Genomic DNA, 53886 nt, shown 5'->3' on the forward strand with positions numbered 1-53886 from the left:
GGCCTCAACGAGATCACCGGTCCGGAGGTCGTCGACTGCCGGCTGTCGCTCGCCGTAGCCGGACTGGTACACGGTGTAAAGCCGCGTTGCATCAGTGTCGAACAGATTGATATGCGGGACCGCGTCGACGACGCGGTAGACTCTGAACACGCCCGTGCGCTCGTCCATATTTCCCCGACGCGCTCCATCGTCAAGACTCCGCGGACTCACCGGTGCTCAGGCAGCCGTCATGAGCGTGAGCCACTCGGTCAGGCAGTCGTCGCTACAGTGGTGGTGACGCTGTCGGTCGCCGCTCGTGTCTAGGACACCGACGACGAGATGCCAGTCGTCGGCGTACACGTGGCCGCCACAGACCACGCAATCGCGCACCGTCTCGTCGTCCGTCCGCTTCCCGACAGACACCGTCTCGACGTAGTATGTCCCTCCGAGGGCGTACGGCGTTTCCAGTTCCATCAGCGCAGTCTGGGGACTACACACGCCTAAATGACGGGGCCAACCGACCGGTCCGACGCAACACGGACGTAGCTTCAGCTCTAAGTCATAGATATGAGTCAATCCACGGAACTTCCAGACCCGGACCCGGAACAGCTCCGCCTAGCCGTCGAACGGCTGCTCGACGAGACGGTTGATCGCGATGAGCCACTCCACCTCTCTGCTGATGAGCTGTCTGTCTCTATTCCGATGCGGTTCGGTTCGGACTCCCCGCAGGCAACGTGGCAATTCGACGGCGACGTGACGATCTCAGTGGACGGCGTTCGGGGCCCGCTCAGAGAGTGGGTCGACCTCCTCGAGGAATAGCCGGTGTCGGAGCCGAAGCGCTCAGAACGCCTCGACGTGGGGGCGGAGATCGAGTTCCAGCGTCCACGCCGAGCGGTCCTGTTCGACGAGGTGCCAGTACGACTGGGAAATATCGTCGGGATCGAGATACGACTGGGCGTCGCGGTCGGCTGTGTCCGCGGCGTCTGGTGAGAGAATCTGGCCGTCGATGATGACGTGAGCGACGTGGATGCCGTCGGGACCGAGTTCCCGCGCCATCGATTCAGCTAGCCCGCGGACGGCGAACTTGGCGGCACTAAACCCGACCGCACCGTCGCGGCCCCGGACAGCAGATGTCGCACCGGTGAAGATGATCGTCCCGCCGTCGCCGGCCAGCATGTCGTCGACGGCCTCCTGCGAACAGGCCAACCCGCCAGCCGGGCCGACGGCGAGGGCGTGCTGGAACTCGTCGTGTGTGATCTCCTGTGTGCTTTTCCACGCGCCGCCGCTGGCGTGGTTCACGAGCACGTCGACGGGGCCGAACTCGTCCCGGACTTGCTCAAAGCCCGCCGCGACTTGGTCCGGACTGGTAATATCAGTCTGTACTGCGAGCGCATCATCGCCGAGATCTGCCGACAGTGACTCCAAATAGGATGCCGACCGGGCGAACAGGCCGACCTGACAGCCTTCGCGAATGAACGTTCTGGCCAGTGACTCTCCCAAGCCCGGACCGACGCCTGCGATGACTACTGTCCGTGACATATGAACACGAACGACTACCGGGTGGATGAAAGTATGGTCACAGTGGCGGTTCGGAGTGGAGGGCCGCAATATCCACGGTGATGCCTGGAATCACAGGGTTCCGTGTCAGTCGTCTCCTCCATGTGCGTGGCCGATACGCAGCGCCACGGCGTTGCAGACGACGAGCGCGACGAACGCGATCCGCGTCGCCCCGGAGTCCAGGCCGGTAACCAGTAGCGGAAGATACAGAAATGGGAGCGCAATTGCTGTCCAGAACGCGATGCCTCGAACGGCGGAGACGAGCGACTCGTCGAACTCCGGTATGGACTCATCAAACTGGGCGAGTAATTCGTATGCGGACGAACTTGACATATGGAGGGGCCTGCCCACAGCTTCTATTGGAGATAGCTTATAACCGCTAGAGGTTTCCGTCCGTTTCGCTTCGTTTCACGCATAGCGGCCCCTAGTCGTTCATTTTATTATCGGCTGAGCGATGCTTAGACATTTTATCAGCGGTGTAGCTGTGGTATGATACGTATAACACCTCCAGTTACGAGGACATCTCCACTGGACGTGTACGACCGATTATGGTCCGAGTAGTGACACAGTTACGTCGTGCTCTGTGTCGTTTAGTGTCGTACTATCGACGACGTGGTCCGGAAGCGACTCCCGCCACTCGGCGAGCCGCTGCTCGTGGTAGGTCCGGTGGCGCTCCAGCGAGTACGTCTCGTCGTCGTTAGCCCGAAGCTCGTCAGCGGTGTCATCAGGCGTCGGATACGGCGGTGCGTCCGTAGTCAGCAGTGAGTCGGGCTCGATGTGGATCGTGTCATCATCGTCGTCGCGCTGGACGACGTGGAGGCGCGCCCGCATCCGGCCGCTGAACGGTGGTGTGACGCGTAACACGGTCTTTGATCCGTCTGCAGTCGATTCAATGGCCGCGACGAGGTCAGTGGCGCTTATCGCGATTGATTTGATGTCTGTCGGGTCGGTGTCCATGGCTGAGTCTGTGTGTTCCATTGGTTCAGGCAGTTACATCCGGTTGCTGTAGTCCCAGGTGTGGAGTCGGTCGGGCGTAATCGTGATCTGTATCTCACGGCGGTCGGGGGCAAGCAGTCGTTCGGCCAGCGGTGAGTCGGTGCCGCCGAGATACCGGTGCAATAAGTCGGTGAGAACCGTCTTATCCTCGTCCGCTGTCATCGTCGCTGTGCCATTGCCCCTGACGCCGCAGTACGGCGGTTCGTTCGTCGAGACTTCGAACGAGACGTGGTCGTCATAGTCGAGGTAATCGACAACGGCGGCGTCTGCCCCGGTCGCACACTCGAAGACACCGTCAACGAACCGATACCAGAGCGAGAGCATCCAGGGTTTGTCTGCTGGAGTTCGGCATCCGAGACGGAGTGGCACCGTTTCGGTGCTGAGAAACTGTTCCATCTCCTCGTTCGTCCACGGTCCGGAGACGGTCACCATACACGCAGCGTACGGTCGCCGCTATGTTAACATCTCTGGCATGAGTCACTGCTTTGTGACAATACCCACCAAGAAAGTGCCAATAAACCAACTGCATTGTTCTCAGAATCGATAATATGCTGGGTACCTTTATTTTGGTGTTCGGGAAAGTCACCGTGAGAGCAGTACGTGAGTCGACAGGAGGGACAACAAGTGCAAAAGCGTGTTGAGACGGAGGAAGCAACGGTTCTCGTCGTCGACGATGAGCAAGATATCGCGGATCTGTATTCGACGTGGTTGCTGACCGCACACGACGTTCGGACCGCACACAGCGGTACGGAAGCGCTCCAGTTAGTCGATGCGTCCGTCGACGTCGTCTTTCTGGATCGGCAGATGCCCGATATGAGCGGTGACGAGGTCCTCGATACCATCGCGGAACGGGGTATCGACCCGGCAGTGGTAATGGTGACGGCCGTCGACCCGGACTTCGACATCATCGAGATGCCCTTCGACGAGTACCTGACGAAGCCGGTCAGCCGCGAGGACCTCCTCGACACTGTCTCGGAGATGCTCGTCCGGACCACGTACGACGATCAGGTGCAGGAGTACTTCGCCGTGGCCTCGAAGAAAGCGACGCTGGAAACGCAGAAGAACACCGCGCAACTGGAAGCCAACGACGAGTACCGGACTGTCAGCGAGCGACTCGAAGAACTCCGCGAGACGGCCGATTCCACGGCCGCAGAGATCGACGACTTCGAAGCCGTGTTTCACGAGTTCCCTGGTGGCGGCCTCTCGTCTGACTGACCGCTGGCGATTCTTCTCCTCTGAAACTACCGTCTAAGTCTCCAAACAGGCGTGACAAACACGACAGCGTTCGGGAGCGACTCGGCGGGGATGCCGTTTACTCGCTCGGTGCAGCACTGCTCGCCCCAGTCGCGTGCTGTCTGTTCGGCACGGGCCAGTGATACTGCTGGCTGTTGGTCGATGTGATCTGGAAAATGCCCGGGGAGAGCATTACACCCGAGCTTTACATGCCCGTCGCCCGTGGCACTGTCTACATGACCGACAACCCCGCCGATGCCGTCGAGACGATGGTCGACCGGCTCGACGACGGTCACTACGATATCAGTGAGGCCGACCGCAAACTCCTCCAAGACCTCGACCGACAGATCCGGCTGCTCGGACCCAGCGAGTTCTCCGACCACCGTCACGAGTTTCTCTTGCGACGCGGTCTCATCATCGCAAAGCGCGTCGGCGGGCTTGCTGAGGCCGTCGACGATCGCGACGCCGCGGAGGACATCGTCGCGTGGATCAACACCGAGCAGACCGGGAGCCCCGAGACGAACAAAGACTACCGCGTGGCCTTCCGGACCATCGGGAAGGTCGTCACCGACGGCGACGGGTATCCTGACGCTGTCGAGTGGGTCCCCGGAGGCTATCCCGAGAACTATGACCCGGCGCCGGACCCCAGCGAGATGTTGGACTGGGCAGAGGATATCCAACCGATGCTGGACGCCTGCCTCAACTCCCGCGACCGGGCCCTTGTCTCCCTCGCGTGGGACCTCGGCCCCCGCCCGGGAGAGCTGTACGAGCTCACACCCGGCGACATCGTCGACCACGACTACGGCCTGCAGGTGACGTTGAACGGTAAGACCGGTCGTCGGTCGCCCGTCCTCGTCCCGTCCGTTCCCTACGTCCGTCGATGGCTCGACGATCACCCCGGCGACGAAACCGATCCGCTGTGGTGCAAGCTCAACAGTCCGGAAGCCATCTCGAACAACCGCGTTCGCGACGCCCTGAAAGACGTCGCCGACCGCGCCGGCGTCAGTAAGACTGTTACACCCACCTACTTCCGGAAGTCCTCGGCGAGCTACCTTGCCTCGCAGGGTGTCTCGCAGGCTCACCTGGAAGAGCACCACGGCTGGACTCGAGGGTCGGACATCGCAAGTCGGTACATCGCTGTCTTCGATGATGCCAGCGAACGGGAAATCGCTCGAGCCCATGGTATCGACGTCGAGGCCGACGAGCCCGATGCGGTCGGCCCGCTGGTCTGCCCGCGCTGCGAACAAAAGACGCCACGAGAGAAGGACGCCTGCGTGTGGTGTGGACAGGTCCTGTCTCAGAGCGCGGCCGAAGAGGCTGAACGGCAGCGACAGGATGCGATGGATAGCATGGTTGAGGCCGATGGCGACCTCGCCGAAGCTATCGCCACTGTCGAGGCCGAGATCGGGGACGACGTCTCCATCCGGATCGAAGGACTCGACGAGGGGTAGCTCACACATCATACCCGGCCTCCCGAAGGGAGTCGAGCCAGTTTTCGGCATACTCAGCGTATGGGACGTCACTGGCGGCGATGGTCTGCAGCTCTTCGTGGACATTATACAGCGTTTCAAGCCGGTCGTCGTCAGGTTGGTCAGGTAGATCAGTATCAGCGGTTTTGCTCATGCTATCCGCCTCCTTGCGGTATCGACGTGCCACCACGCGGTCAGGACCGTCCAGTCGTCTCGCGCCTCGGCGCTGCTCGGGTAGCCGTGTGGCCAAACGTGGTTCTCCTCGCCGGTGTCGATGAGGTAGACCGCAGCCAGCCGCTCGCCGCGGCGATGCGCCGCAGCGTCGCCGATTGTGTCACCGTCCTCGCTCGGGACGCCCGGATCGTCGACATTGTAGGTGTCACCCTCAGACATCGGCGTCACCTCTGATGAGAAAGCACCCGTAGCAGGCGTCGAGCCAACTTCCCTCGGGGCCCGGACATCCCTCCACGCCATGGTCGCATTCGATATCTTGGTCGCCGACGCCGGCCAGCTGGGCAGCGCTGCCCTGTGCCTGTTGGCGGGCCATGCCGCCGTCGGTCGCGACGCGCTTGATGTCGACGTCGTGCAGCTCCTTGCGCTCGTGGCGCTCGGCTTCGTCGCTGGCCTCGAGGAGGTCCCCGGTCGTTGCAGACCACGAGCAGTCCTGACAGTCAGCGACCGCCATCAGTCCACACCTCCATCGAACAGCGTGGCTTCGTCGACGGTGACGCCCCGCGGAGACCCATGCAGCAGGTCCTTCGCGCCACTTCGCGTCGCGAACTCGGCGAAGTGTGGATCCTGGCCCTGCAGGCGTTCCAGTGCCGAATAGCCGGCGACGACGAACCTCCCCTCGGCAGGGACGTAGCCGATCTCGTTGAACCCCGACGTTGACCACGTCACCGCGACGAGCTCGCCGGCGGTATGCTGGATGGCCCGCAGCCAGTCGATAGGCCGGGGTTCGTCGGCGGGGATCTCCCCGACTAACGCCGTCCGGACACGCTTGACCGTCTTGCGTTGGCCGTTGTCGGCCTCCGCAAGGGCGGCCAGCGCTGCGTCGGTGGCGGACTGGTCGGCCGGCAGCGGGAGTCGGTCGAGGTCCCACGACAGGTCATCATTCGGCGGATGCGACCGGGTACGGTCGTTGGTCGCCATCTAGACCACCTCCTCACCGTGCTCGCGGTCCCACTCGAACTCGTAGTCCACCTCGTCTAGCGTGTTCCGCAGCGATGGGCGTTGGTTCGACTTGCCTCCGTGCGGTTCCTCAAGCACACACTTCGTACAGGGCGGGTAGAGTCGGCGGTGACACTCCCGCCGGGTCATATCCTCGGGATCGTCGACCTGCAGGTCGGCGCAGTCAGCGTCGTCGTGATAGCAAATATCGCCCCGGCCGCCGGTCCGAACTCGATAGACAGTGTCGTCGAGGGCGCCATCGTCTTTCCCGATACGGCGACGGCGCTCGTCACGGGTGATGGAATTGGGCATCAGCACCACGCCTCCCGGTCGACCACGACGGTACTCTTGATCCACTCCTCGGACGCAGGTGTCGCGACCGTCGCGTTCGCGAACTCGGTGAGCTGGATGTCGGCTGTTGGTGCGAGCAGCACGCCTGTCGGGTCTTCGATGCAGGCCATCTCCTCTGGCAGAGCGTGCTGGCGGTCGCGCTGGGTCGACTCGTCGAAGGTGGCCCCACAGTGCCGGCAGGCGTAGTGGGTGTCCGAGGGCTGGCCCCGGAGTTTGTCTCCCAAGCGGGCCTCGACGCTCGTCGTGTCGCACTCAGGACACGCGCGGACAGTGTTATCAAACTCGGTTGCGTCGGTCCGCGTGGAGGACCCCGTCCCTATCTGAGTCCTCTGCGTGTGACTCGCGTCTCCGCGCGAGTCCGTTTTCGCTGAACTGTATGACTGCTGAGAATCACGACCGTCTGCACGGTCGGCTGTGCTGTCGTTAGTGACCTCATCTTTATGAGGCCGATGTTCGTCTTTATTCATGGTTTCCGGAATCGCCCCTTACAGGGTTCGGAAGCCACGGCCCGAGGTGTTAGGGCACCATTCGAGGGCCGCTTTTGGCGAGCAGGGTTCGGCTTCCAGTTCTATCTATGAGTCAGGAGCTACTTAATATTAGCGTCGCTTAGTCACTTTAGCATTGTTGGCGTCGGTTATTTAACTAATCCTTACCAACGGTATGATAGTGATGGCTGTGAAAGCACCTGATGAATTGAAACTCACCGAGACTGATTTCCTCATCCTGTCCGTGCTGCGGGATGGACGAAATATCCCGGCTAACATCGCGCTCGATATCGACCGAGCGCGAAACTACATCAACCAGCGGATGCCGTACTTGTTGGATTATGACCTCGTCGAAAAAATTGGCCCCTACGAAGACTCGGGTCTTTATGAACTGACGGAGCGCGGTCGTTTGGCGTACGAACATCGCGCTGAGTACCACGATGACGACGTCGATTTTGACGAGTTCCTCGACGAACTCGTCGATGAGGACTGACATTCTCACGCGGGCCTCGCGAGCAGCGCCAGTTCGTCGACCAGCCATCCGGGCGTCTCGACGTCCGCGAGCTGTCCGTCGCGATAGGTACTCTCGATCTCGACCTCACCGTCGGGATCTACCTCGCAGATCCAGCGCCGGCCGTCGGGGTGAGTGATCTTGAGGCGGTGGCCACCCTCAGACTGTCCTTGCTGTCGGACTTCGACCTCGTTGCCATCGTAGTCGCGGATCGAGTGTGGCATACACTCGACTGGAGGGCCGGGTGTTGCTTAAAAAGGTGCTAGATGTCCGAATAATCGGGCCGGGGTATCCCGTCGATATTAGCCGCTGTGCACTTGGTGAGTCTGGTCGTGGCGTGAGCAGTACAGATGAAGTATGGCCCCTTGGGGTCAGGGGTGCCTCTGACAATTGAGCGGACACACTGGGTCGGGAAGTGATTGAATGGGGTGTGGGTGTGTCTACTGAATCACCAAGTTAGGGCGGCTTTGCAACGACAAAGCCAATTTCGTCCGTGGAGACACTGACTGATAATGCGTTCTCTGGATCAGTTTCTTCCCATCGATACGTATTCTCCAGTCCGGTTTCCGTGCGAATCGTCACGTCCATCGGTTCATTGGACGCGAGATTCGTGTATCCGTCATCATGCTTTGCCGGAATGGATGCCGTGTCGTCGACGAGAACCTCGTTATCGTCAGCGGTGCGTATGACCGTCGTGATGTCCAGTTCGCGCTTCGTTTGATTCTTCACGATCAGATTCGGTGCGTTCTTTTGTGTCGTATATGCAACGGCACCGCCGATTGCGGTGAGGGTAACACATCCTGTGAGTAGGCCAATCGTCTTTCGTCGTGTGATGGAGGGCACATGTGGCAGATTTGACAGTAGCACATATAAAAACTTGGAAGGGTCAAAATCAGCTTGAATGGGAACGAGCAGGGTAGTGTCGCAGTGGTCATTGGTCTTTAGTTAGGCCTCACACCTCGGTTGCGTAGCGGTAGCGAGCGTCTCTTGTAATATCGGTCGTTGCTGGTGGATCTTCTGTGCATCTTCGATCAGCAACTCCAACAACGGCGGTGGTGAATAGCCGAGATACTCACCGAGTTCGTGGAGGATTAGCTTGGCGTGCGACCGGAAGGTCGCCGCCCAGCGCTCCGGCAGAAACACGATCTCATCGTCGGCCTGTTCGGTGACCAGATCCAGCAACTCACGGCTCACCAGCAGTGACAGCAACGCCGCGTACAGCAGAATTTCCACGACAGCCGGGTTACTTGTGTCGAATTCGTCCAGTTCATACTGCGTCTTCAGCTCACGGAACAGTGTTTCTACCTCCCACCGACACCGATACAGCGTTGCTAGATCAGCACGCCTACCGAGTAGCCATTTCACGCTCTCAAATGGGTGAAGAAAACACACTCGCAACGGCTGATTCCGACGACGGTGACCTATCCACCATCGAGCTTGTCTCCCCTCATTCGACAACAGTTTCCTGGGGTATTGACACATAGCAGTCGCAGCGCTCCTCTTCAATGTCCCGTGGGTCCATGATTCAGCTCCCATCCAGTAATCAATCTTGCACGCCAGATTGGAGCGTTCTACTCAGGTCGAGATCGTACCCCGACCGGACACTCTCATCGATAACCGCATACCGGCGGTCCCGGGTCGAACCCAACCGCTCAACAAGGTCATACTCGTCGAGCTTCCGGAGCTTTCGGCGCTGTGACCCCTTTGCCAGCGGTGTTCGCGAGCGGCCGTCGTACATACGGTCGGCGACGGCATCGTAGCGGTCATGCAGCGCCTCGCCGCCGATCTCTCTGGCATCTCGCACCAGTGCGTAGAGTAAGTGGTGATGGAACGACAGCGAGTCCAGCGCGGCTTGTCGCATCCACTCTTGGGCCAGCGGGTACGCGCCGGCGACGTCTTCGTCTCGGACGGTGTGGTGGTCGCGGTCCTGTGCGAGCTCCGCGGCCGCGAGTAGCGAGTAGATCCCGTACCGAGCCACGCCGGCGACTTCGTTGGCGATGGTCTTCAACTGCCGACGGGAAACGACACCGTGCTTAAGCCCCTTCTCGGCACGGGGTGTAAGGATGTCTGCGAGTTCGTCTACGCCGTAGCGGTCCAGTGTCAGCGTTTGACCATGCAAGCGGCGGGTGATCCGTCCTGACGCGTGGGACAGCCACTCGTCAGCGTCGTAGCAGATGATGACTAGCGAGATCCCATCGACATCGGCCAGTCGTTCGAGCGCTTTGGTGTCGTGGACGTCGGACGCCTCGTCGAGGACGACGACCAACGGCTCGTTTACACGCTCACGCAGGGAGAGACAGAGGTCTTCGAGGGGCGTATTGGTAGCGGGTGTAGGCCCGACCGTTGCAAGCACCTCTCGGATGATGCCTGCTGTTGACGCGCCCATACACTCAATGTGGGTGTAATCAAGCTCGTGGCGCTCGGACAGCTGGCCAAGCGTGTGCCGGGCAAGGACAGTCTTCCCGACCCCGGGCGACCCCTCGATGAGAAGGTCATCAGCCTGTCGGCCGTGCTTCGTGGGGCCGAGGGCGGCTGTGAGTCGGTCGACGGCGGCGTCGCGGTGGCGGAGGCGTTGTGGAGGGTACTCGTCGTCGAAAACTGTCCGATCCGCAATCATGTCAGCGACTGATGATAGCGCGGTATATAAATGGGTGCGTGATGTCCGGAAGTGTCGAAAAAACTCCGCGTCAGTCCTACAACTGCTCCGCGTACCAGCGGCTATGTACGAACCGCTGCGGACACCACTGCTCGTGTGGGAAGTCGTCGATGTTCGTCGCCACAGCCCCACACTCGGTACAGCGGATCTCACCCGTCGGCCGGCGTGCGGTCAGCCCGCCCTGGCCGACTGACACCTCCTCGAAAACGAGCTCGAACGTCGTCGACGGATCAGCGAACGACATCATTTGAAGTCCACCTCAAGCCCACTTGACCGACGGTACGCCAGCAACGCGAGTCGGTCGCTGCGAACGAGCTCGAACTTGGTGTCGGGTGCTGCGAAGCCCCGGATCGCCTCATTCGCCATCGTCGTCACCCCCGACGTGGCGCAGGTCGATATCGACGCCGCCGGCGCGGGACCACTGGACGAGACACAGCTTCTCGGTCCGTGGCACCGGGACGTAGATCCCGACCGCCGCTGTCGACAGTGGCGTCAGTTCGACGTGGGTGTGGTCGACGAGGCCGTCGCCGTACTGGACACTCATCAGGCGTCGGCCTCCTGGACGATCACGACGCTGTCGACGATCTGCCGGCCGACGGGCCGCCAGATACACCCGGTCCACTCCTCTTCAACGTGGTCGTAGCGACCGTCGCTGCGAGGCTCGTAGCGATCACGGCGTGGGTCGTCATCGACGGGCGTCCGGCGGACGGTGATCGCCTCCGACGGGTCCGTCATGGGGACACCCCGTTATCGATGTGTAGTCCCAGCTGCTCGTCGACGGCATCGTCGTCCGCCCGATCGGGGATCTCGCGCTTGCCGGTCGCGAAGGCGACCCGCCGACGGTGCTTGCACGGCCCGGCCGTCGTTCTATCGTTCCAGCACTGGCACGAGCCCAGCTGCGTGTCGACGAGGTACGACGACCCGCTCGCCGAGACGACTTCGAACAGACCTGGCGCATCCCGAGCGCGGTCAACGTCGTCCAGAACGCCCATGTACTCGGTCAATGCACGGGCATCACGTTCGTCCAGCGTGTCGAAGTCGCTGTCAGCAGTCGTGGCAGCCATCAGTCTTCGGCCTCCCCAACGGCGTGCTGGATTGCCCGCTGGTTCATCCCGTCCTGCAGCTCGTCAATCGCGTCCAGTAGTTCTGGCTCAACGTCGCCGAGGTCGTGATGGTACTTTCCCAACGTTTCGAGTTGGTCGCGGCAGTACGCCAGCACCGCATACACCTCGTCGGCCGCGAGGTCTTCGGCTTCCTCTTCGTCGTCCGTGTGAATGTTGGTGTACTGCTTTGCCGTCTGTCGTGCGTCGGTCATGTCCACCATTAGTCCTCGGCCTCCTCGCCGTAGAGGTCGCGAACGGCGGCACGATACTTGTCGCGCTGGTCGGCGTCGATGGTCTCACCGTGACCCTTCCGGCGGGCGATGACAGCCGACCAGTCTGACAGCGGCCGGACAGTCTCGCCGTTACCGGCGGCCTGGGACTCGACCACGACGGCGCGACCACCGTCGGCCGTGACGAACAGCGTCTGGATGGCCGGTCGCTCGCGAGCCGCGACGCCAGTTGCCTGGCCACGCTCGTTGGTCCGGTACTCCAGCTGGAGGCCGGTCCGCACCTCAACGGCGAAGTACTGCTCGTCGGTGTCGTCGTCGTCCTCGCGACCGCCGTTGTCGGCCCACGTCTCGGGGATAAGCTGCGGTTCGTCTGATTGGTCGATCCATTTCCACACTCGATCCGTGCCAGCAGATTGATTGCTGGGGCGAATTGATTGGCTCATGTCTCGTTCGTCCGAGACACCGGTCGACTCTGGTACAGTCGGCCACTTTCTGCGGTGGCACCCGGCGTCTCTGCTTCATAGTACAACAACCGTCTACTAATAACTTACGACGTAAGCCTACGAAGCAAGCATGCCAAAAAGACTTACGACACAAACCTTACGGCGTCGGGCAGCATCGTTACTCTTGTGAGTACAACAACCAACAATCCGGGTATGCTGACCGCTGACGATATGCGCGAGGTGGATAGCTACCTGCTAACGTATCTTGACGAGGGGCGCGTCACGCCTTCATACGCACGCCGCCGTCTCAAAGACGACATGGAAGAATACTCGCGCGGGTACGTCCAGCAGCGACTCAAGCGGTTGGAGGAGCATAGCCACGTTGACAACTTGTTTGACACCGGCCTGTACGAGCTGGTCAACGATCCGCGGGGGGACAGTGATGACCGGGACTGACCAGCGAGACCCGACCGACGACTCGGCGGCGTGTTCTCGCTGCGGCGCCCACATCGGCCTCGGCAGCGGCGCGTACTGTGGACCCTTGCACACACGATGTCGGTCCAGAGCCGTCGATGGAGCGCTGCATGGGCTGTGGGCAACCCGAACACGGGTAAGACCAGCACGGTCAGCCTTCTGATCACTCTGTGAACACTCGACTCCGGTAATCTTCCGGTACTCTTGAACGCTCGGACGTGAGAATAGACGGATACCGTCGCCACGCCGGTGCACGATATCCCCGTGCAGCTGCTCGAACACTGCGACTGAAGGTTATCCCGATTGACGGAGGCTCGATACGATTTAATGCTTGAGCGAACCAGTGACGGGCGGCCGGACAATGCACGCCGCTGGCGAGGTGCTGTGTGAAGCTTGCCGTCGAGATAGAGGCTATCGGTGTCTACACCAGAGGGGGCCTGCATCCCAAGCGGAAGCGTCTCTTGACGCTGGCAATGTACAAGGCTGCGAAGGAGTGTGCCAAGTTCTTCGAGACGTGGCCCGCTGATGCTGACGCACCGACTAATCGGTTGTTTGGTGGTAGTCTCGAAGAGATTGAGAAAGCTACTGGCTAGTAGCTGTCCCACAGGGTGTCATAGAACGATTCACACACTTCAGTAGCTCCCGGAAAACCGCTGTCTGAGAGAGGGTATTATCGCCGCTATTCAGAAGTAGCAACAGCGGTTCTTTCGACCGGTATCAGAAAACCATGCCAACCGTTCTATGACACCCCTGTCCCAGCCAGTTTAGTGCTCACGAGTATAATACAACGCCCAAATCCCAAGCCCAGCAAAAAAACCAAACCAACCGATTGGTGCGCGGGCCCAGTCAGGAATGGGTGTGCTTAGATACGGTGAGGCGAACGCCGTGATGCTTGAGAAATTGACCGGATCATACAGCAGGGCTCCTGAAATAGCTAATACCATCCCAAGCGCTACTGGCCGCGGCATCCGGTGTTCGAAGTGGCGGAAGTCAAACATTAGTCCAACTACAACTAAAAAGAAAAACCCAATCCAGAAACTTCGGATTGCGGCATCAGTACCTATGGACTCACTTGTAAGTGCGAGTATAATACTCATGCCAGTAGCGGTAATGATCACGCAGGATGCAGAGAAAAAAATGAGCCGGTCCCGGATTGTGGTATAAATATACTGATACAAACTAGCAGTTATTGGTTCTTGTCTACTTCCTTCCACCGCCTGTAATACTCTTTGGACGATTCGAGCTGCGAGTGCACCCTGAATGAGACGGCCGCTAAGATAGATCATCAAGGTGAATAATAAGGTGAGGTCATGGCGAACTACTGATACATATGTTGCGCCGGAAATTGCTAATGCAACCGTTGTTGCAATCACTATACTACGTTGGTGTGAATAATTCCCGTAATCCGCTGTATGAATTCGAAGATATCGAAGGCTGACCCCAATAAATATAAATGCGAGTCCAGTCCCAACAGCTACTGTCGCCAACCATGGTGGCATAAGTTCAAGCCATGCGTCAACTTGCAGAGGATCCACTCTTGATCACACCTCCTCAACAATATACTGTACTGAGATGTAGCTAACGGCGAGTGGTACTGCCAGCCCAAAAACAGTTAGTAGCCATCGAACAATTGTTCGAAGAATCGGCGTCTGATAAATTATTCCGGTTGCAACAGCAACAATAGCAATTAGAGATAATTGACTGGCCTTAGTTGAGGGCGGCCGAATTAATATGCACAGTTGCACGGTCGCTACCGCTGCTAGCCCCGGCCAAAGAAGCGATACTACTTCTACAGATGTCATAGCTTATCATCATTGTCTTTATCTCCCCATCCTTTAACAAGTAGTACAGTTACGACAACTACACAAACTGTTAAAAGGCCTTGCAGCACAAAATTTCTAGTCAAAAAGCCGAATATCCTATTAGTAGATGGTTCTGAGCCTGGTTGAGACTGGCTAACATTAATATTAGACGCGTTTTTGTTTGGCCCTGAGACGACCGGAGTAGTATCATTGTTATCACTTCTTGCTGTCAACTGCGGTAATAGGTCAACTAAATCTTCCTTAGTACTTGGATTGGGTGATGGTTCGGCTAACTGGCCGACTCCCTCTCTCGTTGTATATATTAACCCCTGATCAGTTATATACCCCTCTCTGATGTCTACTACCCCTCTATACAACCCGCCCTCATCTGTAATAATTGGCTCTCCGTCTTTTCCAATCGCAACTATATCTCCCCCACTGAAAACTAAATAATACTCAGGTGTTTCAGAGATACGGAGGGTTTGAGTATAAGCTTCGCGCCCATCAAGCGTTCCGTTTCGATGCTGTGGTATCGATGACATACTAACACTATCATTGTATTCGGCATCGAACGTCGCCTCATCGTCCTCGGAGACAAACCAGTCAACTTCGCCCGAAGAATCAATTTTCACTACCCCAAAATAGTGTTCTGAATATATTATACCACCATCACTTGTTCGCGTCATATGTCCACTGAATGACCCTATATCGGGATGCGTCAACTGGCGGTGAAATACTTTTTCGCCAGATTCTGAATCTAAGACGATTAGTCTCGTTGTATTTTCCGCTGTTGGAGTTGAAGACGTCGGTTCACCCATAATGTAAGTATACTCTTCTCCAGAACGAACATCTGTATATCGAGTCTGAGCGGGAGTCTCCCATATTATATCTCCTTGTGCATTTACTTTGGTAACTGAATCCCCCACCTGTAAGAAAACATATTCTGTCGTTCGTTTTTCCACTGTGACTCTCCGACTGAATTCCTGAAGAATGTCGCCTTCAGTGGACAGTATGACACCGCCAACGTTGTCGGTATAATCTGTTTCTACTATCAAAAGTCCATTCCATCGGTCTAGGTCGGGGTCGATAGGTTCTCCTAATTTAACAGTGCGACTCCAGACAACTGTACCATCGGTCCCGATACGAACTAGTTTGTGTTCCGAATCCAAACCTTCTACTACAGCAACTGTGCTCTCATCAGGCAGAACCTGAGCGTCGTGAACCTCGTTAAATTCTTGACTCCAAGCAACTCTACCATCGGTCCCGATGCGAACTACTCTGTGTTCCGAATCCAAACCTCCTACTACAGCAACTGCGGTATCATCAGATAGAACCTGAACGTCCTGGACGTCGTCAAATTTTAGACTCCAAGCAACTGTACCGTTAGCATTAATCTGGATGATTTTTTCTCGATCGGTATCATATTCAGATATACGCGTCAGTATGCTGCCGTCGTCGAGAGTCTCTGTATACCCAATCTCCTCGAATTTTTGTGACCAAACGACCTCGCCTCGCTTATTCCTCTTTTTAATGCTGTTGTTGCTAATGGAATCAATTTCGTATCCAGCTATGAGCGGTGCTTGACGATCAGGTGGTGTTACCCAGTCACCTGACGAAGATATTTGTACATTTTTATCATGATGGGAAAAATCAGCGAGGTGTATAGTTATATTCTGTCTCGTTATTTCTGAAATCCGCGCTTTTCTGTACCGGTCGCCTACTTCGATTTCTTTATTCCAAAGAACATCACCTGTTTCTGAGATTTTGTAAACTCGCACCGAGTCGGTCTCATACATCGAACGATCATCAGGGTTGTACATCTCAAAGAGTGCATATATACTGTCACTTACAGGAGAATCAGTGATGAGTGCAGGGTGTCCATCCTCCACAGTGACTATCCACTCCCAATTATCTGAATGGGGACCGCTAGCATGATGTGCGACCGCCGTTCCACCGAGAGTAGCTACAGCCAAGGAGGATAGTAGTAGTAATACAGTGAGCTTTCGCCTCATTAGTTGATACCTAACATACCTAAATTCTGACTCATCAAAATGCTTGGCATCGGGCAGGGTTGACGCGATGGACGTGTCAGAGCCGCTACTGGGGCAAATTCAGATTCTCTTCTTTTTCAAGCAAATCTACCGCAGTTTGAAGCGACGCCGAGGCGTCTTCGAGTTCGTCGGAAACCTTCGAGTTCGCGTTTTCTTCCCGGACAAGGCGGACTTGCTTGATCACCTCCCGCAGTCTGTCAACGTCGTTGATCATATGGTTTCAGCTGATGCTATTACGTCACACCGAATATAACGCCATATTCACCACTATCCTCACACTCCCTTCAGTTAGTTTACAATGTTCGCGGTCAGTTTCTACGCCTACCGAGCAGCCATTTCACCGGCTTCTAATGAATACCGAACTCATACTGACACCAACCGCTATGTACCAGAATGGTCACTACGGCGTAGCGCTGCTGGCCGTCGCCCCGGTCGGCGCGATCCTCATCGCCGCAGGCCTGTTCGAGCTCGCCGTCGCTGCGGGAGTCGCGGCGGTCGCCCTCGCGATGGTGCCCGACCTTGACCAGCGCGTGCCGGGGATCACCCACCGTGGCCCGACCCACACGGTCTGGTTCGCGCTGGTGGTCGGCGCGATCACGGCTCCGGGTGCGGTGGCACTCACCATCGCCGGCCCTGTCGTGTCGGCGGTGACAGGGTTCGTTGTTGGTGCGGGAACTATCCTGTCGCATATCGCTGCTGATGCTCTCACGCCGGCTGGCGTCCGGCCGTGGCGTCCCGCCGACGATACACATTACTCGCTTGATGTTGTCGCAGCGAAGAATCCACTCGCGAATTACGCGCTGTTGGGACTGGGGATCGCCAGCGCGGCACTCGGCGGCTGGGTCGGGACCACAGTCGCAAGCGTCTAGCCGACACAGCGACTGGCTGGCAGTGAGTATTGTTTCGCAGCGGGAGACACACCACTGTTTCCGGAGTAAACTAACACAGTGAGAAACACTTGCAGGGTGGTGCCAAGTTACAAATTTTGTCTATTGTCCGTGTGGGTGATACCCGGCACCAGGACGGAGTTGGTTGGAGTCGAGTCGTCGCTGGCAGACATCTCTGCCTTGATCCGGACTCTCTCTCGGGTGTTCTTGATCAGTTGCCGATTGAATACCAGTATCGTCACACATCTCATCATGAAGATGAGTACCAAGACTCCTGCAGTCAATGGCTCAGTCATATCAGTAGTTGATAGCGCTACTTTTCTGCTCAGGTGAGTCCTTGAAACTGAAGCGACTGACTCGGCATAGACTAGATGACTGATTTGTTATTGTAAGAGGGGCGACCTATTCCAGTTGGGAACAAGTCTTCATTCCGTGATAGTGGTGATCTCAAAACGAGCACCACCTTCTTTTCCAATCGTCGCTGTAATGCTCCAACCGTGAGCCGCAATAATTTCATCGACGATGGCTAACCCAAGACCTGTTCCGCTTGATGAACTCGTCATACCCCATTCAAAAATTTCGTCGCTAGGATCTTCTGAGAACCCGACTCCATCATCCTCGATATAGAACCCAGATTGTTCAATACGACCTACCCGAATAGTTGTTAGCTGATCACCACCGTGCACAATGGCATTCCGGAACAGGTTTTCAAACGCCTGTCTGAGGCGAGATTCGTCAGCTTCGAGCGTAGCCAAGTCCTCTATCTGGCAATCTATGTCTCCCGTTTCTACAGTCTCCCATGCCGAGCGTGCAACCGAATCAAGCGCAACTGACTCTCTTTCATCTTTAGGCTGTGTCTGTTGCGTAAGGGCAAGTGTGTCTGTGATTATCATCTCGATTCGATCAAGGGACCGGTCAATTGCGTCGATATGTTCAGAATCTACTGACTCTTGCATCAGCGTTAGATGACCTTGTGCGACGTTCAGCGGGTTGCGAAGATCGTGTGACAGAACACTGGTTAAACGACCTAATCGTTCGTTTTTCTCCTCTAACTCGATACTATGTGCCTGGAGTTGTTTCTTTTGAAGTCGAAACTGGAGAGACAGCGCGACGAGCACGCCGTTTCCAACGATTCCGATCGCAATGCCATTGAGGAAAACAGGAAATAGGCTGTCTATCTGCCCGCCCTCCAAGTTTACTACAAAAACGATCCATGCAGTAATTCCAGTGAACAAGATACCCCCTGTAACGAAACCCAAGGCTACGAGAAATCGCTGGCGACTGTCAAATCTGAATGAATCATTGCGGGAGAGCCACTGCCCGAATCCAATTATGCCGCTGGCAGATGCGAGTGGAACAGCGAGTTCTGCTCCATCAGCCGCGAGTGATTGATGATCGATTACAGAGAACCCCATAGTGACAAATAATAGTAACACTCCCACGCCTTCTATGGACCATCGGGGAAGTGCTTGCCACATGTTCTAAACTCTATTAGGAGCGTGTTGAAAAAGATGCAGCGGTTTCCACTACACCCTCTCGACCTAAACCAATCAATATTTTTGAATAAAGTATTCATACATCACCGACGGTGTCCTGAGGATTATAGAATTACTGCTGGATCTGCACTCTCTACTGAATAGGAATTTCATTTCTATGGCTGCATAGAGAAGCCGGATTCGCAACTACTGCTTAGGTTCCGGCGAGTTGGTTGTAGGCGATACCCCATGCAGACAAAAGATCACGACCGCTCGGCGTTCTGCGAGACCCGAGACCGGATGTCGTCGATGATCTCCTCGGTTGGCTGGCGCGACCCGATGCGGAGGTCCGTCCCACTCGCCGACGGTTGGGCGTCGTGGATGTCGACCAACTCCGGCGTCGGCAACTGTTCGAACTTGCGCGACTCGACGAGCGACCAGTCCGTCCGGTCGGCCGACAGCGTGACCGTGCCCTCGACTACAGGCGTGTCCAGTTCGCCGGCGAGTTGCTCGGCCACGAGCGTACACTCTCGGTCCGTCGTTAGCCCGGTGATCGGGCGGACGATCGTGTGTGGATCCGAGACGCTGGTTGCCGACTCGCCGACAGGCCGGTAGCCGTAGTCGATGGCGACCTCTTGCCCGTCGCTGATGTTCCCGGTCGACAGCGCGACCAGTTCGCCGGGCTGGGCGTTGAGGCTGTAGTCCTGGCCCTCGACGTACTCGGTCGACGTTCCGGGATCGTAGACGGTCTCCCGCCCGTGGACGAGCTCGTCCTCATCCAGCGCGACAGGCGTGTCGTGCTGGACAGTCACGCGCCCATCGCGCCGGCGCAGCACCGAGCCCTTGATGACGACCTTGTCGACGGCCTGCTCGACGCGACGCTCATACTCCCAGTTCGAGACGTCCGTCTCCTCGTCTGCCGTCCGCTGTCCTGCCTCCGTCCAGATGATCTTGTACGAGTCGCCATCGCGGACGGCTTGCCAGACCGTGCCCGGCGGCGCGATCTGGTTCAAGACAGATTCGACAGAGTCGTCGAAGGTCTGGTTGATGACCAGCGGCGTGTCGCTCAGTTCTGCATAGAGTTCGAACGAATCAATCGACTGGGTCTGATAGCCCGTCGATGGTGACTGGGTCCGCCCACTCCCGTAGCGGCCGATCCCGAAGCGGGCTCGGACGCTGCTCGAGGAGTCCGAGAAGGTGACGTCAATCGACTCGGTGTTGTTCTCTGAGCCGTCGTTCGGCTGGTACGTCGACCCGTTGTCGTTCGAGACTTGGATCTGCTGGGCGTTCGCCGTGTTATCATAGACGGCCGTCAGTTGCGCAGCTTCGGCCGCCAGTGACGTCGTCACATCCTTCGTGTCGATAAGCTGCAGCCGTGGATATGGCTGCGGGCCGGGTAGATAGCCGTTGCTGTCGACGTTCGACGGAAATGAATAGTCAAAACGGTCGTCAGTTAGCCCGAGCGTGTCGACCTCCAGCACGTTTCCGTTTGATTCGGTGATCGTGATCTCAACATCAACCGAGCTGCCGGCAGAGATCGCAGGCGCGTTGCCATCAGCGCTTGTCTCGAGAAATGCATATGAGTCGAAGCCGAACCCGCCAGCAGGGATATTGTACACGGTGTTCCCACCGATTGTGACTTCGAACCCGGGACCTGACCCGCTCGGTGCACGCAGGCGGATCGTCGCCGCGAGGGTCTCGGCTGGGATATCGTACTGCGGCGTCCACGAGTAGTCGAGGTAGTGCGTCGTGGAACTCATCTGGACTGCTTCGCCGGCGCTGGCGTTGGAGTTCGAAACCGTGCCGCCGAAGAACGTCTCGGTCTCGGCCTCCTGCAGCCACGACGTCTGGTACTGGTAGATCTTCCCGTTCGAGATCGTCATCGGGACATCGTCCGAGAACGACGGGAGGGCATCGGCCCACTCGCTCGTTGTATCGGCTGACAGGATCAGTTTGCCCGACGCGTTGCTCGGCGGCGCATCCACATCAGGCGTGTACGGCGTCTGGTTGATGACGTCCTGGGCGACGAGATGCGCGGCCTTGGTGTCGACTTCCAACCTGACGCGCTCGTCGAGCTCGACAGCGCCGCGGCCTTCGAGCACCCAGCCCCGCTCGGTCGCCCGGGGGTTGTCGACTTGATCGACGGGCAGCCGGACCCCGTTGTACCAGACACGCATCGGCTGGCCATCGAAGTCCCCCTTGGCGTAGCGGTCGCTCGCCCGCACGGGAACCGACAGCCGTGGCAGGCCGTTGATGGTCGGCTTCGGCGTCGGCTCGCCGACGGTGTCGGGACGCCAGACGGTCCCGTTTGGATGGTCAACCTCAACGTACCAGCCACGGGCGGGCACGGTCGTCGTCACTACTCACGCACCTCCGATTTGGCGACGATATCGAGCACCTCGCCGGCGGCCTGATTAGCCGGACTGGCGATGGGGTTCAGTCGGTCGATGAGGCCTTGCGGCGGCGGGGATCCGTTGTCGGGGACCGTCCACAGCGCGTCATCACGGCCACGCTTGAGCGTCAGATCCAGCCGATGCGTGTCGCCGTTGCCGGTGTTGATCCAGTCGGTCTGTGCATCGATCCGTTCGACACCGATGCGAGCCAGATCCAGCGTTCGCAGCCGCCAGTCCGAGCTCCCCAACGAGACGCTGTCGTAGGACGAGCCGGTCCACCGCGACGCCGAGAGCAGCTGCCCGTCTGTATCGGCCTCTAGCCGGAGCTTGTCGCTCTCTAAGATGGGCGTGCCGACGAACTCATGACTGGTGACGAAACAGCGCTGCCACGTCGGGTCGACCGTCCGCGTCTCACCGTTGACCGTCGTTGTCGCGACCTTGTTCCGGTTGTAATCGTCCCAGACACGGACGTCCGTCGGCCACTCGGCGCCGTAGGCGATGTAGTGCAGGAGGACCGGGTTGTCCATGCCGGGCTCGGTCGCGTCGTAGATCTCGATGTCGTCATGCTCGCCCGAGACGGTGCGCTGGACCGTCGCCGGCGCTTTCGCTCCGGTGACGTGGTCCCACCATTCGACGTTGTCGGCTCGTACGGACAGCCCGACCTGCGCTGTCGACGAGGAGCCAAATGGGTTATCGACTGGCTGCGGGTTGCAGTACAGTGCTCGAAGGTGTGACTCCTGCGTACCGGCCCGAGAGAGCTGTCCGTCGAAGCGCTGGAGTTCCGACGCCTGGGGTGTCGCCTGATCGATGGTGATGTCTTCAACGACGACGTAGGCGTCTTGCTGGACGTCGTCGCCGAACCACGGCACGACCTCGATACCCGTCGCCGAGAACAACTCCTCGAACTCACGAGCGAGCTTCCCGGCGTACTTGCCTGCGATCACGCCGGCCAGCGGGCGGGTGCTTGGGTCAGCGGCGAGCGAGTCGACCTCCGGCGCGTCGCTGTTGAGCGGTGAATTGCTCGCGACCCGTAGCGTCTGGCTCGTGCTCGGTTGCTCTAGCGCCGCCTCGGAGATCCGGAGTGCGTACAGTGTCCGCGTCATCCGTTCTGCTCCGTCCCGCTCATCGGTTGGCTCAAGTCCTGTGTCCGGACACACGTCAGCGACAGCGGCGCTGTCGAGCTATCGCTCTGCCGGATGTCCACGCTCGGGTCCTCGATGTAGACGTCGACGCCGTCCTGCGGCATGAATCCGCCCGGCGAATAGCCGCCGTAGATGAGTTTCGCCGGCGTCAGCGAGTCTGTCCCCGTTTCGAGGTAGTTCAGCAGGACTTCGGCCTTCTGTATCCTATCGCCGCCGGTCGCCGAGCCGGGATCGAGGACTGACGCATCATCGGAGTAGCCCCACTGGCCGTCTTCGACGCAGTTCAGTTCGGCGTCAATCTGCCATACTCGCTGTCCTGCACCGTTGTCGATACTGATCCCGTCGAGTTGGACGTCGTCGACGACACGAGAGATTGCCGAGAGTGCTTGCGAAAACCCATTCGACACGAGTTGCCCCGTACGAATGATTTCCTCAACTGTGCTCTTAGGGAGATGGAATTTTCCTGTTCGATACGTGCCGTCGACGTAGCCGGTTATCTCGATGATGGGGTACGATTGTGCTGTCATTGTCAGTTCATGGCCGAAAACTTACTGTTACTCATCGTATCTGTGTCACTATGGAACTCTCCGAAGACTGGGGTATGCTATCCGCCGCGGTTGCTGGTGTCGCAGGTATTCTTTACGCTGTTCTCGACGGAGACATCTTTCTGGGAGCGTTAGCTGTTCTGGTCATCCGTCTTGCTTACGAGATTGTTGGGCTACGCTCGCACGTCAGAGAAGTCGAAAGCTAAAGCCGCCTCTCAAGCGATGATTTGACGTCCTCTACAGCCGAGTCGATGATGTCCTGTTTTTCGCGCCGGTCCAGACTTGCATCCTGCTGCACGGTGACCGTGGTTTCGTTGTTGACTGTCGTCTGTCGCGTCGGCCGCCGTCTTCCGCGACCAGCGCCAAACCCTGGGAGGCTTTGGCTGGTAAAGTCGTTGAGTGTGTCCAGCAACTGTGGGAGAATTACTGGCGGTGCACCAACACCACCGGCACTCGACCCAGAGAGACTCACACTACTTCCGAGCTTCTTCATGCTACCAGCAACACCGCCGATCCCGATTGCTTTGACTACGTCCTTCGCACTGATGTCGGTCACGGGGTCGATGATGTCCCCGACGTTCGGCGCGACTGGCCCGTCGATGACGTCACTCGCTGCGACGGCGGCCGTGCTGCCGATCGTCGCCGACGCCCCGATGGTAGCCCCCTGTGCAATGAGGTCGACGGCATTGACGACGGCCGGGTCGCTGATGACACTCTCAGACGTGACGCGAGCTTTGTCCTGAACGATGTCAGCGGCGGTGACGGCTGCTTGGCCAGCCAAAAGGTCCGCCGGCGTCACTGTCGCTCCTTGAGCAATCACGTTCGCCGCAGCGACAGCCGTCGGATCAACCACGTCGCTTTCGGACGTGTCGCCAGTCCCGCCGGGATCAGGCCGTGGGCCGGGCTGTGGGCCATCGTTTGGGGACTTCGACACAGCGAGCGTGCTGAGTGCGCCGGCAGTCAGTGCGGCTCCGCCGGCAGTGAGCTTCCCAAGGCGTTTGAGGCTCCGCAGCATCGAGAAGTCGCCCGATTCGTTCGTGTCCAGCAACTCTCGAAGGAGATCGTTGCGCGTCTCGGCGAGGTCGACGGTCCGGTCGAGGTGGTCAACGGCCTGGCGGATACCCTGGCCACGACCACCCCGGGTCCCACCGCTCGCGACGTTCGATGCGTTGACGGCGAACTTGTCCTGCAGGTCAGCGGTGGCGTTGTTTTCGATGGATTCGATGACGAGGTTGCCCTCGGCGGTAAAATCGCTCACCGGTCAGTCACCTCCGAGGCCGCCCAGCGTCCCGCGGACATCGAGGATATCGTGGATCGCAAGCCAGTCCAGCACGGCCGGCCACGGCATCGCGTCGAAGTCCTCGATGGTGCCGCCGCGGTCAAGATACGCCGCCCGAGCATAGCGGTAAACGGTGCGCTGGTCAAGCTCATCTTCGGTCAGGTCTCCTTTGGCGAGTCGCTGGAGTGAGTCCCGTTTCCCTCGGGGTCGAGCAACTCGTTGATGCGGGCCGCACACCACTCGCGATAGTACGGATGGAGCTGTCCGACGGCGGCGGCTTCTTGATCGTCGGTCATATCTTCGCCGACGTAGGGCGCTTCGACCGTGCCGTCGGCGACGAGCAGAATTTCCGACCCCTCGCCGCCGTTGTCCGCGACCTCGGACTTGATGCTGTCCATCGCGCCGGCGCGGACGGCCCCTAGCGTGACGCCGTCGACGTCTTCGTCCCACATCCCGAAGTCGTCGGATTCGAAGGCACGGTCACGGGCCCAGACCGCGCCCTTGCGCTGGGTCGCCAGGTCCGCCCGCTGCTGAGCGCGCTGTGGATACAGCGGGTTGTCCTCGTCCATGTCCTCGAGCTCGTCGGCGATGTCTTCGATCTGCTCCTCGAGTTCGGCGATACTCTCTTCGAAGGTGATGTAGGTGTCGTTGAAGGTCATGCGATGATCACCGCCGGCTTGCCGTCTGCATTCCAGCTGATCGACTCGGTTGTCTCATCTTCGGAGATGACGTTGTTCCAGGCCTCGGTCGCCACCTTGAGCGCCGAGAAGTCGTACGTCGAAACCTGGGTCCCGTCGATGGTGACGTCGATGCTGCCAGGCACGGAGACGAGTCGGTCCTGTGGCTCGGTCGCGTCGGCGGCTCCAAGCGCGTACTCCAGCCGGGACGGGCCGCTGAAGATGGCTTCAGTCGTGACCTCTGTCTCCGGTTTCTCGATGACAGCATCGACGGGTTCCGGCGACACCGAACCGTACTGGAACCGAGCGATGTTGCTGATCGATATCTCGGCCGACTGGAGTTTCGTGATCGTGGCACCGTCGATATCCACAGTGATCGCATGCGACGGTGCCGACGTCCCGGTCGAGACGGCCGTCACGTTCGATGGCGTGATGCTGGTCGAGAGGTTTTCGCTCGCGTACAGGAACGAGATGGCGAACGTCGCCATCCCGCCCTGCTCGTAGCTGACCGGCGTGCAGTCGACCGGGATGCAGCCGACGAGCTCCCGTTCGGCGACGCCGTCCAGGTAGTCGACGCCGGCGTAGATCCGTCCCGAGTTCGGCCGGCCGTTCGTGAACTGTGTGCCGCCGTCGTTGAACACGAGGTCCTCGACGTCGTTGAACGTATCCGACGAGATGATCGCCTCAACCTCGACAGCGCCCTCGAAACTAGTTTTCACGCTCTCCACGCTCTCGACCGCGCCGGCCTCGTCAAGGCGTTGGAGTTGGTTGTCCAGCGATAGGTCACTCAGCGTCGGATCTCGTCCGAACTGCCAGTACTGCGGGTCGCTGTTGGTGTCGGTCACCAGCGAGCCCTTGAACGACTGTTCTTTCCCAAACACGAGGCTGCCAGAGCCGCTGCTGGTCATGCTGTACCACCGCTAATCGTCTGTCTCATGATCATAATGAACTCCTGAAAAACTGCCGCGTGCCCAATCCTCTGCCCCGGGGCTTTGGGGCGTCATCAGACCTCTGTTACGGTACCCAAGCTATGAAACAGGAACTATTGAGCGATCATTACTGCTTATAACTTTACGCTCGGAGCTGCTCGTTTATTTTTTCCTCAGATACAGCCTCGTTTTCTGACGGTGCATCTGACTGAATAGCCCGACGTTCTTCATGTGGCAGTTCTACCCACGGAACTTCGATGATTGGCTCGTCTCGAAATCCAACTGGATGACCAAACTCAACGAAGGGGTGAGTCTTGTTTGGTCGTTCGCCTAAGAACTCGCCGTGGTCTGCCGAAATAACGGTCTTGCCCGACAGGTCACTGGCAAGTTGCTCAACATCATCTAATACAATATTGAGATTCTTCCTGTATCGATTGGCAGGTATTACTATTTCAGCGCAGTCAGTATTTATAAACGAACTTACTCAACGAAAGTTTTTATTTTGTCTATACTTTAGCAGGCATACCTGATGAGCTCTCGTAAAAAGCAACTCTTCGCCCTTTTTGTCATATTCTTCACATCCGCCTGTATTATGTTTATATTCGGCATTTTGAATAGAGAGTATGGCGTTGAAGTCGGGTTTGGGCTCTGTATAGCGATCATATTCATTTGTGGCTACATTGACCTGTTCACAGATATCTCGGTTCCCATCCCTGGACACCAATGAACCGAAAAGAACGGCTTACTTACACAATTGGCCTTCTTGGACTGGCAGGTGCCACTGTCTCTGGGGCTTCAACACCTGCGACCTCGTATGAATTGTCAATTCTGCGCGCCACGCCCCCGCTGTTTTGGGTTGGAGTTGGGCTAACTATCGCGATCGCCATTATTGGTGTCTTTTATCTTGATCGGCCACATGCCAAGATTCTCGCGGCTGGCTTGGGTGTCGCAGCGACTGTCCTCATTGCCCTCCTACCGGCACTCCGTGGCTACTACTTCTACGGCCTCGCGGACTCTCTCCAACATCTCGGATGGACAAAGGATATTAGAATTACAAGTGCAGTTATTGAGGAAAACCCATACCCTGGTATCCACATCATGTCGGAGTTGCTTGCTCGCGTGATGGGGATACCTGCGCGACGGACATTATTGTTGATCGTCCCACTATACTTTGCTCTCTACGCATTGGGTGCGTCGTTACTCGCTCGTCTACTGCTTGGCCAGCAGGGGAGAGCGGGGTACCAAGCAATTGCCGTCGGGTTACTGGTGTCGATCCTCACACCACCGATAATCGCACCAAGACTTCCGAATTTTCAGCCAATAGCTACCGACGCCGGACTGTTCATTCTACCACTTGCGGTATATTTAGGTATCCGAGTAGCATCGTCGTCGCATCGCCAACAGTCAATCTATCTTGCGTTGCTCTGTATCCTGATGTCACTAACGTTGTATCACCCACAACAGGGACTAGTTGCGATTGTGCTGCTATGTGTATTTGCCCTCTCCGGCCTGCTTATTCCATGGCAAGACAATAACTTGGCCAGCGGGAGGGTCCTTAGTTCAGGGTTGGTGGCCTCGATTTTCTTGGCTTGGTGGCTTTCAACGCGAGAGTTGCTCGGTAGCGCAGTTACCGCACTCATTACCAAACTGCAAGCATCGGACACCGGGGCCTCGGCAGCAACCCCTGGATCGGCGTTTGAGCAGATCGGCGGCTCCGTGTTGACACTCTTTGTCAAGTCACTTTCAATCCATCTTGCTATCGCCATCGTCACGGTCGTTTCTAGCTGTCTCGCTCTTTACCGTGTCTGGGCCTACTACAGAGACCGGGAAGGTGAGCCACCAGTTGTGTCAGGACAACTAGTGCGGTATATTCTTGGGTTCCTCCCAGTTTTGGGGCTCGTTATTCTTTATCTTCCAACTGGAGACATCCCCCAGGCAGTTCGCTACGTTGGGATCCTTGTCGCACTGGGGGCCCCTGTCACTGCCGCACAACTCGTTTCAATCAGCAATAGTCAGTATCGGCGAGTCACCCTGATGGTTGTGTTGGTACTCGGGGCATCCCTTGCAGTCCCTGCTATGTTTCGGTCGCCGTATCTGTATTCACCAACTCCACACGTTACCGAAACGCAACTTGACACGTATGCGTGGACCTTCGATAACAGTCAGACCGCAACGCCAGTCATGTCGGTCAATACTGATGTAAAGCGGCAATTGCTTGCCCTGGAAGGATTTCGCGAGGGGAATAGACGGTGGTGGGTCGGTGAGTATAACCCAGACATCGAGACGTCCCGCGGGGTAGGGTTCGTGCCGGCACACTTCGCAAATAGGTCACTTACGACTCTGGGTCGGGCGTCGACGTGGCACTTAGTCTCGACAGATTATGCACGGCAGCGTAATGTCGAACTCTATGATGGACTGCGATTTAACGAGGGTGATTACGCGTATCTTGAATCCAACCGCCAAATCCATCGCGTCTACACAAACGGCGGCGCTGAAGTCTACCAGATACAGCGAAACCAGACGGCGTAACCGTGTGTCACCAATTCACACAGCTTGTCGACAGAGAGAAAAATTATAGCGCTTTTTACCGAGGACTAACCATAGTATACGGCTCACTGCTGACCGGTTAGGCCGTCCACGCATCTACCCACCCACCGTTGGGATTGATCGCGCGATAGCGAACGAAGTTATACTGATCGGCCCCGTCTCCGATCTCGAAGCACTTCTGCGACCACGTTCCATCACGATACTTGTTGATGGAGATACAGTCGTCGGTGCGAAGATTACGACGTGCGAGAGACGTTGCCGCTCCTATCGCCTGTCGAACTGTTGAAGCTGACAGTGGGGCCGCCCATGTCGACAGCGACGTTGTCGTTTGCGACCGCCCCCGCAACCCCCGAGAACAGTAGGCCAGCCGTCCCTGGGTCGGACGGGTTGCCGTGGATAACGTTGTCGTTGGCAAACACGTTGTCTACTTCGATTCGGAGACCGTGATATGACGCACCAGTAATGTACTTGGCAGTGTTCCCCTCGACAGTGTGCTCACCGCCCGCAGCGATGCGGTAGCCGTTGCCGTTCTCGGTCTCTACGTAGTTGTCAACTATCGATCCCGTGCCAGCGAACCCCGTCACGTTGACCGAGTTGTTGGGACCGTCGATGATGGTGTTGCCGTCGAGGACGAAATCCCCGATGTCTTGCATCCGCAGATCGCCGCCGACGATGCGATTATCCGACACATCAACATCTTCGACGTTGCCCGCCCAGATGCCCGTCCCGCTGGTCGTTGTACAATCGTTGTCGGAGATAGTCACATCCAGTTCAACGACTGTTGAGCTGCCAGTCTGAGTCTTGGTGACGATGATGACCTGCTCGTTTGAGTCTTTAAACTCGTTTTGTTTGATTCGCACCCGTCCTGTCGTTGTCGGCTCCCGAATCGCAACCGCACACCGCTTGAGACCCTCGCCGTCGTTGTTTTTGATGATATACTTCTCCACCCCTGCCCCAGTCGGTGTCACGTCATACCCTGCGATATTGTCCTTGCCGAGGCAGTCCCCTGCGATGTGGCTGCCCTGCGTCGACCCATCAGGACCAACTGTCAGTGTGTTGTGCTCGATGATTGCGGTTTGAGTTAGTCGGTTGTTGTAGCCCAGCGAATCGAGTGAGATGTTTCGCTCGTAGGCGTTCGTAAACTCCGATTTTCGGACGATAAGTTTCCGACACGATGATTCGACGTGCCGCGTCGGGTTGCCATCAAACTCGCAGTTGACAGCCTCAACAGTGTCGGCAGGATAGACAGCGTGGAGGCTCGACGTGTCGTCTGGCTGGTCGCCCGTCGCCCGCGTTGGGATCGCGTCCAAAAATTTCACATTCTCGGTTTTGAGATGGCCCACGTCCCCCGCTTCGACGAGATGTGCCGTGGTTGCATCCCCAGGGTTGTTTGGCGCGTTGCCATCAAGCCTGATGTCCTTGATTGTGAGGGAGCCGACAGCAGAGTTGGTCCCGACTGCGATCATCCCCGTGTCAGCCCCGTCAGCGGTCTTGATAAACGATGACTCTGGCCCTGCCCCACAGAGAGTCACATCGTCGACGCCGTCGATCTCAATGGTCGTGTCGTGTTTGACGCGCCCAACCCAGACTGTCTCACCATCGCTAAGCTCCTGTGGCAATGCTTCCAGATCTGATTTGGTTTTGATGATGTGGTCAGCGACGCCAGCGAGTTTGTCTGTATTGAGCGCTGGCCCTTCGAGCGTTCCGTCCTGCTTTTCTCGCCACTGGTTGAGAAATCTGAATAGTCCCATTGTTAGTGTGCCTGCTGGATGGTGATGTCAGCGGTCTCTCCGGCCGCCGCTGCGGAGGTCACTCGGACCCGGATGTACGCGTCGCCGGCGACGAACGTGTCCCGGATATCCTGGAGATCGTCGACGTCGGCTGCGGCGTAGGTCTCTTCGGCCTCGAACCAGTCCTGCGGGTCGCCGGTTGGACTGACGTCAAGGGCGTACGATGCGTCGGCTGTCGCGTCGATGTTGAGCGAGACGAGCGCGTCGCCGGGCGTTTCTGCTCGCAGAACCACGCCGGTCGTGCTGATGTCAGCACCGCTCGCTCGGGTTTTGGATTGTTTCTGAACCATCTGTTGTCCTAATTCGTGGACGTGTCGCCGTCGAACCAGACGACGCTGTCCTCATCTTCGAGGTAGTACAAGCCGGGCTCGCCGTCGGACAGGTCAGCTTCCGACGCGACCGTCGTCACGCCGACGTTGCCGTCAGATAGCAGCTGGTCGATCCGGTCAAAGGCTTGCCCGTACAGCGTCACCCAGTTCGGCGTTCCGTCGTACCCAACCGCAGGGTACTCGATGCCGTAGGTGTCTGTCGTCTCTGTCGTGTCGTTTGCCATACGAAAAGGCTCCTCAGATATCTGGCAGCCGCTCGAACCCGTCGAACAAGACGTCGACGTCGTAGCGGTAGTAGTCCGACCACGTCTGGCTCTGTGGCGCCGCGTTCGTCAGCTCCAGATGCGTGTAGTCGATGCTCGGCGTCCCGGTGTCGGGGAAGCTCCGGACACGGAGGATCGCCCGTCGGATCACCCGAACCAGCGAGGACCAGGGCGCTCCGCTGTCCCCGGACTCGTCGACGTAGCCGTACTTGTCTGCGGTCAGACCCTCGATACGGATGCCAGCAACTCGCTCGATATCGTGGTCGTACTCGGTCCCGATCGGCGTCGACGACTCGTCGACACTGGCGATCGAGACGATGTTGCCACGCCTCAGTTCGCTCTTGCGCTGTTCGATGTCGTCCTCGTCCTCGACGTCTTGCCGGTCGATCAACGCCAGCGGGGGCGGGTCCTCGCCGGCGGGTCGCATCCCGGCCGGAAGGCTGCCAGCGCCGTACTCTTCGCGTATCCGCTCGATCAGAAAGTCGACCTCCTCAGTCATCCTTGCCCGACCTCCCGTCGAAGCCAGTTGAGGCTGTCACGGATCGCGCGGGACTCCGGGATCCCTCCCGTCTCGCTGCCCCATTCAACCGATTCCGTCTGGATCCACTGGTCGGCCTCTTCCCAGAAAAAGTGCAGAAGCGGGTCGCCCTCGATGGTGTGCGGGCTGACGCCGAACTCGTAGAACATCGGCAGGTCGCCCTCCCACGACCATTCGACGTGGATGGACGTCCGGTCGCGCGTGAAGTCGACGCCGCCGAACGTCGCCGGGAAGAACTCGAGGTCGTACCCCTGCTGACCGGCATAGCTGTCGATGGCGTTGTGGGCCTGCTGCACGCTCTGGTACACGAGGTTGCCCTGGGCGCCGACCATCGTTTCCTCGACGCCGTCCAGCAGGCTCTGTCTAGCCGCGTCGGACGGTGCCCGCGGGACGCTGATGTCGAGCGTCGCGCCGAGCGGGTCGGTGGTGAGCTCGAGGTCAAACTCGATAGTGACCGAGACGTCTGCCACGTCACCGGTACACCTCCAACAACTCCTCGGACTTGCGCTCGAACTGGTCGGCTAGCGATTCGACGCTGCGGACGCGGGCGTTCTCGGGAATCTGTACGGCGGCTTCGTCGACGAAGTCAGACGCGGCTCGGAACGCGACAGCGCGGCGAATCGTCTGCGGCAGCCCCTCGTAGCCATACTCGAAAAAGGCATACACAGCGTTACTGAACGTGTCCAGCTTCCACTCGTCTGCCGTGTCGTCGTACAGGTTCGACACGTCGAGATAGAGCGCGGACCAGCCGCCGTTGTTGACACGCACGTAGGCATCATCGCCCAAGCCGTCGGGGGACTGCCCGACACTGTAGTCATCGCTCGCCACCCAGTCCGTGTAGCTCCCGTCGCCATCGCGAACGAGTAGCTTCGTGACGGCGCCGGCGTCGCGACGGGCGAGGTCGAGTTTGGTGTACGACCCCTGCCACGTCTTCGGCGCTGGTCCGTCGTCATCAACGACGATCGCCGACGGCGTCGGGATATCTTGCTCGTCATCCCGGGACTTGGGCCCGGTCGGAATGTCGATGTCGGTGGCTTCGTCGAGGATGTCTGCCCCCGCCGGCGCGTACCAGTGGCGCTTTAGCGTCTTTTCCAGCCACTCGGTCTGTGCCGTGATCGAGTCGACGGCGATCTGCTTGTCTTGGGAGATGTCGCCCGGTAGCGACGCCTCTTGCATCGCCCGACGCAGGTCCTCAAGCGTGCAGTACCCGACGGATGGCATACGTTAGTCCTCCTTGACAGCGTTGATGCGGCTCTGGATAGCCTCGATAGCGGTGTCGCGAGTGTCGCCGGCCTCTTCCGCCTCGTAGACGGCTGCCAGCACGTCGATGTCGTCGATGTCGTTGAGTTTGTCGCGAAGCTCTTTGACCGAGTGTTCGCTCGGGTCGGGGATCGGGGCCCCAGCATCGGGTGGCCCGTCCTCTTGGCCGACAGCCTCATCGCCGGCGTCGTCGACCGCCTCGAAGTCCTCGTGATCTGCGAGATACGCATCGAGCTCGTCGTCAACGGTCTTTGCATCGCCGGGCTCGAACTGGCGCCCGCCGACACGGTAGATGCCGCCGTCAGCAGTGTACCGGACTGTTGGCATGACTAGCCACCTCAGGCAGTCGCGACGTTGTTGATGAGGACTGCGCCCTCTTCGTCTTCGACTTGGAAGTCGTCCCGGGTCCGCATGAAGTAGCGGGCGAAGAGGTCGTTCTCGGCGGTCTTGTCGGTCGTGTCGAGCACCTCGACCTCGGTATCTCGCCAGACACCGTAGATGAGGTTCTCGGGGTAGGTGAACAGCGCCGTCCCCTCGGGCCAGCCGGCGAACCCGTAGACGTCGTAGTTGAACGGCGTGAGGTCCTCGTCGCTGAAGATGACCGCGGCGCCGAGTGGGTCCTCCCGCTGCGTGAGGTCGTACTCCCAGTCCTCGATCTGGGAGAGGTTCATCATGTAGACGGGCTCGTTGACCGTCGCCGACCGCTTGAACTTGTTCGGGAGCGCCGCCCGAGCCTCGTGGAACAGGCTCGTGTCGATGGCCCCGCCAGCGTGGTCGTAGATGTTGGTGCCGCTTCGGTCGTTGAGGATCTTGAGCCACCCGTCGTTCTGGGTGAGGAACGCCTGGCTGTCCCCGCCGGACGTGTCCGTCGTGTCGCCGTTGATCCCGAGGTCCTGCGTGTCGACGGCCCACTGGCGGGCCATCTTGTCCAGCACGATCTCGTCGACCTGTCCGATGGTATCTTCAACACTCTCGCGGGGCAGGTCCCAGTCAAGGACGCCTTTTTCGGCATCCATCTTGATGCCGTCCGTATCGACCGACGCGGAGCCGTTGGAGGTTCCCTCTTCGGTGCCGGCACCACGTCGCTGACGCTCGCCAACCCCGATACGAGGGAGCTCCATCTTCGGCCGTGGCAGGATCTCCGTTCGGACCATGTCCATCAGCATGGCCGTATCCTGCACCCGACTGTACCACTCATTGAAGAGGTCCCGCGGCATCACGCCGCCGGAGAGATCGGCCGGGGAGACGTCCTTGAGTGCGTCCTCGTTGGCCTTCCGGACGCCAGTCATCCCGGCGTACGCATCGGCGCTCATCGGCCACCTCCGGACTGCGCGGCCAGGTCATTCAGCTTCGACTTGGGGGTGAAGAACGCGGCGCGTTCGTCGATGCCGCCGTCGTCGCTTCCCTTCTCGGCGCCGGTCAGCTGCTGGGACTCGGTTGTCCCGGTCTGCTTGGAGATGGCGTCGATGCGCTCGGCGTTCTTCTGCGTCTGCTCGACGACTGCCTTTGCCCATTCGGGGGCATCCTCCAGCGGGTCGTCGTCGCCGTCGGCGTTCTGGAGTTCGTCCAGCCGCTCGGCGTTTTCTTCGGTCTGTTCCATCAGCTCCTGTGCCCATTCGGGGGGCGAGTCGTCCTTGTTAGACATGTCGTCTCCGGTGGCGTCTTTGCCACCGTCGTCGTCCGGCGTGTCGCCGCCGGGGGCGTGGTTGTCGGCTTCCTTCGCCGATGTCGAGCCATCTAGGGCCTCGGGCCCGCTGCCGTCATCGGAGCCAGTCAGTGTGTTGAGAAACGCCGTCGCGGCGCTGGTCAGCTTGCTCTTCGCGCCGGGCTCGCTTGCCCCGTCGACGTTGACGCCACGGTCAAGAACATCCCACAGTCGCTCGGCCTCCTCTTCAGAGTGGCCGCGCTCCAGCGCCTCCTCGATGAACCCGTCGCGGTTCCCGAGGTGGTCCGCCAAGCGCTTCTCTGCAGTCGCAACCTGTGCCTTCGACGCCGAGAGGATCTGGGCATCGGGCACCGCCGGGATGTCGACCGCGCTGACCTCCTGCATGATGCCGTCGGTCAACTCCCAGTACTCCTCGACGTCGACGGAGTCGGGGACGGAGACCTCGTCGGGGAGGTCGTCCGGATCGTCACCGTTGTACGACCAGTCGACGTTGACTGCGCCGATGGAGTGTCCGCCGAGGATATCGTCCTCGACGAGACTCCAGAGCTCATCGTCGTGGTAGGCCCAGGTCTGGATCCATGCGCCGGCGTCGACGGTCTGCCCGCCGATCTCTTCGGCCTCGTCGAGGACCTCGTTGCGTTCGAGCGTCATCCAGTCGGACGGCCAGACGGCGTGCATCACGCCGCCATCCGCCTCGCCGACGTCGACGAACGCTTCGAACTGGGCGGCGAACGCCTGGAGGGTCTCGGGCCGCTCCCAGTCGCCGTGATGGTCGACCGTCCACGGGACCATGACGACGCCCGTTGCGGTCTGGGCGTCCTCGTCCTTCTGGACGTAGTCGACGCGTTTCTCGTAGTGCTGTTCGTCGCGCTGGTTCGTCATGTATCAGCCCTCGTCGTTGGCGGCGTCATCGCCATCCTCGTCGTCGGCACGACCGGTGTCGAGGACGGCGCGCTTTTCGCCGCGCTCCTTGTCGCTGTTCTTACTCATGTGAGAATCGTGCCCGGTCATGCCTCGCGCGGGGAGCCGGGGACTCCCGCGGTCATCGGAAACCAATACTTAACAAGTGCCCCAGTGTCTAATTTAACATGCCAAGAAGCTTTAATGACGTTGTAATCCATCTCCGAAGTGACGACTCACCTGGTGGCAATTCATATCCTCGTGCCTTCATGTTAGATAACGGATGGCTGGAGGTCACGCACCCAGACGGACATACGCCAGAATCAGAATATTTCTCACCATCTGAGGTTGAAAGTTTCTACGAACAATAACTAAGCTCACGCTCCAATCTGGGGCCAGCCGCTGGTGTCAGTCAACTCCTCGTAGACGTAGTCCCACTTGACGTTCTCGTGGTGGAAGGAACCGTGACTGCTGGCCTCTTTGAGACCTTGCCACGTCTCCTCAGGGACGTCGAGGTAGACGTAGATCCGGTCGACTGGGTCGCCGTGGAAGCGGATGTAGAGGTCCCGCGTCTGGCGGTCGTAGAGGCCGGCGACGAGGTTGCTGCTGTCAAACTGCATCATATCAACCCGGGTCTCGTCGGGCGAGAGTGGGTCGTCCGCCTCGACCGTGACGCCAGAGCGGGTGCCGACCTTGTTCTCTTTCGGTGGGGCGTCCTCGGGCCGGCTGGCCTGGGTTCCCGACGCGTCCTCGTCAAACTCGCTGCCGACGTTGGCGACCAGCGTCTGTCCGTCGACGGGGTGGTCATCCGGCAGTGGGTCCTGGCCGATCATATCCAGCGCTCGGTCAACCGGGATTGCACCACGGACAGCCTGAATCTTCGACCGTGCGGTTCGCGCCTCTTCGGCCGGCTGGTCGGCGCCGCGCAACACGAAGTCGATCGTCCAGTCGTCGACGCCGAGCGCGGTCTGGTGCAGGATGCGGTAGAGCCGTGCCTCAAACTTCGCCTGCTCCGGTGCGATGACGTCTTCGGCGAACTCCTGAACCTGCGCCTGGGAGTTCGACCGGTTTGACGTGTCGGTGACGTTGATGAGGATCGGCGGCACCTCGTGCACCTTCGCGATCTCGTGTTCGTTGCGCCGGCGGAACTCTTGGAACTCCATGTCGCCCTGGTCCGTCGCCCCCAGCGGTTCGAACTCGATCTCGACGTCGCTTGGGTCGCCCTCGGCCAGTGGGTCGTCGCTCTGGAACTCGAAGCCGTCGACCTCGAGGATCGCGGTCCGGTACCGCTGGCCCTTGAGGTTCTGCTGGAGTTCTCGCAACTCCTGCTTGCTCTCCTCGGTGAGCGTGCCGCCGTAGACCTTGATGGCGTAGTGAGGGATGCCTAGGTTGTCGAACATATCGTGGTTCATCTCTTGGGCGGCTTCGTCGGCGGCCATCGTCCGCATCGAGGCGACCCAGTCCGGGATGCCGTAGTACAGTGACAGTGGCGACGGGTTGGGAATGAAGAGCAGCTCGTTGGCCGGCCCGTTCGGGAGATCCTCGGCGCTCGATGCGACCTCTCCGGTCTCCTTGTCGACGAACGTCGGGTCGTCGCCGTAGCGGTCGCCAGCCTCGCCGAAGTAGCGCCGGCGCCCCTGTCGGATCTGGACGTAGCCGTGACCACTCTCGATCTCTTCGCGTGTCTCGCCGTTTGCGGTCTCGATCTCCGTCGTCGTCTTGCGAACGCGTGTCGTCGCCGACGGGACGTGGGCCAACCCGACCGGCGTGCCGTCGCCCTCGACGAGGATCTCCAGCGACGCCCACCCGATGCCGTGGTAGTCGAGCCGGGACAGTTCCAGTACCTCCTCGGGCGTCGCAGCGGTCGTGTTCTCGGGGCCGATCGACCACTTCGAGTCCGAGCCGTGCCAGAAGTTGTTGACTGCCTGGTACGCATCCCCGTCTGGGTCGGGGCTGTCGGCGCTTGGGTGCGGGACGATGTCGAAGCCGTACCCACACTCATACCGGGCCTTCTTGCGAAGGCACGCTTGATGCGTCTCGTTGAGTTCTTGGAACGAGGCCAGCGTTTCGGGATTGTACGGCGGGACGATGCCCCGACCGACGTCCGTTGCGATGCGCCGTTCGTCTAGCTGTGTCGTCTCCTTGGCCTTCTGCATCGCCCCGCTGTTGCCGGGCGTCGAGATGGACAGGGAGACGCGCGCCTCGTCAGATGTGTCGTCTGTCATGATTAGAGATAACTCACTCCGCTGGAGTTGTCGCCGTCGCGCTTCTCGGCCCGGCTGGCCGCTGCGGCGAGTTGGTCGAACTTCGAGACCGCCAGCGCGAACCCATCAACGCTATCGTCGTAGCCGTTGTCCGGCGCGTGGTATTTCGTATACCCCGTCTCCGAGACGTCCTCTTGGAGTTGCCGGAGTTCGAGATGGAGTTGGTCCAACGCGGGGATGTCTGGGACGGTCAGGTCGCCAGCCTCGACGAGCGTCGCCAGCGTCTCGATGAGCTGTTTCTTGGTTTTCGGCGAGAACGACACCGGTTCGATGTTGACACCAGCGCCAGCGAGGTCGGCGACGATCTTGTTGTCACGGGAGGCATCGGGGATGACTACGCCGCCGTACGTGCTGTAGACGCGCTTGGCGTGGGCTTCGATGCCGTCCCAGGACTCATTCTGGCCGCGGTGATAGTACGCCAGCTCGCCGGCGGCGTCGACGGCGAGGGTCACGCGATAGTCTCGCGAACGAGCGAAGTCGACGCCGATGGCGACCGGGCGAGTGACGGCGTCGGGCGACCGCCGGACCTCGCCGACAAACTCGCCACTCGGATCGTGCTCTTGATCGACAGTGACGTCGTAGTCACCGGTGAACAGCTTGTCGTCAAGCTCGCGAAACACCTGCCCGCCGTCATCGGGGAGCTGCGCCAGATACTCGCGCTCGAACAGGTGCGGTGGAACCGTCCCACGCTTGTCCTCGGGGTTCTCGGCCAGAAACGGGTTATCGGAACTCGTCGCGTGCCACGACGCGTACTCAGGATGGTCAGCGGACTGGCCGTAGTCGTAGAACCGATGGAACCACGACCGCGGCCGGTAGGGTTTGGAGATGAACAGCGCGCAACCCCGCGTGTCCAGTAGCATCGGTTCGAGGTCGCCATACCAGATCCCCTCGCGCATCTGGTCGGCCTCGTCGAGGATGATCCGGTCGACGCCCTCGCCCTGGAGGCTCTGGGGCCGGTCGAACGTGCGGAACTCGATACGAGCGCCGTTTTCGAGTTCGATATAGCGGGGTTTGGACTCGCCGTAGTCCGCAATCCAGTCGTTCGGGATGGCGCTTTTGACCGTGTCATAGCCGTGTTTATTGGCCTGGTCGTAGGTCGGCCCGACCCACCAGACGAGGACGCCCATCGGGTCATCCGGTCCCCACTGCGAGCCCCACGGCCGGCGTGCGTATTCGATGGTGTCGATCGCCCCGGTGATGTTCTTGCCCGCTCGCCGGCCCCAGCGGCAGACGCGAAACCGAGCGTCCGACTGGAGGACTTGGCGCTGTTTCTCGTGAACCGAGTACTCCGGCGCCGGCTGGAGTGGGTCGGCCGGGATGTCGTCAGTTGTCGTCGCCATCGTCACCTCCGTAGGTCACAAAGTCAGCGGTGACGTCGTGGGTGGCGTTGACCTCAGCGTCGAGTTCTACTTCTTGACGCTCGGTCTTGATGAACTTGAACGACCGCTCTAGAAGGAACCGGGCGAACGAGACGTCTATCTCGTCGTCGGGGTCAAGTGCCCGCCGAGCGAGTCGTTCGGCCGCTCTCGCACGCGCACGCTTGAAGCTGTTAGAAAACTCCTCATACTTGTCGAGGTACTCGTACAGCGTCGGTCGGGAGATACCGCCCTTGTTGGCGACCTGCTTGAGATTCAGCGGCCCGTCGGCGGCGTCGAGGAGATCCTCGCGGGCCTTCTCGAACTTCGACGGCCGGCCACCGTCGTCGGTGTCGGTTTCCTCAGTGTGGATGCCGCACCGACCGTCGTCGTACTTCGCAGTGTAGTCGCACAGCTCGCCGTCGTTCTTGATTTCGCCGCAAGTCTCTTCGTCATCAGTCATGGGTAAACAGTTACTCGTCGCTGTCAGTGTCGTCGCCCTGGACATCGGCTGCCTCGTCGAGCGCCGCACCGAACGTCGCCCGACCGAACACGGCGAACCCAGCGGCGATGACGATGGCGAGGATGACGACCTCCCAGAGCGTGCCGAGTGGGTTGCCGGTGAGCTGGCCGTGGGCCCACAGCGCGGTGACCGTCGCGATAACTGCGGTCCCAACGGCGGCGCGAAGGGCTCGGTACGGTCGTTGGGGTCGTTGCATCAGTTGTCGTCCCGATTGGTGGTCTGTTGCGACCGGACCTCGGCGAACGCCGTCGCGAGGGCCGCGTAGTCGGCGGCGTCGATGCCGTTGTAGAGGCCGAGCGTGGCGATACTGAGTACGGTGATGATGGTCGCATCGGCGTTAGTGAGAAACAGCGCCGTCAGGGCAATGCCGATGATGCCAGCGTTGACGAGGATGGTGCGCAGGATTTTCAGCGTTTTCAGCATCCGGAGGTCACCACCCGACCGAGCGATCTCGCAGTAGTCGTCGGCGAGGACGTCGTGGACGTACCAGGGCCGTTGTGTCTGACTCATGATGCATCGTGGGCCCCGGCCCGGTCGGTTAGTCGGCTGGCGGTGCTTGACTGAATCATAACTGTCCGGCTGGGGAGTTGCACCCCGCGCTCTGTGTGAGCGTACTGAATCCGGACTGGGCGGTCGACGTCGGAGTGACGAGCTGGGCCGACCGGTTGACTGGCGATGCGGACCCTACCGCCGGACTACGTGGCGGATCATCGGGGCCGGCGACCCGCTTTGACGGCTCTCGCGACGGCCGTCGAGAACGTCCCGAAGTCGTCGCCGGCGTAGTCTGGGTCCCGCTTGAGCTCACCGACCTCGACGAGCAATGCAAGCGGATCGTGAGCGGCACCGAACTCAGTTAGCGTCGCGATGATGCCCACTGCAGCTTCCAGGGCCTCGCTGCGAGACCGTGTCGACGGTGATCGGTGGGTGTCGACAGCGCCGCAGAACGCACATGCCGTCGACGAGTCGAGATTGTCGCCCGGCGGGTTCGCGTATTCGGTGCGGCCGGCGAGTTGCTCTTGTTCGTGGTACTCGCGGTCGGCGGTGTTCCATCTGGGCTCACCTTCCGGGAGATCGTACTCGACGAAACACAGAATGTCACCGACGCTGCGGCCCCAGTTGTGGCCGAAGTTGTGCTGGGCACGGATCCGTCGGTAGCATTGCTGGCAGCATAGGCTGGGGTCTGCGACCAGCGTCTCGAAGACGACCTCAGGTTGATCGGGGACGTCGACGTCGTCGGTCGCGATGCTCGCGGTGGGTGAAAACTGGATACTCATAGCTGGGGGAGGTCACCGCCGGTGTAGAGCGGCTGGGGAAGTGGACGTGAACTACTACAGGGGCGTTTGTTAAACCGGATCCGCAAGCGGCCTTTACCACTGCGGGTCCCACGGGATATTCACAACTCTGATGCCCGCTTTCCAGACGCCCATGTTGAGTGCGCACATGATGTCCCTCTCACGATTTGCACTTGGATGAACAACTGGAATAGGGTATCCAAAACACGCAAAAGAAAAAGAGTTTGTGACCTGAAAACAACGGCTGTTACTACTAATCTCATGCAAGCAACTCCCAATAATCCAGCTGCAGCCGAATTAACTCTGCTACAGTTTGTTGCGTTAGCGCTTCCTGCTGTGGCAATTCTTCTCCAAGCAGTAATCCAGCAACATGATCAGATGGATGACTACTCTTCGCAATCTTGGACGGAAATTAAACTCATTCAATACAGTTTTTATGCGTTAGTTATGTCTGGCTTAGTCTTCATTTATCCTATATTTATTGAAAATAGCTCCATATATGTCCAAATAGGGATTCTGATCGCAGGCGGTGCCCTACTACTCTTGATACCTGCAACTTGGTTTGGTCTACGTAGGGGTAGGTATGGAACAAATAAATTTGAGACTCCTGAGAAAGAGGCCAAATCAAAACTGAAATTATACGTACCATTTATGATTGGCGCAGCAGTTATCGGATTAATAGCAAGATTTCTTCCAACTATTTTAGGTACGTTCACAACAGCCTCTATAGAAAATTCAGTACCCTTCATAAACAACGTGGTAGTCGGTGCAGTTATTGCAACTAGTATATTATTATTCCTACAATTAGTAGAAATATATACTAAATTCAAGGCGCGTGACCAAGCACAGCAGGCCTGGAATGAAACATTAATTAAGAATCTGGAGGAGATTGAATCGCTATTAGAATCTTACTCACTAGAAGACGATGCCGGTGTGAGACATTACAAATATATGCTGAAGAAATTAAATAACACCTCAGAAATATTGGGGGAGTTGATAGAGGACGTGCCTGAGGGGGTTGACGAAGATCGCTTGCGAAGGGTACAGGATTTATCTAATCAATTATCACTTCTCCAGGACCTCACTGGAGCGTTAATATCTGCCCTTGAGGATGCCCAAGCATTCGATAAACGGTACCAGAGCTTAGTCTCCGAGTTACAATCCACCCGTATGGGTATAGATGCGGAGGCCGAGGATGCCTCAGCAGAAATTAATAGGTTAGAGGATTTGAAAAATAGTACAGAAGAAAAACGAGAAAGACAGTTGAACCAAGTTGAAGATTTAGAGGCAGACATTTCGGAAACAATCAGCCAGATAAACTCAATCATAGAACTGTTACACGATTAAGAGAAGTTATAAAATGGTCTGCGAGTCAGTCGCTAGATTTGTAACGGGGGCTTCGGGCGTCTTTTCCCGGGCGATAATCAATTAATTCCTGCTCTTGCAACACATCAATTGCATCCCGAGCTGTTCGGTCAGGTAGGGCGGTTCGTGCCCGAATCTCAGCCAAACTCAGAGGGCCACACTCGTCTACAATCAGGTAGACCAGTTTTGCTGACGGCGGTACGTCCGCAACCTCGGGGGAGAGTGTGAGATCTGTCATAGGGTAGAGCGGTGGCTGTCTGGCCGTCCCGCGAACGGCCGTGAATCGGTCATCGAGTGGTCAGTCTGAGGCCGACCGCCAGTCCCAGACTGCTGTGTCTCCTTGGTCATCGGTGCTCGCTCCGGTCGTGGGTGCGTCGACGGCAGGGGCGGTGTCCCGAATCGCCAACGACCACGTATAGGTATCCAATACGGCATCGTTGGCAGTCTCGCCCAGGTCCACAACGCCGGCGTTGGGCAGCCCATCATCGGCGTACAGCGTCGCACCGTGTGCGCCGCCACCCTCGAAGGCCTGCACCACGTCCATGCCCTCGAGGCGATGGAGCGTCTGGCGGACGTGCTCTTTCGTCACGCCAACGGCCTCGGCAATTTCCCGAGCCGTCTTTGACGTCGTCGACGACCGGAGTTCCTCTACGATGGCTCGCTGCGCGTCGGTGAAGGTCCACTCGATGCCTGACACCTGGACGTCGGCGAAGTCAGCTGGCATCGCGTCGGTTCGGACGAACACCGTCGCGTGGCTCTCGGGGTCGTCAGGGTTCCGGGCGTACCGGCCGGCGGCCTGGGCCGTGTGATTCTCACGAACACTCGCGAGGATGGCCTGGGCAGTCTCGGCGTCGGGGCCCTCGAAACCGCGCCCGTGGGCACGCTCTTGGGCACCGTCGACGTCGACCGTCTCCGGCGCCGCGTCCAGGTCGAGCTCGGCCAGCAGGTCGAGAACGAAATCGTCGCCGGGGTCGATGGATCCCTCGACGAGACCGACGTCCTCGTGAGCGAAGTCGTTCCGTGACTTCTCCTCGCCGTAGTGCATCGTCCGGTCATCGACGTCGTTGACGCTGGCGTCATCGAGGATTTCTTGCAGCTGAGACTCGACGGCGCTGGTCGTGATGGCGGTCCGGAATCCATCGCCGTACTCCTCGCGGAGGTGCTCGACCATCGTCTCGACTTGGTCGCGCTGGAAGTACTCACCGCTCGCGAGCGGCCGGGTCGCCTCGCCAACCTGGACGACGCGAAGTCCGCGCTCATAGCGGCGCCAGAGTCGCCGCTCCTCGGGGTCGAGCACCGCGGTGGTGTCGATGTGAGGGACTGTGTTGACGGCCCACACCGGCTGGGCGGGGTGGGCGTCCAGCCCGATCACACTGCGGGCATGTGAGAGGTCCGGTACCGTCCGCACTGTCCGGATGTCGTTGTCCTCGTCCATCGCGACGGTCACCCAGACGCGGTTCCACCCATCGCCCTCGCCGGCGTTGGCGTCGAGTCGTGGTGGCTGGTGGGGTGTCTTCCCGACCCGGCGGCCATTTCCTCGGTCTTCGGCATGGAAGATAGCCCTCGCGAGGGCTGGAGCGAGGGTATGAGCGTCGGGCTCGGAGATGTACCACTCCCGGTCGGGCTCGAAGTCGAGACAGTGTTGGAGCTGGTCGCGCTCTTTGCCGGCGTCGCCACCCCAGCCGTTGTGGTCGACCAGTGAGATGAACGACTCCCAGGTGGTGACCGGCGCGTCAGCAGCCTGGAGGAACGCGGTGATGGCGCGCTCGATGCGCTCTTTCGTGAGGTCCTGCTGGAAGTCGGGTTCCTCGTCGATGACGATGTTCGCGGACTGCCGGAGTCCGGGGACGTGGGCGAAGTTGTGGGTAGCGATGACGAGCGACCAGTCGCCCTCGCGGAGGACCTCCCACTGCTCGATGGCAGGACACTTGGCCGACTCGCCTTCGTCAAAGTCGCCCTTTTCGTCGTCGTAGGTCGTTGATGACCCGATACAGCAGGGGAGTGTCGTCGACTGGTCGTTGTGTTCGGCGAGATACTGGTGGGCGGCCGAGAACGGTATGCCCTTCCCCTCGCACTGAGCGTCGAGCCACTGACTTGCGGGCTCGCCCTCGATGGTGATAACCTGTCGGTCGGCGTCGGCCTCCCGAGCATCACGGGGATCGTGGTCACCCGCAGCGACGGGGCAGGCCTCGTGTCGTGACTGCAGGACGAAGTGCTCGCCACCGTGTTCCGCAGCGGCCTCGGCGGCTTCATCGCGAGCGTCGCGGGTGGCCGACAGGTGGACGACCGGCTGGTCGCCGGTGACATCGTCAAAGGCGTCCCATCGGGAGGTCGCGACGGCGTAGGACTTCCCCAGCGATGTCGGTGCGTCGACGACAGTCTCGTCCTCGTGGCGCATCGCCTGCTTGATGGTGTCGAGTAACTCGTCGCGAGCATCGTCCGTCGACGGCCACTCTAGGCCGCGCTTCTTTGCGGCCCGGCGCCGCTCTCGCTGCGGAAGTGCTTCGAGCTGGCCGAGCGGTAGTGCGCTGGTTGGCTCGCCGTCGACGTCGTCGTCTCGGGCCCACGCGTCCTGCAGGAGCGGGTGGGCGTCATCGTGATCACCGTCATCGTCGACACCATCGTCTTCGAGCTCGGGGATGTCGAAGCCGAGGTCGCGGAGGTGCTCGACACCGGTCCACCAAGTCGCGCCGGACACACCGCCGGCGGCTTGCTCCGGGCGGAGTTCGCCGGCGTCGATGGCGGCCATGACCACAGGGCCACCGTAGCCACCGCGGTCGCCGGTGTCCATCCATCGCTCCGAGTTGACGATGTTCGCCGTCCCGTTGGAGTTCGGCCCCCAGGTCGGCGCGAACGCGCGCTCGCCATCGCTCGTCGACGCTGAGTCGTTCCAGCGGTGGACGATAGTCCGCTCGGCGACGCGCTGGGCATCGAGGCAGTCCAGGGCATGGAAGATGTCTCGGATGTCGGTCGTTGTCTCGTCGGTGGACGTCGCCGTGGGCTCGTAGTCAGAGCTGTCGAACTCTTCGCGAGCGGCGGCGGGCTCGTCGATACGTTCAGCCTGACTGGCGGCGACCGGGTCGTTGACCTGCACGAGCGTCTCGACAACATCATCGTTCCACTCACGAACTTCGGTCGGCGTCCCGGCCACGTGGTCGCCGGTCATCACACAGACACGCTTGCCGGGATACACTTCGATAGCGGGGAGGTCGTCGTTGCTTCCCCACGGATCGTCGTCGAGCTGCCACGACGCCTGCTTGACGCCGTCGGGAAGCTCACCGCGGTAGATGGCGTGGGCGCCGGCGCCAGACTGGGAAATGTCGGCGTAGGTCAGCCCAAGGTGTTCGAGCATCGCGACGAACGCCGGATGGAGCTCGCCGGTCTCAGGATCCCGGACATCGTCGCCGTCGACGTAGGCGAACGGGTCGTCGGGCTGTTGCAGGAACGCCCGGCCGTCGAGACGAGGGTCGACCTCGGCCATCGCGATGTCCTCGCCGTCGAGGTAGTGGCCGTCGTAGCCCCACTTGTACCGAGCGTCACAGTCACACGTCGACGCGGTAGTATGGCCGTCCTTGCTGCACTCGGCGGGGGCATCACTGTCTCCCCACGGTGCGAATGGCTTCTTATTTTGGTGGCCCATCCACTGCTCGCGCTCAAGCAGCGCATGCGGGTAGACATCCGGCTCCGAGTTAGCCCAGTCGGCTCCGCTCCAACGATCCCATTCGGGATCTCGCTGCGGCCGTGATGGTGACCCGCTTACGCGGTCCCCCGTATTTTTACTTGAATCTTGTCCAGATTCAGGGGTGTCCTCGTTGAGGACCTCTGCGACATCGGTCGGTGGCTCGCCGAGCGCACCGGCGATGGCGACCATGCTGGCGTCGGGATTGCGTTCGAGGTAGTTCTCGACACGCTCCCGCAGCGAGAGGTCGCTCAAGGCGACCACCTCCAATCGTCGAGCGTTGTCTGGCCGTCAGTGTCAGGCCGCTCAGGGCCGTCACTGGGATGGGGGACGTTCTCGACTCTTTCCTCGCCGTCGGCATCGAGACAATCGTCGACGACATCGACGGTTTCGCCGTTGTCCAGTTCCGGCCGCTCGGTGATGTGCTGGACAGTCCCGTCCAGAGCGGGCCCGTCGTAGGAGACACGCCCGCTCATGCCTGACACCCCGCAGTTTCCACTGCAACATTCGGATAACTATCTATTGCGTTATGTAATTCATTATCGGGGTAGCCGGTCAGATAGCCGTCGTTAGAACGGTTCTGCCGATGGGTATGTAAAGTTTCAGAGTAGTGCCCGGGGAGGGCTCCGAACCCTCGATCTCCGCATGGCCCAGGTCTGGGGCGTGACGAGCGCCCCGGGGTCATGACGGGTGCACTGCCGCATGAGTCGAAAGACCCTATGAGTGCGGCGCTATGTCCAGCTAAGCCACCCGGGCGCGGGTGCATTCAGGCGTTGGCCGTTAGCCGTCTTGAAGGTTCTCATCTCTGCCGGGACTGTGGCACAGTCCCACGCTGTGTCCGCCTGATCGGCGCTGATAATCGACCCGCGGATTTAAGCCACCACGCAGGTATGCAGGCAGTATGGAGATACCAGACCTCGTCCAGCAGGAACTCGGGGACGAGGAGATCCGGGGCGGTGTCAACCTCGGCGACGAAGACGCGGCCTGTTTCACACCGACCCGGACGCTCGTCTACCGCGGTGAGGGCCTTCTCAGCGACGAGAAGGTCGACAGCTATCCGCACGACTTCGAACGGCTCACGGTTTCGGAAGGCCGACGCAAGACCAAGTTCTCGCTCATCTACACCAGCGAGAAACTCGAACTGTCTGTTCCCGGGAGCCGCAGCGACGCCGTCCTCGAACGGCTACTCGAAGGGAAGCTCACTGTCTCGGGCGGTATCGACCCGGACGAGAGTCTCGCCGGCGTGTTCCGGTTCAGCGAACTCACGTTGGTCGTTACCGACCGCCAGCTACTCAAGCACATCGGCAACGTCTCCTGGGATGCCGACTACGAGGCGTTTTCCTTCGACGACGTGACCGGCCTGGAGTTCGAGGAGGGGAGCGTCGCTACAGCTGTCGTCCTCTCGTTCAACGAGCGGCCAGAGCGGATCAAGGCACCGTCCGAGCAGGCACCGATGGTCCGGAAAACACTCGAAGAGGCTCTCTTCGCGTACCACGAGGTCAGTTCGCTCGCTGAACTCAATGCCAAGGTTGGGGCCAGTTCCGAGAAGAATGCCGACGAAGCCGGCAACGGCCTCGGCCTCGAATCCGGCATTGACCCGCTTGTGAGCAACGACGAGCAGGGCGGTGACGGTTCCGAAGGTGAATCCACGAGCGCCAACACGCAGACCACGACCGCAGCGACCACCGAACAGGGAACCACCGCCGAAGCCACGACGGATTCCCAACCCAGTGACGCATCCGGCATCGACACCGACTCGGCTGAGCCGGACACCTCGGCAGACCCCGACGTCGCTGAACTCGAAGCACAGGTCGCCGAACTGACCGCCGCTGTCGAGGCCCAGAACGAACAGCTCCAGAAGCAGGAGCGCACCATCAAACAGCTCATCAAGGAACTCCGCCAGGGCCGCTGAACCGTCTGTTTTTGACTTTACTCGCGTGTTTGGGGGCGTTTGTCTAGCGTCGTGACCGCGGCCACGACCTCGCTGCCACCAGGGCCGCTCTGCTATTGCGCTACTCGCAGCTCCTTCCGTCGCCGTTCGCATCAACGAGGGCCGCTCACTCCGTTCGCACCCCTCGCTACTCCCGCCCTAACACTTTCCGAATGCACGTCGACCCGAACGGGCCCAGTTCACCGCCGTCGAACTGGACGAAGTGGCCCGTACTGACAGCCGCGCCACAGCGCTGACACGAGAACTCCCCCTCACGAACGACTACGTCGCTGTCGAAGTTCACGTACGATCCCTGTGACCGCGGGCGGACGACGCCGTTCTCGCGTTCGATGAGACCTCGCATCACTGCGGTGTCGAGGATCTCGCGCTGGACCTGCGGGTTTGTCGTCACCGTCTCGATACGGTCGAGCGCGTCGGCGACGGACAGCTCCCCGTGTTCCAGATGGGCGAGTAGTTCGACGCCGAGTTCGACCGGGTCTCGCGTCTCGGACACGATCGCCGATTCAACCCCGAGCAACGTAAAAGATACCACAAAGCGTTTGTCGATTGCTACCGCCCAATTGGGTAGATGGACCGCCTCGCGAAGCGACAGCTGGTCGGGACCGCCGGGCTGGTGGTAGTCGTCGCTATCGCGACAACGCTGCTCACGCCCGAACGGGTGGTGGCTCAGCTGATGCACCTCGCCGACCACCCCGTCTACCTCGCGGGCGTCATCGTCGGGCTGTATCTCGTCAGACCTTTCTTCGCGTGGCCGACGATGCCGCTGTCCGCGTTCGTCGGGTTCGTCCTCGGCGTCAGGTACGGCTTTCCGGTCGCGCTGATGGGCGCACTCGTCACCTGCCTCATCCCCTACCGGTTCGCGCTCCGGGCCGGCGAACAGGGCGGGATGTTCGGCTGGCTGGGGGACTCCGGCCGCCGGATCATCGAGGTGACCGGCGAGACGCGGGGCGTCCTCGCGGCGCGGCTCTCACCGGTGCCCGCGGACCCTGTTTCCTATGGGGCCGGGTTCGCCCGCGTCTCGCCGCGCTCCTTTGCGGTCGGGACGTTTCTCGGTGAGATTCCGTGGGTCGCCGTCGAGGTCACTGCAGGCGCGTCGCTACGGTCGCTGACGCTCACTGGCCTCACTATCGAGGCGCTCCCGCACGTCCTGCTGTTCTCCGCGGCGCTGGCCGTGCTGGTGCTTGCGGGGCCGGCCTACCGCCACGTCAGCGCTCCGAACTCGTCGTGAACTCGAACCGCGTCCCGCCGCCTTCGCTCTCTGTCACTGACACAGACCAGCCGTGGGCCTGTGCGATCTCAGCGACGATTGCCAGCCCGAACCCGGTTCCGGTGGTACTTGTGGTGTAGCCGCGCTCGAACACGTCGTCTCGCTCTTCCGCCGGGATACCGACACCGTCGTCGGCGATGTAGAACCCGGTGTCCGTTGTCCCGACAGAGACAGTGATCGGTTCGTTGCCTGCACAATCTTCGTGAGCCCCCGTATCGTCTGACTGCGCCCGACTGTTCGTGGTCCCATGCTCCACACTGTTCCGGAACAGGTTCTCGAACACCGCCCGGAGCCGTGCCGCGTCGGCCTCGATCGTCGCCGTCCCGTCCTTTTCCAGCGTGGCTTCGCCGGTCTCGACATCGACCCAAGCCTGCCCTGCGAGGGCGGCGAGATCAACCATCGTCGTCTCGCCGACCGTATCGCCCTGTCTGGCGAGCGTCAACAGGTCGTTGATGAGTTCGTCCATCCGATCGGCCGCGGACGCCGCCGCCTCGAGGTGTGATACGTCACCCGCCGTCCGGGCGACCGATATCCGCCCTTTGACCACGTTCAGCGGGTTTCGAAGGTCGTGGCTGACGACGGATGCGAACTCCGCGAGCTGTCGCTCTCTCTTTTTCCGGTCGCTGATATCGCGGATGACACCCGCTGTACCGTTGAACTCCCCGTCCGCGGCCGGAAGCAACGCGATGTGGATCTCGATAGGGGTGTGTTCCCCTGCCTGGTCGACGATGTCCGTCTCGAAGGTCACGTTCTGTCGAGTCGGGTCAGACAGCATGGTCCGGATGAGGTCACTGCCGCGGCTGATGTCCTCGCCGGCCATGATCGTGGAGATATGCTCGCCGACGAGTTCGTCGGATTCGAACCCCGTCAGTCGCTTTACCGCTTCGTTCACGTAGGTGAACACGCCCTCGTCGTCGAGGGTGTACACCGGGTCGCCGACGGCCTCGATGATCGTCTCGTAGCGTTCGAGTTCTCGCTCGCGTCGCTTGCGCTCCGTCGTCTCGCGCATCACGCCGACCGAGCCGTCGAAGTTCCCGTCCTCGTCGAACAGCGGTGCGATCCTGTCCTCGTTGATCCGGACTGTCCCGTCAGCGGCTATCGTCCGCATCTCGTAGGCCGCCCACATCCGATCGTCGTCGTCAATCAAGTCACGGATGAGTGCTGTCCCTTTTTCGACGTCCCCTTCAGGCATGAACCGAGCCGGCTCCGAGCCGATGATCTCCGAGCGGTCGTACCCCAGATGGACGGCCATCGCCTCGTTCACCATCTCTATCGTCCCGTCCCTATCGAGGACGTACATCGGGTCACCGACGTTTTCGACCAGCGTCCGATACTCCCTGAGCTCCCGTTCTCGGCGCTTCCGCTCTGTGATGTCCCGGCCGATACCGGCAATCCCGAACAGGTCGCCACGCTCGTCTTCGATGCGTGACCCTCTGAACTCGTATTGGAGCCGCTCGCCGTCAGCCGTCTCGACACCTGCCTCGATAGTTCCGTACCCGGTCTCCAGCGTCTCCTCGAATACACTCCATAATCTCTCGTGGTCGGAATCCACGATGATTTCACCGATACCGATTGTTCCCAACTTTTCGTTAGTGTAGCCGGTCACTGACGAGACGGTATCGTTCCATCTGACCAGACTGCCGTCGGGGCCGACAACGTAGAACATATCGTCGACGGAATCGATGAGCTTCTCAGTGAACGCCCGCTGGTTCGCGAGTTCCCGCTCGCGCTCTTCGCGTGCGGTTACGTCAGTGATGAACCCCTCCAGGATTTCGACGCCGTCGTCGTCGGTGTCGACCACACGCCCGCGCTCCCACATCCAGCGAGTTTCGCCGTCGGCCGTCTCGATCTGATAGGAGACTTCGAACGGTTCGCCGGCGGCGATACAGGTCTGAACTGTCTCCCAGAGACGCTCTGTCTCGGATTCCTTGATAAGCGCGCCCCACGAGACGTCGCCGCTCTCGAGTGCCGCCGAACTGTAGCCGACTAGCTCTGCTGCACCGTCGCTGACGAACTCCATCGGCCAATCGGGTTCGTTCCGTGCGCGGTACACCATCCCTGGGAGGTTCGAGATGAGCGTCGACAGCATCCGCTCGGACTCTTCGAGCGCGGTCTTGGCCCGACGTTCCCCCACAGCCCGCTCGATACGGTTCGCGAGTACGGCGTACTGGTCTGTCCCGACCCCCTTCTGCAGGTATTCGGTGACGCCGGCAGAGATCGCATCACTCGCGATTTCCTCGTTTCCTTTGCCGGTAAAGAGAATAAACGGAAGCTCCTCGTACTCCTTTCGAACGACCTTCAGAAACTCGAGTCCGTCCATCCCCGGCATGTCGTGGTCGCTGACGACACAGTCGAACGCCTGTTCGGACAGTCGCTCTAACCCGTCGGTCGCACTTCGCTCGGTACAGACAGAGAGATCGTCGTTCGTTTGCTCCAGATGGACCGCCACGAGGTCACCGAGGTCGGGATCGTCGTCGACATGTAACACCGAAATCTCTTCCCCGTGACCACTCATACCACCCTTTTCATCGTTCCAAGATAATAAACCCGTGAGCGTATCGTCAGTAGAACGTGTCAGCGCAGTCGTATACGACGCCGTGTTCTGGACAGACGTACTTGCAGTGTCGGTGGTACATCGCCCGCTCACAGAGCGGACAGGGCCGACCGCCGAGCTGCTCGTCCATGATTCCGTAGAGCAGCCCCGCTTGCTTGTGTCTTCCGGAGTTTCGGAACGAAATCTGGGTGAAATTGGAACAATCTCTTTTGCCGGGTAGACCCTCAGTGCAATCATGACTGACGACCTTCTCGATTCGCCCGGCGGGCGGCTGCTGGTCAGCGCCGTCGCAGCCATCGCTGGCCTGGCCGGCTCCTACGCGGTCACTGGCTACGCTCCCGCGTTCATCGCCTCGCCTATCGAACGGACGCTCGCACGGTCGATGCCCGGCATCGTCGTCTCGACCGCCATCTCGACGCTTGGCAGCCTCGGCCAACAGCTGAATCTCCTGTTCGCTATCGGCCTCGCTGGGCTGTTCATCGCGCTGGCTGCCAGAGCGGCCATCCTCACCGGCCAACTAGCGAACAACCGTGCCCTCCCGGTCGTCGGAACGGCTGTCGTAACCTGGGCTGTCAGTGTCGTTCTCACCGGCGAGGTCGTCCTCGCCGCCGGACCGGCGGTGTCCGCTGCCGCCGTCGTCGGAGTTGCACAGACCCTGGACGGGCTCAGCGGCTCAGTGTCACCGATATCCTCGAAACGACGGCGGGCGCTCTCGACGGTCGGTGTGGCTGTCGGGGCGGCAACGGTCGGCTACACAGTTGGCAACCGACGATCAGTCGCCGCGACCGGAGACGGCGCGCCGGCACTCACTGCCCCGGGAGCTGACCTCGCCGACGTCGAAGAAAAACTCGCCGTCGCGACCGACTCCTCCCTGCAACTCGACGACATCGACCCGCTGGTCAGCGAGAGCTTCTACGAGGTCGACATCAACTCCATCGACCCGGAGCTGTCGGCCGACGACTGGTCGCTCTCTATCACCGGTGCCGTCGAGGAAGAGGTCACGCTGGACTACGAGGACCTCCAGCAGATGGACGCCGAAAACCGGTTCGTCACGCTCCGCTGCGTCGGCGAGAGTCTCAACGGCTACAAGACAGACACCGCGCTGTGGACCGGCGTTCCCGTCGACAGCCTGCTTGAAGAAGCCGGCGTGCAAAGCGGCTGCGAGTGCGTGATGCTCCGGGCCGAGGACGACTATTACGAGGAGTTCCCTATCGACGCGTTGCGGGGCGGCATGCTCGCCTACGGTATGAACGGAAAGATCCTCCCGCGCGGCCACGGCTACCCTGTCCGGGCGCTGGTCCCCGGCCACTGGGGTGAGGTCAACGTCAAGTGGCTCTCGGAGATCGAAGTCCTCGACGAGGAAGCCGACGGCTACTGGGAGAAACGCGGCTGGCAGGGGACCGGGCCGGTGAATCCGGTCGCCAAGCTCCATCACGAATCGATGCTTTCGGACGGTCGCCGGCGTATCGGTGGCCACGCATACGCCGGCCTGCGCGGCGTCCAGCGCGTCGAAGTCTCCACTGACGGCGGCGAGACGTGGGCGGACGCATCGCTCTCGGACCAGTTGCCGGCAGCCGACGGCGACGGCCCCGCTGAGGACGCGTGGCGACAGTGGGAGTACACCTACGACCCGCCCTCGGACGGTCACACCGTCGTCGTCCGGATGGTCGACCAGCGCGGCGAGACACAGCCCGAAGACGAGACCGACTCGTATCCCAGCGGGGCCTCTGGCTGGGTGTCCAAACAGTACTCATAGTGCAAAGCGAGCGGCACATACCGCTGTAGTCGCTACCGTGCGTATGGACGAGACGATTGCGGGCGAGGTCATCCACGTCGTCCCGCCGGCCGACCACGAGGACTACGACTTCGAGCCCAAGATGGCGTCGCTCGCTGAGTCACGCTACGTCATCGTCTGCCGCAAGGGCGGGAAGCCGTCGTGGCTCGAACGGATAGTGGCATTTCTCCGCCGCCAGCCCATCGAGCCGGTCACGCTCGTCGCAGATTCGGCGGCCGAGGAAGGAACAGAAGTCACCGCGACTGTCGAGGAAACGACGATTACCGGCGTGTACGACGTGACGGAATTCCGGTAGCCGGCTCTGGGCGAGTCAGCGGAAAGTAAAAAGAACGGGCTTCAAGCGAGCGGAATTCGAATCCACGTAGTCAGACGACTACGTCAGCACTCGGACCAGCCACAGGACTCGCAGGTCTTGCAACCCTCTGAGTAGTACAGCGACAGCGAGCCACAGTCAGGACACTCCGGGCTCTCGCCGGCGTCGATGATGTCCTGCTGGTCACCGCTCGTGTCGGTTGCGGCGGCCGCGCCACCGTCGGTCTGGGTCTGTGTGGCGGCCTCAGACTCGCGTTCGGCTTCGTCGGCCTTCTCGGCCGTCTCCTCCAGCGTGGTCTGGTCGGGGTAAGCCTTGTCAACGTCGCCATCGAGGTAGCGACGCAGGGCCGTGCCGATGGCGTCCGGGATGGACTGGATCTGCTCGCCCTTGTCCCAGGC

68 protein-coding genes and 1 tRNA gene (2 of these 69 cut by a window edge) are annotated in these 53886 nt (G+C 60.0%); 15 read left to right on the forward strand and 54 right to left on the reverse strand.

Features of this window, described 5'->3' with window-relative positions; all coding sequences use genetic code 11:
• A protein-coding gene (locus tag C443_RS17380) for a hypothetical protein (RefSeq protein ID WP_005538015.1) crosses the window boundary here: on the reverse strand, window positions 1-168 show its beginning. Its footprint begins 483 nt before the window's first position; the window shows 168 of its 651 coding nt (coding positions 1-168); its start codon is at window positions 166-168; its stop codon lies beyond the left edge, outside the window.
• Between the two features lie 48 nt (window positions 169-216).
• Window positions 217-453 (reverse strand): DUF7576 family protein, encoded by a 237-nt coding sequence (locus C443_RS17385; RefSeq protein ID WP_005538016.1) that lies wholly within the window; start codon window positions 451-453, stop codon window positions 217-219.
• A gap of 93 nt (window positions 454-546) precedes the next feature.
• Between C443_RS17385 and C443_RS17390 the strand changes: the two genes are divergently transcribed.
• Window positions 547-798: a hypothetical protein gene (locus C443_RS17390; protein WP_005538018.1), complete on the forward strand. Its 252-nt coding sequence runs from the start codon at window positions 547-549 to the stop codon at window positions 796-798.
• 21 nt (window positions 799-819) lie between these two features.
• Here C443_RS17390 and C443_RS17395 read toward each other — a convergent pair whose 3' ends face one another.
• The 4 genes from C443_RS17395 to C443_RS17410 all read right to left on the reverse strand — a co-directional run bounded on the left by C443_RS17395 (window position 820) and on the right by C443_RS17410 (window position 2964).
• Entirely contained in the window at window positions 820-1518 is a 699-nt protein-coding gene (locus C443_RS17395; protein WP_005538020.1) for an SDR family NAD(P)-dependent oxidoreductase, read from the reverse strand.
• A gap of 105 nt (window positions 1519-1623) precedes the next feature.
• Complete coding sequence (locus C443_RS17400; protein ID WP_005538022.1) at window positions 1624-1869, reverse strand: hypothetical protein; 246 nt, start codon at window positions 1867-1869, stop codon at window positions 1624-1626.
• Between the two features lie 213 nt (window positions 1870-2082).
• Entirely contained in the window at window positions 2083-2514 is a 432-nt protein-coding gene (locus tag C443_RS17405) for a hypothetical protein (RefSeq protein WP_005538024.1), read from the reverse strand.
• A 12-nt stretch (window positions 2515-2526) separates the two neighbouring features.
• Entirely contained in the window at window positions 2527-2964 is a 438-nt protein-coding gene (locus tag C443_RS17410) for a pyridoxamine 5'-phosphate oxidase family protein (protein ID WP_005538025.1), read from the reverse strand.
• A gap of 192 nt (window positions 2965-3156) precedes the next feature.
• On the opposite strand from C443_RS17410, the gene C443_RS17415 reads away from it, so the two are divergent.
• The gene (locus C443_RS17415; RefSeq protein ID WP_005538026.1) at window positions 3157-3747 is read left to right on the forward strand and encodes a HalX domain-containing protein; all 591 of its coding nucleotides are present in this window, start codon (window positions 3157-3159) and stop codon (window positions 3745-3747) included.
• Between the two features lie 227 nt (window positions 3748-3974).
• Window positions 3975-5216, forward strand: a complete 1242-nt coding sequence (locus tag C443_RS17420) for a tyrosine-type recombinase/integrase (RefSeq protein ID WP_152423059.1) — start codon at window positions 3975-3977, stop codon at window positions 5214-5216.
• 1 nt (window position 5217) lies between these two features.
• Here C443_RS17420 and C443_RS21525 read toward each other — a convergent pair whose 3' ends face one another.
• From C443_RS21525 to C443_RS21300, 6 genes are read right to left on the reverse strand one after another with little or no spacing between them, the layout of a single operon-like run.
• Entirely contained in the window at window positions 5218-5388 is a 171-nt protein-coding gene (locus tag C443_RS21525) for a hypothetical protein (RefSeq protein ID WP_160163363.1), read from the reverse strand.
• Entirely contained in the window at window positions 5385-5627 is a 243-nt protein-coding gene (locus C443_RS17425) for a hypothetical protein (RefSeq protein ID WP_005538029.1), read from the reverse strand. Before C443_RS17425 ends, C443_RS21525 begins: the two co-directional genes overlap by 4 nt.
• A complete protein-coding gene (locus C443_RS17430) occupies window positions 5620-5919 on the reverse strand; it encodes a hypothetical protein (RefSeq protein ID WP_005538030.1) in 300 nt (99 codons plus the stop codon). Before C443_RS17430 ends, C443_RS17425 begins: the two co-directional genes overlap by 8 nt.
• Complete coding sequence (locus C443_RS17435; protein WP_005538031.1) at window positions 5919-6386, reverse strand: hypothetical protein; 468 nt, start codon at window positions 6384-6386, stop codon at window positions 5919-5921. The genes C443_RS17430 and C443_RS17435 overlap by 1 nt, the downstream gene beginning before the upstream one ends.
• Window positions 6387-6716 carry a hypothetical protein gene (locus C443_RS17440; protein ID WP_005538032.1) on the reverse strand — a complete coding sequence of 110 codons (330 nt, stop codon included), beginning with the start codon at window positions 6714-6716 and terminating at the stop codon, window positions 6387-6389.
• Window positions 6716-6979, reverse strand: a complete 264-nt coding sequence (locus tag C443_RS21300) for a hypothetical protein (protein WP_152423060.1) — start codon at window positions 6977-6979, stop codon at window positions 6716-6718. Before C443_RS21300 ends, C443_RS17440 begins: the two co-directional genes overlap by 1 nt.
• Before the next feature lie 445 nt (window positions 6980-7424).
• On the opposite strand from C443_RS21300, the gene C443_RS17450 reads away from it, so the two are divergent.
• Entirely contained in the window at window positions 7425-7733 is a 309-nt protein-coding gene (locus tag C443_RS17450) for a hypothetical protein (RefSeq protein ID WP_005538034.1), read from the forward strand.
• A gap of 5 nt (window positions 7734-7738) precedes the next feature.
• On the opposite strand, the gene C443_RS17455 is transcribed toward C443_RS17450, so the two are convergent.
• From C443_RS17455 to C443_RS17500, 10 genes are all read right to left on the reverse strand, one after another.
• Window positions 7739-7975, reverse strand: a complete 237-nt coding sequence (locus tag C443_RS17455; protein WP_005538035.1) for a hypothetical protein — start codon at window positions 7973-7975, stop codon at window positions 7739-7741.
• Between the two features lie 232 nt (window positions 7976-8207).
• Window positions 8208-8594 carry a hypothetical protein gene (locus tag C443_RS17460; RefSeq protein WP_005538036.1) on the reverse strand — a complete coding sequence of 129 codons (387 nt, stop codon included), beginning with the start codon at window positions 8592-8594 and terminating at the stop codon, window positions 8208-8210.
• A 102-nt stretch (window positions 8595-8696) separates the two neighbouring features.
• Window positions 8697-9287 carry a transposase gene (locus tag C443_RS17465; RefSeq protein ID WP_342764092.1) on the reverse strand — a complete coding sequence of 197 codons (591 nt, stop codon included), beginning with the start codon at window positions 9285-9287 and terminating at the stop codon, window positions 8697-8699.
• A gap of 7 nt (window positions 9288-9294) precedes the next feature.
• Complete coding sequence (locus C443_RS17470; RefSeq protein WP_005538038.1) at window positions 9295-10368, reverse strand: Cdc6/Cdc18 family protein; 1074 nt, start codon at window positions 10366-10368, stop codon at window positions 9295-9297.
• A gap of 76 nt (window positions 10369-10444) precedes the next feature.
• Window positions 10445-10654, reverse strand: coding sequence for a hypothetical protein (locus C443_RS17475; protein ID WP_005538039.1), 210 nt, complete (start codon window positions 10652-10654; stop codon window positions 10445-10447).
• A gap of 108 nt (window positions 10655-10762) precedes the next feature.
• Window positions 10763-10951 carry a hypothetical protein gene (locus tag C443_RS17480; protein ID WP_005538041.1) on the reverse strand — a complete coding sequence of 63 codons (189 nt, stop codon included), beginning with the start codon at window positions 10949-10951 and terminating at the stop codon, window positions 10763-10765.
• Window positions 10951-11142 (reverse strand): hypothetical protein, encoded by a 192-nt coding sequence (locus tag C443_RS17485; RefSeq protein WP_005538043.1) that lies wholly within the window; start codon window positions 11140-11142, stop codon window positions 10951-10953. The genes C443_RS17480 and C443_RS17485 overlap by 1 nt, the downstream gene beginning before the upstream one ends.
• Window positions 11139-11471 (reverse strand): hypothetical protein, encoded by a 333-nt coding sequence (locus C443_RS17490; protein ID WP_005538045.1) that lies wholly within the window; start codon window positions 11469-11471, stop codon window positions 11139-11141. Before C443_RS17490 ends, C443_RS17485 begins: the two co-directional genes overlap by 4 nt.
• The gene (locus C443_RS17495) at window positions 11471-11722 is read right to left on the reverse strand and encodes a hypothetical protein (RefSeq protein ID WP_152423061.1); all 252 of its coding nucleotides are present in this window, start codon (window positions 11720-11722) and stop codon (window positions 11471-11473) included. The genes C443_RS17490 and C443_RS17495 overlap by 1 nt, the downstream gene beginning before the upstream one ends.
• An 8-nt stretch (window positions 11723-11730) precedes the next feature.
• Window positions 11731-12183 carry a hypothetical protein gene (locus C443_RS17500; protein WP_193363484.1) on the reverse strand — a complete coding sequence of 151 codons (453 nt, stop codon included), beginning with the start codon at window positions 12181-12183 and terminating at the stop codon, window positions 11731-11733.
• Between the two features lie 186 nt (window positions 12184-12369).
• Between C443_RS17500 and C443_RS17505 the strand changes: the two genes are divergently transcribed.
• Together C443_RS17505 and C443_RS17510 are read left to right on the forward strand one after the other, a co-directional pair.
• Window positions 12370-12639, forward strand: a complete 270-nt coding sequence (locus tag C443_RS17505) for a hypothetical protein (protein ID WP_318249602.1) — start codon at window positions 12370-12372, stop codon at window positions 12637-12639.
• 404 nt (window positions 12640-13043) lie between these two features.
• On the forward strand, window positions 13044-13250 hold the full coding sequence (locus tag C443_RS17510; protein WP_005538051.1) for a hypothetical protein: 207 nt from the start codon (window positions 13044-13046) through the stop codon (window positions 13248-13250).
• A gap of 171 nt (window positions 13251-13421) precedes the next feature.
• On the opposite strand, the gene C443_RS17515 is transcribed toward C443_RS17510, so the two are convergent.
• From C443_RS17515 to C443_RS21530, 3 genes are all read right to left on the reverse strand, one after another.
• Window positions 13422-14030, reverse strand: a complete 609-nt coding sequence (locus tag C443_RS17515) for a hypothetical protein (protein ID WP_152423062.1) — start codon at window positions 14028-14030, stop codon at window positions 13422-13424.
• A 425-nt stretch (window positions 14031-14455) separates the two neighbouring features.
• Window positions 14456-16471, reverse strand: a complete 2016-nt coding sequence (locus C443_RS21305; RefSeq protein ID WP_152423063.1) for an outer membrane protein assembly factor BamB family protein — start codon at window positions 16469-16471, stop codon at window positions 14456-14458.
• Between the two features lie 85 nt (window positions 16472-16556).
• Entirely contained in the window at window positions 16557-16724 is a 168-nt protein-coding gene (locus tag C443_RS21530) for a hypothetical protein (RefSeq protein WP_160163364.1), read from the reverse strand.
• A gap of 169 nt (window positions 16725-16893) precedes the next feature.
• On the opposite strand from C443_RS21530, the gene C443_RS17520 reads away from it, so the two are divergent.
• The gene (locus tag C443_RS17520; RefSeq protein ID WP_049944126.1) at window positions 16894-17379 is read left to right on the forward strand and encodes a metal-dependent hydrolase; all 486 of its coding nucleotides are present in this window, start codon (window positions 16894-16896) and stop codon (window positions 17377-17379) included.
• Window positions 17380-17822: 443 nt separating this feature from the next.
• On the opposite strand, the gene C443_RS17530 is transcribed toward C443_RS17520, so the two are convergent.
• From C443_RS17530 to C443_RS17545, 4 genes are all read right to left on the reverse strand, one after another.
• Entirely contained in the window at window positions 17823-18875 is a 1053-nt protein-coding gene (locus tag C443_RS17530; protein WP_049944122.1) for a sensor histidine kinase, read from the reverse strand.
• 260 nt (window positions 18876-19135) lie between these two features.
• The gene (locus C443_RS17535) at window positions 19136-21232 is read right to left on the reverse strand and encodes a hypothetical protein (protein WP_005538056.1); all 2097 of its coding nucleotides are present in this window, start codon (window positions 21230-21232) and stop codon (window positions 19136-19138) included.
• Entirely contained in the window at window positions 21232-22368 is a 1137-nt protein-coding gene (locus C443_RS17540) for a hypothetical protein (RefSeq protein WP_005538057.1), read from the reverse strand. The genes C443_RS17535 and C443_RS17540 overlap by 1 nt, the downstream gene beginning before the upstream one ends.
• Window positions 22365-22934: a hypothetical protein gene (locus C443_RS17545; protein ID WP_005538059.1), complete on the reverse strand. Its 570-nt coding sequence runs from the start codon at window positions 22932-22934 to the stop codon at window positions 22365-22367. Before C443_RS17545 ends, C443_RS17540 begins: the two co-directional genes overlap by 4 nt.
• 50 nt (window positions 22935-22984) lie before the next feature.
• Between C443_RS17545 and C443_RS21535 the strand changes: the two genes are divergently transcribed.
• Complete coding sequence (locus C443_RS21535; RefSeq protein WP_160163365.1) at window positions 22985-23158, forward strand: hypothetical protein; 174 nt, start codon at window positions 22985-22987, stop codon at window positions 23156-23158.
• On the opposite strand, the gene C443_RS17550 is transcribed toward C443_RS21535, so the two are convergent.
• Window positions 23155-24210 (reverse strand): hypothetical protein, encoded by a 1056-nt coding sequence (locus C443_RS17550; RefSeq protein WP_005538060.1) that lies wholly within the window; start codon window positions 24208-24210, stop codon window positions 23155-23157. The genes C443_RS21535 and C443_RS17550 overlap by 4 nt on opposite strands.
• Before the next feature lie 51 nt (window positions 24211-24261).
• Here C443_RS17550 and C443_RS21540 point away from each other — a divergent pair, with 51 nt between their 5' ends.
• Complete coding sequence (locus C443_RS21540; RefSeq protein WP_160163366.1) at window positions 24262-24420, forward strand: hypothetical protein; 159 nt, start codon at window positions 24262-24264, stop codon at window positions 24418-24420.
• Here C443_RS21540 and C443_RS17555 read toward each other — a convergent pair.
• Window positions 24390-24890, reverse strand: a complete 501-nt coding sequence (locus C443_RS17555) for a hypothetical protein (protein WP_005538062.1) — start codon at window positions 24888-24890, stop codon at window positions 24390-24392. The two genes, C443_RS21540 and C443_RS17555, sit on opposite strands and share 31 nt — an antisense overlap.
• Window positions 24887-25816 (reverse strand): phage tail tube protein, encoded by a 930-nt coding sequence (locus C443_RS17560; protein WP_005538063.1) that lies wholly within the window; start codon window positions 25814-25816, stop codon window positions 24887-24889. The genes C443_RS17555 and C443_RS17560 overlap by 4 nt, the downstream gene beginning before the upstream one ends.
• Window positions 25817-26560: 744 nt before the next feature.
• On the opposite strand from C443_RS17560, the gene C443_RS17570 reads away from it, so the two are divergent.
• Window positions 26561-28366 (forward strand): hypothetical protein, encoded by a 1806-nt coding sequence (locus C443_RS17570; RefSeq protein ID WP_049944123.1) that lies wholly within the window; start codon window positions 26561-26563, stop codon window positions 28364-28366.
• A 254-nt stretch (window positions 28367-28620) separates the two neighbouring features.
• Here the strand turns inward: C443_RS17570 and C443_RS17575 are convergent, their stop codons facing one another.
• The 15 genes from C443_RS17575 to C443_RS17645 all read right to left on the reverse strand — a co-directional run bounded on the left by C443_RS17575 (window position 28621) and on the right by C443_RS17645 (window position 40546).
• Entirely contained in the window at window positions 28621-30135 is a 1515-nt protein-coding gene (locus C443_RS17575) for a right-handed parallel beta-helix repeat-containing protein (protein ID WP_005538066.1), read from the reverse strand.
• 2 nt (window positions 30136-30137) lie between these two features.
• A complete protein-coding gene (locus C443_RS17580) occupies window positions 30138-30464 on the reverse strand; it encodes a hypothetical protein (RefSeq protein ID WP_005538067.1) in 327 nt (108 codons plus the stop codon).
• An 8-nt stretch (window positions 30465-30472) separates the two neighbouring features.
• A complete protein-coding gene (locus C443_RS17585; protein ID WP_005538068.1) occupies window positions 30473-30727 on the reverse strand; it encodes a hypothetical protein in 255 nt (84 codons plus the stop codon).
• A gap of 13 nt (window positions 30728-30740) precedes the next feature.
• Window positions 30741-31265 (reverse strand): hypothetical protein, encoded by a 525-nt coding sequence (locus C443_RS17590; protein WP_005538069.1) that lies wholly within the window; start codon window positions 31263-31265, stop codon window positions 30741-30743.
• Window positions 31262-31774 (reverse strand): hypothetical protein, encoded by a 513-nt coding sequence (locus C443_RS17595; RefSeq protein ID WP_005538070.1) that lies wholly within the window; start codon window positions 31772-31774, stop codon window positions 31262-31264. Before C443_RS17595 ends, C443_RS17590 begins: the two co-directional genes overlap by 4 nt.
• A gap of 1 nt (window position 31775) precedes the next feature.
• Window positions 31776-32525, reverse strand: coding sequence for a hypothetical protein (locus C443_RS17600; protein ID WP_005538071.1), 750 nt, complete (start codon window positions 32523-32525; stop codon window positions 31776-31778).
• Between the two features lie 3 nt (window positions 32526-32528).
• Window positions 32529-32891, reverse strand: coding sequence for a hypothetical protein (locus tag C443_RS17605; protein WP_005538072.1), 363 nt, complete (start codon window positions 32889-32891; stop codon window positions 32529-32531).
• 11 nt (window positions 32892-32902) lie between these two features.
• Window positions 32903-33877, reverse strand: coding sequence for a phage major capsid protein (locus C443_RS17610; RefSeq protein ID WP_005538073.1), 975 nt, complete (start codon window positions 33875-33877; stop codon window positions 32903-32905).
• Window positions 33874-35112: an XkdF-like putative serine protease domain-containing protein gene (locus C443_RS17615; RefSeq protein WP_005538074.1), complete on the reverse strand. Its 1239-nt coding sequence runs from the start codon at window positions 35110-35112 to the stop codon at window positions 33874-33876. Before C443_RS17615 ends, C443_RS17610 begins: the two co-directional genes overlap by 4 nt.
• Before the next feature lie 395 nt (window positions 35113-35507).
• Window positions 35508-37355: a phage portal protein gene (locus C443_RS17620; RefSeq protein WP_005538075.1), complete on the reverse strand. Its 1848-nt coding sequence runs from the start codon at window positions 37353-37355 to the stop codon at window positions 35508-35510.
• A gap of 2 nt (window positions 37356-37357) precedes the next feature.
• Window positions 37358-38734 (reverse strand): phage terminase large subunit, encoded by a 1377-nt coding sequence (locus tag C443_RS17625; protein ID WP_005538076.1) that lies wholly within the window; start codon window positions 38732-38734, stop codon window positions 37358-37360.
• Window positions 38718-39212 (reverse strand): hypothetical protein, encoded by a 495-nt coding sequence (locus tag C443_RS17630; RefSeq protein ID WP_005538077.1) that lies wholly within the window; start codon window positions 39210-39212, stop codon window positions 38718-38720. The genes C443_RS17625 and C443_RS17630 overlap by 17 nt, the downstream gene beginning before the upstream one ends.
• 10 nt (window positions 39213-39222) lie before the next feature.
• Entirely contained in the window at window positions 39223-39468 is a 246-nt protein-coding gene (locus tag C443_RS17635; RefSeq protein ID WP_005538078.1) for a hypothetical protein, read from the reverse strand.
• Entirely contained in the window at window positions 39468-39782 is a 315-nt protein-coding gene (locus tag C443_RS17640) for a hypothetical protein (RefSeq protein WP_005538079.1), read from the reverse strand. The genes C443_RS17635 and C443_RS17640 overlap by 1 nt, the downstream gene beginning before the upstream one ends.
• A 197-nt stretch (window positions 39783-39979) precedes the next feature.
• Window positions 39980-40546, reverse strand: a complete 567-nt coding sequence (locus tag C443_RS17645) for a hypothetical protein (protein ID WP_005538080.1) — start codon at window positions 40544-40546, stop codon at window positions 39980-39982.
• Window positions 40547-40741: 195 nt separating this feature from the next.
• Here C443_RS17645 and C443_RS17650 point away from each other — a divergent pair, with 195 nt between their 5' ends.
• Window positions 40742-41911, forward strand: a complete 1170-nt coding sequence (locus C443_RS17650) for a hypothetical protein (RefSeq protein ID WP_152423065.1) — start codon at window positions 40742-40744, stop codon at window positions 41909-41911.
• Window positions 41912-42227: 316 nt separating this feature from the next.
• Here C443_RS17650 and C443_RS17655 read toward each other — a convergent pair whose 3' ends face one another.
• The 3 genes from C443_RS17655 to C443_RS17665 all read right to left on the reverse strand — a co-directional run bounded on the left by C443_RS17655 (window position 42228) and on the right by C443_RS17665 (window position 46364).
• Window positions 42228-45872 (reverse strand): hypothetical protein, encoded by a 3645-nt coding sequence (locus C443_RS17655; RefSeq protein WP_005538084.1) that lies wholly within the window; start codon window positions 45870-45872, stop codon window positions 42228-42230.
• Complete coding sequence (locus tag C443_RS17660; protein ID WP_005538085.1) at window positions 45860-46084, reverse strand: hypothetical protein; 225 nt, start codon at window positions 46082-46084, stop codon at window positions 45860-45862. The genes C443_RS17655 and C443_RS17660 overlap by 13 nt, the downstream gene beginning before the upstream one ends.
• A gap of 135 nt (window positions 46085-46219) precedes the next feature.
• Window positions 46220-46364: transfer RNA gene (locus C443_RS17665), tRNA-Met, on the reverse strand.
• Window positions 46365-46509: 145 nt separating this feature from the next.
• Here C443_RS17665 and C443_RS17670 point away from each other — a divergent pair.
• Complete coding sequence (locus C443_RS17670; RefSeq protein ID WP_005538086.1) at window positions 46510-47520, forward strand: DUF7115 domain-containing protein; 1011 nt, start codon at window positions 46510-46512, stop codon at window positions 47518-47520.
• 166 nt (window positions 47521-47686) lie between these two features.
• Here the strand turns inward: C443_RS17670 and C443_RS17675 are convergent, their stop codons facing one another.
• Window positions 47687-48076, reverse strand: a complete 390-nt coding sequence (locus tag C443_RS17675; protein ID WP_005538087.1) for a DUF5830 family protein — start codon at window positions 48074-48076, stop codon at window positions 47687-47689.
• 51 nt (window positions 48077-48127) lie between these two features.
• Between C443_RS17675 and C443_RS17680 the strand changes: the two genes are divergently transcribed.
• On the forward strand, window positions 48128-48787 hold the full coding sequence (locus tag C443_RS17680) for a TVP38/TMEM64 family protein (RefSeq protein WP_005538089.1): 660 nt from the start codon (window positions 48128-48130) through the stop codon (window positions 48785-48787).
• Here C443_RS17680 and C443_RS17685 read toward each other — a convergent pair.
• Together C443_RS17685 and C443_RS22230 are read right to left on the reverse strand one after the other, a co-directional pair.
• Entirely contained in the window at window positions 48765-51341 is a 2577-nt protein-coding gene (locus tag C443_RS17685; RefSeq protein ID WP_005538091.1) for a hybrid sensor histidine kinase/response regulator, read from the reverse strand. The two genes, C443_RS17680 and C443_RS17685, sit on opposite strands and share 23 nt — an antisense overlap.
• Window positions 51342-51387: 46 nt before the next feature.
• Window positions 51388-51510 (reverse strand): HVO_2523 family zinc finger protein, encoded by a 123-nt coding sequence (locus tag C443_RS22230; protein ID WP_005538092.1) that lies wholly within the window; start codon window positions 51508-51510, stop codon window positions 51388-51390.
• A gap of 105 nt (window positions 51511-51615) precedes the next feature.
• Here C443_RS22230 and C443_RS17690 point away from each other — a divergent pair, with 105 nt between their 5' ends.
• Together C443_RS17690 and C443_RS17695 are read left to right on the forward strand one after the other, a co-directional pair.
• A complete protein-coding gene (locus tag C443_RS17690) occupies window positions 51616-53136 on the forward strand; it encodes a sulfite oxidase (protein WP_005538093.1) in 1521 nt (506 codons plus the stop codon).
• A 43-nt stretch (window positions 53137-53179) separates the two neighbouring features.
• The gene (locus C443_RS17695; RefSeq protein ID WP_005538095.1) at window positions 53180-53470 is read left to right on the forward strand and encodes a DUF7526 family protein; all 291 of its coding nucleotides are present in this window, start codon (window positions 53180-53182) and stop codon (window positions 53468-53470) included.
• Between the two features lie 83 nt (window positions 53471-53553).
• On the opposite strand, the gene C443_RS17700 is transcribed toward C443_RS17695, so the two are convergent.
• Window positions 53554-53886, reverse strand: partial view of an adenosylcobalamin-dependent ribonucleoside-diphosphate reductase gene (locus tag C443_RS17700; RefSeq protein WP_005538096.1) — the end only. 2781 nt of this gene lie beyond the right edge of the window; 333 of the gene's 3114 nt are visible here — the last part of the coding sequence; its start codon lies off the right edge, out of view; it ends in the stop codon at window positions 53554-53556.

Origin of the sequence: Haloarcula argentinensis DSM 12282 (assembly GCA_000336895.1) — an archaeon.
Taxonomy (GTDB): domain Archaea; phylum Halobacteriota; class Halobacteria; order Halobacteriales; family Haloarculaceae; genus Haloarcula; species Haloarcula argentinensis.

What these genes read in the sequence shown, in the direction of transcription:
- C443_RS17670 (WP_005538086.1), top strand. Translation starts at nt 46,510, where the DNA reads ATGGAGATACCAGACCTCGTCCAGCAGGAACTCGGGGACGAGGAGATC.
- C443_RS17695 (WP_005538095.1), top strand. Translation starts at nt 53,180, where the DNA reads ATGGACGAGACGATTGCGGGCGAGGTCATCCACGTCGTCCCGCCGGCC.
- C443_RS17400 (WP_005538022.1), bottom strand. Translation starts at nt 1,869, where the DNA reads ATGTCAAGTTCGTCCGCATACGAATTACTCGCCCAGTTTGATGAGTCC.
- C443_RS17385 (WP_005538016.1), bottom strand. Translation starts at nt 453, where the DNA reads ATGGAACTGGAAACGCCGTACGCCCTCGGAGGGACATACTACGTCGAG.
- C443_RS17570 (WP_049944123.1), top strand. Translation starts at nt 26,561, where the DNA reads ATGAACCGAAAAGAACGGCTTACTTACACAATTGGCCTTCTTGGACTG.
- C443_RS17650 (WP_152423065.1), top strand. Translation starts at nt 40,742, where the DNA reads ATGAACAACTGGAATAGGGTATCCAAAACACGCAAAAGAAAAAGAGTT.
- C443_RS17450 (WP_005538034.1), top strand. Translation starts at nt 7,425, where the DNA reads ATGGCTGTGAAAGCACCTGATGAATTGAAACTCACCGAGACTGATTTC.
- C443_RS17420 (WP_152423059.1), top strand. Translation starts at nt 3,975, where the DNA reads ATGCCCGTCGCCCGTGGCACTGTCTACATGACCGACAACCCCGCCGAT.
- C443_RS17465 (WP_342764092.1), bottom strand. Translation starts at nt 9,287, where the DNA reads ATGGGAGCTGAATCATGGACCCACGGGACATTGAAGAGGAGCGCTGCG.
- C443_RS17485 (WP_005538043.1), bottom strand. Translation starts at nt 11,142, where the DNA reads ATGACGGACCCGTCGGAGGCGATCACCGTCCGCCGGACGCCCGTCGAT.
- C443_RS17605 (WP_005538072.1), bottom strand. Translation starts at nt 32,891, where the DNA reads ATGCCAACAGTCCGGTACACTGCTGACGGCGGCATCTACCGTGTCGGC.
- C443_RS17530 (WP_049944122.1), bottom strand. Translation starts at nt 18,875, where the DNA reads ATGTGGCAAGCACTTCCCCGATGGTCCATAGAAGGCGTGGGAGTGTTA.
- C443_RS17555 (WP_005538062.1), bottom strand. Translation starts at nt 24,890, where the DNA reads ATGACCTTCAACGACACCTACATCACCTTCGAAGAGAGTATCGCCGAA.
- C443_RS17495 (WP_152423061.1), bottom strand. Translation starts at nt 11,722, where the DNA reads ATGACCGACGCACGACAGACGGCAAAGCAGTACACCAACATTCACACG.
- C443_RS17615 (WP_005538074.1), bottom strand. Translation starts at nt 35,112, where the DNA reads ATGACGAACCAGCGCGACGAACAGCACTACGAGAAACGCGTCGACTAC.
- C443_RS17455 (WP_005538035.1), bottom strand. Translation starts at nt 7,975, where the DNA reads ATGCCACACTCGATCCGCGACTACGATGGCAACGAGGTCGAAGTCCGA.
- C443_RS17520 (WP_049944126.1), top strand. Translation starts at nt 16,894, where the DNA reads ATGTACCAGAATGGTCACTACGGCGTAGCGCTGCTGGCCGTCGCCCCG.
- C443_RS17440 (WP_005538032.1), bottom strand. Translation starts at nt 6,716, where the DNA reads ATGCCCAATTCCATCACCCGTGACGAGCGCCGTCGCCGTATCGGGAAA.
- C443_RS17585 (WP_005538068.1), bottom strand. Translation starts at nt 30,727, where the DNA reads ATGGCAAACGACACGACAGAGACGACAGACACCTACGGCATCGAGTAC.
- C443_RS17395 (WP_005538020.1), bottom strand. Translation starts at nt 1,518, where the DNA reads ATGTCACGGACAGTAGTCATCGCAGGCGTCGGTCCGGGCTTGGGAGAG.
- C443_RS17575 (WP_005538066.1), bottom strand. Translation starts at nt 30,135, where the DNA reads ATGGGACTATTCAGATTTCTCAACCAGTGGCGAGAAAAGCAGGACGGA.
- C443_RS17475 (WP_005538039.1), bottom strand. Translation starts at nt 10,654, where the DNA reads ATGATGTCGTTCGCTGATCCGTCGACGACGTTCGAGCTCGTTTTCGAG.
- C443_RS21305 (WP_152423063.1), bottom strand. Translation starts at nt 16,471, where the DNA reads ATGAGGCGAAAGCTCACTGTATTACTACTACTATCCTCCTTGGCTGTA.
- C443_RS17490 (WP_005538045.1), bottom strand. Translation starts at nt 11,471, where the DNA reads ATGGCTGCCACGACTGCTGACAGCGACTTCGACACGCTGGACGAACGT.
- C443_RS17480 (WP_005538041.1), bottom strand. Translation starts at nt 10,951, where the DNA reads ATGAGTGTCCAGTACGGCGACGGCCTCGTCGACCACACCCACGTCGAA.
- C443_RS21530 (WP_160163364.1), bottom strand. Translation starts at nt 16,724, where the DNA reads ATGATCAACGACGTTGACAGACTGCGGGAGGTGATCAAGCAAGTCCGC.
- C443_RS22230 (WP_005538092.1), bottom strand. Translation starts at nt 51,510, where the DNA reads ATGGACGAGCAGCTCGGCGGTCGGCCCTGTCCGCTCTGTGAGCGGGCG.
- C443_RS17635 (WP_005538078.1), bottom strand. Translation starts at nt 39,468, where the DNA reads ATGCAACGACCCCAACGACCGTACCGAGCCCTTCGCGCCGCCGTTGGG.
- C443_RS17500 (WP_193363484.1), bottom strand. Translation starts at nt 12,183, where the DNA reads ATGAGCCAATCAATTCGCCCCAGCAATCAATCTGCTGGCACGGATCGA.
- C443_RS17630 (WP_005538077.1), bottom strand. Translation starts at nt 39,212, where the DNA reads ATGACTGATGACGAAGAGACTTGCGGCGAAATCAAGAACGACGGCGAG.
- C443_RS17610 (WP_005538073.1), bottom strand. Translation starts at nt 33,877, where the DNA reads ATGAGCGCCGATGCGTACGCCGGGATGACTGGCGTCCGGAAGGCCAAC.
- C443_RS17680 (WP_005538089.1), top strand. Translation starts at nt 48,128, where the DNA reads ATGGACCGCCTCGCGAAGCGACAGCTGGTCGGGACCGCCGGGCTGGTG.
- C443_RS17590 (WP_005538069.1), bottom strand. Translation starts at nt 31,265, where the DNA reads ATGACTGAGGAGGTCGACTTTCTGATCGAGCGGATACGCGAAGAGTAC.
- C443_RS17690 (WP_005538093.1), top strand. Translation starts at nt 51,616, where the DNA reads ATGACTGACGACCTTCTCGATTCGCCCGGCGGGCGGCTGCTGGTCAGC.
- C443_RS17600 (WP_005538071.1), bottom strand. Translation starts at nt 32,525, where the DNA reads ATGCCATCCGTCGGGTACTGCACGCTTGAGGACCTGCGTCGGGCGATG.
- C443_RS17645 (WP_005538080.1), bottom strand. Translation starts at nt 40,546, where the DNA reads ATGAGTATCCAGTTTTCACCCACCGCGAGCATCGCGACCGACGACGTC.
- C443_RS17390 (WP_005538018.1), top strand. Translation starts at nt 547, where the DNA reads ATGAGTCAATCCACGGAACTTCCAGACCCGGACCCGGAACAGCTCCGC.
- C443_RS17560 (WP_005538063.1), bottom strand. Translation starts at nt 25,816, where the DNA reads ATGACCAGCAGCGGCTCTGGCAGCCTCGTGTTTGGGAAAGAACAGTCG.
- C443_RS17430 (WP_005538030.1), bottom strand. Translation starts at nt 5,919, where the DNA reads ATGGCGGTCGCTGACTGTCAGGACTGCTCGTGGTCTGCAACGACCGGG.
- C443_RS21535 (WP_160163365.1), top strand. Translation starts at nt 22,985, where the DNA reads ATGGAACTCTCCGAAGACTGGGGTATGCTATCCGCCGCGGTTGCTGGT.
- C443_RS17540 (WP_005538057.1), bottom strand. Translation starts at nt 22,368, where the DNA reads ATGACGCGGACACTGTACGCACTCCGGATCTCCGAGGCGGCGCTAGAG.
- C443_RS17425 (WP_005538029.1), bottom strand. Translation starts at nt 5,627, where the DNA reads ATGTCTGAGGGTGACACCTACAATGTCGACGATCCGGGCGTCCCGAGC.
- C443_RS17435 (WP_005538031.1), bottom strand. Translation starts at nt 6,386, where the DNA reads ATGGCGACCAACGACCGTACCCGGTCGCATCCGCCGAATGATGACCTG.
- C443_RS17660 (WP_005538085.1), bottom strand. Translation starts at nt 46,084, where the DNA reads ATGAGCGGGCGTGTCTCCTACGACGGGCCCGCTCTGGACGGGACTGTC.
- C443_RS17685 (WP_005538091.1), bottom strand. Translation starts at nt 51,341, where the DNA reads ATGAGTGGTCACGGGGAAGAGATTTCGGTGTTACATGTCGACGACGAT.
- C443_RS17410 (WP_005538025.1), bottom strand. Translation starts at nt 2,964, where the DNA reads ATGGTGACCGTCTCCGGACCGTGGACGAACGAGGAGATGGAACAGTTT.
- C443_RS17620 (WP_005538075.1), bottom strand. Translation starts at nt 37,355, where the DNA reads ATGACAGACGACACATCTGACGAGGCGCGCGTCTCCCTGTCCATCTCG.
- C443_RS17640 (WP_005538079.1), bottom strand. Translation starts at nt 39,782, where the DNA reads ATGAGTCAGACACAACGGCCCTGGTACGTCCACGACGTCCTCGCCGAC.
- C443_RS21525 (WP_160163363.1), bottom strand. Translation starts at nt 5,388, where the DNA reads ATGAGCAAAACCGCTGATACTGATCTACCTGACCAACCTGACGACGAC.
- C443_RS17625 (WP_005538076.1), bottom strand. Translation starts at nt 38,734, where the DNA reads ATGGCGACGACAACTGACGACATCCCGGCCGACCCACTCCAGCCGGCG.
- C443_RS17405 (WP_005538024.1), bottom strand. Translation starts at nt 2,514, where the DNA reads ATGGAACACACAGACTCAGCCATGGACACCGACCCGACAGACATCAAA.
- C443_RS17580 (WP_005538067.1), bottom strand. Translation starts at nt 30,464, where the DNA reads ATGGTTCAGAAACAATCCAAAACCCGAGCGAGCGGTGCTGACATCAGC.
- C443_RS17545 (WP_005538059.1), bottom strand. Translation starts at nt 22,934, where the DNA reads ATGACAGCACAATCGTACCCCATCATCGAGATAACCGGCTACGTCGAC.
- C443_RS17470 (WP_005538038.1), bottom strand. Translation starts at nt 10,368, where the DNA reads ATGATTGCGGATCGGACAGTTTTCGACGACGAGTACCCTCCACAACGC.